This is a genomic window from Muricomes intestini, assembly GCF_004346165.1.
GTDB classification, from domain to species: Bacteria; Bacillota; Clostridia; order Lachnospirales; family Lachnospiraceae; genus Muricomes; species Muricomes intestini.
This window is the reverse complement of the sequence record NZ_SLZZ01000012.1, coordinates 1-56,665: the sequence shown is the minus strand read 5'-3', so window position 1 is coordinate 56,665 and position 56,665 is coordinate 1. Positions and strand designations below refer to the sequence as shown.

The window sequence follows — 56,665 nt, the reverse complement described above, 5'->3', positions numbered from 1 at the left end:
TTCCCTCCTGTTTTATTTTGAGTCTATCATACAGATTTTTTCTCCATTTTTTTTGGAATATCTTCATGTTTACTGTAATTTTTTGCTCATTTATATTATAATGATACCAAAGTCACAAGGCCATGCGTTTCATGCTTGCATGGAAAAGCATGGCCTTGTGACCCATAAAACATGAGAAAGTAGCCCGAATAGGGCGAATTTCGAATGTTTTTATGATTGCGGGAGCGCAAAGTGCGTAGCAATCCGTAGGTATCAGGTGGCAAAATACCTTTTGACCCCTACATCATTATAATGGTATAATCAATTTATATAAGAAAGGATATTTATTAATGGAAAAGAAAGACTCAAAGAAACATATTATAATCGGTTTGGTGGTTCTCTTGGTGATACTGGCCGGCTTGCTTTTTGCTTACACGAGATTTAAACCATCACCCTCCGGCGATAATAAAACTGTAGCCATCACGGTGGTTGACAGTAATGCTAAAGAAAAGAATTATACTGTAAAAACAGATGCCAAGTATTTGCAGCAGGTGTTGGAGGACACCGAGGGCCTGACTTATAAAGGTACTGAAGGTGATTATGGCTTAATGATCACAGAAGTAAACGGGGAGACTGCTGACTTTAACAAAGACAAGGCTTACTGGTCTTTCTATATAAACGGGGAATACTGCAGTTACGGCATAGCTGAACAGCCTGTTGCTGACGGCGACAAATTTAAAATTGTCTATGAAGTTCAAGAGTAAAGAAAAAAGCACCACCCATTTAACAGTTAGGGAACTCACTATTCTGTCTCTTAGTGCTGCTTTACTTTTTGTCCTCCAAGTTGCCTTAGGCTTTTTGCCTAATATTGAAATTACCTCCCTGCTGATTATCATATTCACCCTGGTTTATCGATTTAAAACTTTATATATAATTTATACATTTGCCTTATTGGAAGGGCTTTTTTACGGTTTTGGCATCTGGTGGCTGATGTATCTGTATGTCTGGACTATTCTATTCGCCATTGTCTATCTGCTGCGTAAAAATAAAAGTGTACTATTATGGGCTATTATCAGCTCACTGTTTGGTTTTGCCTTCGGTTTTCTATGCGCTATGCCATACCTTTTCATTGGCGGAGCAGGGGCAATGCTGGCATGGTGGGGCGCCGGAATTCCTTATGACATCGTACACGGTATTGGAAACTTTTTTGTTGCTTTATTCCTTTTTAAGCCACTTTATTCCTTAATCAGACACATATATAGCAAAGCTCTTTAGTGGTTAGACAGAAACACCGCTACATCCAAGATATAGCGGTGTTTCTACCCAGTGCATATTTCAGAGATCTAAATCAATATTCCTACAGGTCATCAACCAGCGCACTGCTTTTTGCATACGCTGTACTTCTGGCTTCAAAGAAATCTGTTTTAATCAGATTTGCATTGGAGAACTGACTCACCCAGGTCATACTCTCTGGCTCACTGTCATGTCCTTCATAAATCGTTTCAAATCCGAGTCCTGTGCATCGCAGGTTTCCCAGATACTGTATATAATCAGTAACCATCTCCCGGTTCAGACCTTCAATATCATCCCCGATTACATAATGTCCCCAGCGGATTTCCTGCTCACAGCCCTCTTTTATCATATCCCGATAAATTTTTTTCTTTTCCGGTGTGAACAGCTGCGGCTCCTCCTTCTTCAATTCTGTCAGGATACTACGAAACAGCCATAGATGTGTGTTTTCATCCCGGTTTATGTAACGGATTTCCTGGACAGACCCTGGCATCCTCTGGTTTCGTCCCAGATTATAAAAAAACATAAATCCACTGTAAAAATAGATTCCCTCCAGGATATAGTTTGCGATTAGAGTACAAGTCAGCTTTTCGAGAGTCTTCTCTTCTTGAAAATCATTGTAGAGGTTTCCGATAAACGTATTGCGCTCCAACAGATGCTTGTCCTCTTTCCACTGATATAATACATTGTTGCGCTCCTGGGGCTCACAGATTGTGTCCAGCATATAGCTGTAACTCTGGCTGTGTACTGCTTCCTGGAACGTCTGAATAGAAAGGCACAGATTTACCTCATTTGCCGTGATGTACTCTTCAATATTCGGAAGATTTGCAGTCTGCATGCTATCCAAAAATATTAGAAAGGACAGTATCTTGTCGTAGGCTCTGCGCTCAGCGGGGGGAAGCACTCTGTAGTCTTTGATATCAACACTTAAATTAATTTCTTCCGGCACCCAGAAATTGTTCATGGCCTGACGGTACCAGCTGCTGACCCATGTATATTTCATGTGATTAAAGTCATTCAGATTAGTAGTGTTGCTTCCAATCAATCTTCTCTTTGCCGCATCAGTGTCTCCATCCGGGTTAAATAGTGGTTTCTTTATCAATTCTGCCATCTTTGTTCTCCTGTTTAGACATTTCTATTTACATATTGTTGCTATAACTAGGATATCACATTTTCATTAGGAAGAACACACCTCACACTCGTCCACTTCAAGGCTTCTTGAACGAATGTAATAAATCGTTTTGACTCCTTCCCCCCAGGCCAGAAGATAGAGGTCGAGTATCCTGCGGAAGGTATATTCATTGGTAATATACAGATTCATGCTCTGTGCCTGATCAATATGGCGCTGGCGGATTCCGCAGGCCCGCACAGACCATGTCTGGTCAATCAAATGTGCATTTTTATAGTACCAGAAGGTTTCCGCCGAGAGATCCGGCGCCACTCTGGGCATCAGACCGTTCTTCTTCTCCTCCAGAAAATATCGGTTCATCACCGGATCTAAGCCCGCCGTTGTTCCGGCTATAATGCTTGTGCTGCTGGTAGGCGCCGTAGCAAGAAGATATCCGTTTCTAAGCCCCTGTCCGGCCACTTTTCTCGCTAACCGTTCCCATCGTTCATCCAGAAGATTCCTCTGACAGAAATATTTTCCTGTTTGCCAGTCACTGCCTTCGAAATATCCATAACTACCCTTCTCAGCGGCAATGTTACTGCTTGCCTCCACTGCGGCATAGTGAATATCTGAAAAAACTTTCTCTGTGAAATCCAGATGCTCCTGACTCTCCCAGCGAATACCGTGCTTTGCCAGCATATGGTGATATCCGCTCACGCCCAGTCCAATGGGGCGGTATTTCTGATTATTAATCCGGGCATAGGGCACCGGGAAAAAATTCAGATCGATTACATTATCCAGTGCTCTAACGGCACTCTCGGTGATATAGGACAATTCTTCATAGTTCTCCACACGAATGTGCCCCAGTGATAGGCTGGCTAGGTTACACACCACAAATTCTCCGGGCTTCGTCACGGTCACCACAACGGTCTCACCGTCTACAATCTTTACTTTCTGCTCTACCAAATCAATAGCACTCATGTTCTGGGCGATTTCCGTACACAGATTGCTGCAATAGATGACTCCTTTATGTTTGTTAGGGTTTGCCCTGTTCACCGTATCCCGATTAAACGCAAATGGGGTTCCTGTCTCCACTGCACTGCGGATAATCAGACGAATTACATCTTTTACCGGTATCACGCGTTTCTTGATCCGGTCATCCTGTACGCAGTCCAGATATTTTTCTTTCCATTCTTCTCCGAATGAATCCTCCAGAGCATAGCCTTTTACAGTCAATATATCGTGGGGGCACATCAAATACCAGTCTCCCTCTATATTATCCCTTGCCTGCTCCCAGAAATAATCCGGATAGCATACGGCAGGAAATACATCATGGGCCTTCATCCTCTCGTCTCCGTTGTTAGTTCTTAAGCTTAAAAACTCCGGCAGATCTCTGTGCCACACATCCAGATAGACCGCAACGGCACCCTGGCGCACTCCGAGCTGATCCACTGCAACAGCTGTGTCGTTTGCAAGCCTTATCCAACGGATAACACCGCCTGCCGCACCCTCAAAGCCCCGGATAGAACTGCCGCTTGCCCGTACCTTTCCAAAGTACATTCCCATTCCGCCGCCATACTTGCTGACCTTCGCAAAGTTGTCAATACTGCGGTAAATTCCGTCCAGGCTGTCAGGCACTGTGTCAATAAAACAGGAGGAAAGCTGGTGGTACGGCTTTCTGGCATTGGCCAAAGTAGGGGTTGCCATTGTCACCTTTAAAGTACTCAGCATGTCATAAAAACGTCTGACCCACACACTCCTGTCTTTCTCTTCTTTCATGGCAAGATGCATGGCAATCCCCATGAACATTTCCTGGGGGGTCTCCAAGGGGGCTCCACTTTTACTGCAGATAACATAACGCTTAAGAAGCAGATCAAGACCGGAAAACGTCAATAATTCATTTCTGTCGGGGCAAAGCCAGGATTCAAATTGTCCCAATTCTTTTTCAGAATAGCTTTCTAGTATATAGTCCCCGTACAGACCCAATCTTGTAAGATAACTAACTTTCTCATAAAAATTGTGGATCTGAAAAGCTTTCATTTGCCCAGACAACTGAAGGTCAAACTGAAGCATCCTGATTCTGGCTGCTATCATCTCCCACTTCGGAGCCTCCTGCATGGTCAGCTCCGCAGATGCCTTTATCAATATAGACAACTTATCCCCGTCTGTAAGATCAGGACTTAAAAATACCCGGAACCTGGTATTCAACTTTTCCAGGTTATACTCATCCTGAGGAAAGTCCCTCTCTATTTTCCCCAGGACATCCGCAATCTCCGGGATATTCTGGAACTCTGCTATGATGTTCCTTTCCATAGGCATTTTACACCTCCATACTATTTATTGTGGTTTATGATTTATGATACCACAATATATCGTTGTTTTCAATATTAAATAGTTGTGTCTAACTGTTCTGCCTATAGATTTTTGGACTTAAATTGAATAGAAATTTGTACAACACTTCTAAAACAGACCACACAATTACACATTCTGCCGTACCCTCCGGATAACCTCTTCTACGCTCATTCCTTGTTCATCAGGTCTTTCAATTACCACTAAGACAGTCTGTGTCTCCTGAGCCGCCTGCAGCTTTTCACGAAAGCCCCCGGCCTTCCCGGATTCTTTTGTCACAAAATAGCTTGCCTTTACATGCCGCAGCATAGCTATATTTAATTCCTTAGAAAAGGGCCCCTGCATAGCAATAAGGTTTCGCCCTTGAAATCCCAGCCGCATACTTTCTTCAAGCGCCCCCCATATCGGCAGCACTCTGGCATAGCAGCGTTCACGATAGCCCTCAAGCTTTGTATATGCCGCCAGTTCTTTGCTTCCGGTTGCAATAAAAATATTGCCCTTAGTCTTCCTGAGATAGTCTACCGCTTCTTTGACAGACATTACAGATACAACTTGGGTTTCCTGCAAGTCTATATCCTTTTCCGCTGATTCCCGCAGGCATCGGATAAGCTCTGTTGAAAGGCCCTCACATGCTTTCTTAATATTGGCAGTTGCAGCCTGAGCAAAAGGATGTGTGGCATCAATTACAATGTCAATTTCTTTTCCAATAATAAAACGGCGGATGGCTTCTGCATCCATCCTTCCTGAAATTACTTTCACCTTTGGTATATATTCAAAACTTATTCTGCCATATTCCGTCGCCACGCTGACATAGATATCAACACGCATTTTTGTAAGAGCATCTATCACCAAATGTCCTTCCGTCGTACCGGCAAACACCAGTACCCGTTTAACATTACTTTCTTCCCAAACTTTCACCCTGCACTTACTCCTTTTCTGAAAAAACATCCTTTTTAATTTCTCAGCAAACGCATTATACCATAAATACTAAGCTCGGGAATACCTCGCTAAGTGTTTAGGTATATGTCTTTCTAGGCTCGAAAATACCTCGCCAAGTAAGAGCATTACACCATAAATACTAAGCTCGGGAATACCTCGCTAAGTGTTTAGGTATATGTCTTTCTAGGCTCGAAAATACCTCGCCAAGTAAGAGCATTATAGCACAGATTATTTATGTCTTGGTAAAAAAAGCCGATATATACATAGGGATATGTTTAAAATATCAGGACTTTTTCCTATTTAGTTGTTGCACTCCCTCTCAATAACCAATATAATAAAGTACATACAAAGAATATATCACACGAGACTCACAGGAGATTTTTATGTTTTCACATTTTATCACTATGCTCAAAAAAGATTATAAACTGAAGAAGGATTATTTTCAGATTGCAGAAGATCACATTGCACAAAAGAATCTAGAACTTTTAAAGTTAACCAGCTTGATTTTTTCTGTATCGCTGGTCTTTTTCTGTACAGCCATTTTGCTTATCTTCAAAAAATGGTCTGTTATTCCGGTTTCTCTCCTATTTCTTCTGTCCGCTGTGATTTTTTTTGTTGTTTCTTTCAAATACTTAAAGTCCGGACACAAAGATAAGCGGACAATTACGGCTTTATGCCTCTTATTTGAAGCAACCGTCTTTGCTTTTGCCGCCATCATGGATCTATCTCCCCGGTTAAATGTCGGTGTAGTATTTTTGCCGCTGTTTTATATTACATTCTCTATCTGCTTTATTTTTCCACTGTGGCAAATAATTTCTGTCCAGCTTATTGTTGAAATTATATATATTATCTCAATCATGCTAATGAATAATCCTTACACGGATAAAATTAATATTCCTACTTCTATCGTAAGTTTGATACTTTCTTTTTTGGCCGGGCATATCAGGTTGAAGTCACAGGCTGAGGATTATAATGTCCGTATGCAATATAGGTATTTAAGTATGACAGATTCCCTCACAGGGATTCTAAACAAAAAAGCCTGTGAAGATGCCATCCGTGAATATCTGGATACTACCGCCAATTGTTATGGTGCCCTGCTTTTTCTAGATCTGGATAATTTTAAGAATGTAAATGATTATATCGGACATACTGCAGGCGACCAGATTCTGGAGGAAACAGGAAAATTACTTGTAGAATCTTTTCGCTCTACAGACATTGTAGGCCGGGTCGGCGGAGATGAATTTATGATATTGATTAAAGACTTTCATGATTCGGAAGCTGTGTTAAAAAGGAAATGTACCATGCTGCAGTATGATATGTGTCAGACTATGCTTCGCTTTTCTGTAGAGTCCTCCTGCAGTATAGGTGTCGTTTTGTTTCAAAATACAAACATTGAATTTCAAGATATTTACAAAATGGCAGATACCTCATTGCACAGGGCAAAGCGGTCAGGCAAAAATCAGTACGTCATATATAACATCAATGAAGAAAAATAAGATAAACGAATCCCCGGATTCTATCTGAACTTTTTTACATAGAATTCGGGGATTTATTTGTATGCCCATACAATAAAACCACTTGCTAGGCGAGTGGTTCCCCTACCGGCTTTAGCCCTAGATAGAAAAGCCCCCAGCGTTATAATAAGTGTGGGTCCTAAACCGCACTATATAACAAAGGAGGCATATCCAAAATGGATAAGAATACTTTAGCACACACTACGTGGGAGTGCAAATATCACATTGTATTTGCACCAAAATACAGAAGGCAAATAATCTATGGAAAGATCAAGGCTGATGTAGCAAATATATTAAGTATATTGTGTAAAAGAAAAGGAGTGGAAATCATAGAAGCAGAGTGTTGTCCCGACCATATACACATGTTAGTAAGAATTCCACCGAGCATAAGTGTTTCGTCTTTTATGGGGTATCTAAAAGGGAAAAGTTCACTAATGATATTCGATCGGCATGCAAACCTAAAGTATAAATATGGCAACAGAAAATTCTGGTGTCGCGGATATTATGAGTGTTATATATTAGGAAAACCAACAAGCTCTGTTCGTGTGTAGGTGTCTTATCCTACCTGTAAATGCGAGTTGACTTCGATATACTGGATAATGCGGCGCAGCTCGTCGGCAAACTTAAACCGTATGCTTATGTCGCCGCCCTCGTATACTTTGATATGGTCAACCAGTTCGATTAAGATTTCTCTTGTCAGCTTGTCGATGTTCTCGTATTTTCGGAAAGTTGCTAAAAAAGGATTTTCGGTGTCAATGCCATTTTCCAGTTCGTCCCGCTCTTTTTTCAGATTGGCAATCACTGTGCCAATGGCTTCATTTTGCTGTTCATAATCTTCACTCATGTGGCGGTAATCATTATGTGTGATATGACCGTCTTTCCAGTCCTGATAAAGTGCTTGCTTGTACCGCATGATTTTGGTAAGCTCTTTTTCTTTTGCGGTAATCAGTTCATTCAGCCGTATCGACTGGCTTTTTTTGAGCGGAGCCAAGTTAATTTTTGATACAATAGCGGAATAGCTGACTGCAAGATGTACCTGTTGCCGGATTGCATAGAGTACAGCCGCTTCAAGCCTTGTGCTTTTAATAGAGTGCATAGTGCAGGCTTTTTTAGAAAGGCTCTTATATGTTCCGCATTGGTAGTAAACGTACAATTCCTTGCTTGCTATCCGCGACATTGCCCGGCCACAATCCGCACAGCGGAGAAAGCCGCTAAACAGATAAAGCTGTTTCTGTTTTGGAGAAGTGCGGGTGTCACGCTTTAGCAGTTGCTTAACCTTTTCAAAGGCTTCGCGGTCAATAATCGGTTCATGGGTATTCGGGACAACAATCCAGTCTTTTTCAGGTACAGCTTCGATTTTGTGTATCTTGTAGCTTTTCACACGGTTTCGCCCCTGTGCCATATCTCCAACATAGACGGGATTTTTCAGCATATTGCTGATAGTAATGGTACTCCACATGGGCTGTGTCTGTCCGTTGGGGCATTTGTACTTTAATCCCTGACTTTGCTTGTAAACGGAAGGACACATAACACCGTGGTCGTTCAGATGATTCACAATAGCCCTGACGGTCATACCGCTTAGACACATGGAAAAAATCTGCTTTACCACTTCGGCGGCTTCATGGTCTACCAACAAAGCGTGTTTATCATTGGGGTCTTTGATGTAGCCATAGGGGGCATAGGAGCCAATAAATTCGCCATTACGTTTCTTGTAGTCAAACACCTGACGGATTTTCTTTGAAGTTTGGTAACAATACTGGTCGTTCATTACGTTCGTTATAGGAACAAGAATACTTGATACGCTGTCAGGGTTCAAATAACTGTCTACGCCCTCTGCCAAGCTGATAAAGCGTACATTCATCTGAACAAACAAATTTTCAATCAGGCTCCCGGCGTCCGTATAGTTACGGGAAAGACGGGAAAGGTCTTTGACAATCACGCAGTTTACCTTTTTCGCGTAAATGTCGGCCAGCAGTCTTTGAAAATCTGCCCGGTTCGTGTCTGTACCTGTGCAACCGTCATCAACATAGGTTTCGGCGCTTTCAAATTCATCAAGGTGCTGTCTGTAATAATCATCAAGCAACTTTTTTTGATTGGTGACACTGTTGCTGTCGTCCTTGCCACGATTCAAGTCCTCTTTGGATAACCGGATATATTTTGCAAGATTCCACCGTGTAGGATTATACGAAAATTGAGAAACAGCAGTATTTGTTTCCCTGTTTTTGGTTCGTGCCATGCTTCCTCCTTCCTATCACATTACACTTACATTATACCATTTCAGCATAATGCGAACAATGTTGTCGAGGGCTTAAAAATACCGTTAGATAGCTGATATTACCGACTTCGGGCCAAGTTGGCCCGAAGTGGCATGACCGATTACAGGCCGCTTTTCTGCCGTATAAGAAAGTTTGTAATTACATCCTGCAAGGGGGGGCCGTCCTCCGGGAACTCTACCTTTACCGCAGTATCTCCATGACGGAAGCAGTAAGGGTTTTTTACCTGCTTCAAAATATGTGCCGCACGTTCCCTTTGAGGCAGGCTGTTATCAAAGTCGATTCCGCTAACATCTGTCAACTGTGATTTATCCACTGTGGCAATATCCACATCTTGCATTGTGATGATCTGTTCCAGATTTACCATCGCTTTGTGCCTCCTTCTCAAATGAAAAATGTACTTTATGTTTCCTGCTGTCCTATGAGGAAACATAAACAGTCACCACTTTATAAGCAAAAGTGATGGCTGTTAATCTTTCCTCATACTTCGGGCCGAGTTGGCCCGAAGTCAATAGGGACTGTTCCGGTAATGCCCGTCTGCTTCGTGAATGGATTTGAAGTCAAATCTTTCGTTCAGTTCCATAACCACGCGCCGAATATCATCAGAGCTAAAACCACAGCTTTCCATTGCCCAAATGACATAGCCGCGACAAGCATTGTTGCTCCACGGTTCAGGCAGTATTTCCGATAAATTCATATCTTTTTCCATTTCGATTCTCCTATGCCAGAATAGGGGGAGTGCCGCGCCGGGAAAGAATGGGCTGTCATTAGACAGAAATGCCCGGCGCGGCCTCCTATATGGTAAATAAGAGGATAACCCGGACAGGCGGCGGCAACCGCCCTCATGGGAATTTCACCCCGCCCCATGCTGATGGCGCGACGGTCAATACTGTGACGCGTTCAAACCGTAAGTATCATTGTACCAATCAAAAGATTATCGCCGGGTAGATTGCCATATCTGCTCTGTCACAGTTGGTAGGAATCGCTCACGCTCCGTTTGGTTTTTCCCCCTTTCAACGGGCGGTTTTGGCGTACCCTGTGGCTTGGCTCCCTTTTGATTGAACGTATCCGGGTTATCTGTATTCAGTTGTCAAAGAACGGCAGATGGAGAAAAAACTCCTTCTAATAGCCGTGTGATTTGAAAGGCAAATTCGGAACTGGAAATTAAGACTTTTTCAAAAATTTCTCCATGCTTTTCAACCCTTTCTCAATAGCAACTCTGACGGCTTTTTCATTTATACCCTCTGCCCGTGCAATATCGGATTTACTCATACCGAGTATGTAATGGGCATAAATTCGTTTTCCTTGCTTGTCCGGCAAGTAAGCGATTGCGGAGTGCAGTTGTTCGGAAGTAATTTTACGCTCGTAAATCTCGCAAGGGGAAAGGGATTCAAAAAGAATATCCTTTTCGATCCCGTCGTCAGCGTCCAGCGAATAGTGGGCTTTGTTATAGAAGCGGCGGCGAATGTAGTTTTTCTCCAAACGTTCTGCTTCCAGCAAAGCGTCCTTGATTTCATCTGATATCTCAACAAAAAAGTCTGAATTATAAAACGGGTAATAATCCCGCAGATTGATTTTTGCCATAAGGCGTTCCTCCATTTCGATTTTTTAGGGAATAGTGAATCGAAATGGAGCGGGAGGGGAACGACAGCGAGGTCGGACTTCGGGCCAAGTTGGCCCGAAGTGACAAGGCTTGTTCCATACGTTGTCAGTGAAAAAAGGATACAAAAAAACACCTTTACGCAAATTAGCGCGAAAGGTGTCGAATAAAAAATGGGCGCAATAGCCGCCCACAAGTTGATATAATACTTTTAAACTATGTAAATGAAATTTTTCTGCTATATTAAACCGTCACAATATGGCGGCGTTTCTCTCAGAGAAAAAAATGCTTTGGGGTACATAAAAACCTCCTTATCCCAAAGCCGCCAGAATAAGAAGAATTACAGGTATACTCTTTCCGATTTTTAACGGAAAATGACGGCTTTGTATGTCTGTTAAATTTGTCAGCAATCGTATAACAGAAAATTGTTATATGAAAAGAGCCGATAATCAAGAGATATGTACTCATTGATTATCGGCTCTGCGTCTTTGCGTCTGGCTCTTTGATAACTGACATATTGAGTTGTAGCACATTGATTAGAGATTCTTGTTTACATTTGGGACAGTATAGGGGGAAGTTTTCGAGGATTGTATCTTTCCTAATTTTCAGTCTTGTTTTATTGCCACATATAGGACATAGTAACCATTGAACTTCAATCATTATCACCCCCTACATCATTTCATTAGTTGCTATTTTTCTGCTCTAATAATTACTGTTCCACAATTTTGATACAAAACTTCAACCGTTTTAAAACCGGCGTTTTTCATAAGTTCAAATTGATGTACCAATGTCAGTGGAATATCAATTTGTATAAACATATCTTCGGGTGTATTATTTTGCTTGCGCTTATATTCGTATTCCTTAAGGCAAAGCGCTTCCTCTTCATCGCAATAGGCAAATCTAGTATATTTCTGTTGCGTTGGACGGTAAGCTTTTAACGCGCTCAAGGTAGCTCTTGCTATTTCTTGCTTCTGTCAAATCGTAGGGGAAATTTAATTTCTCACTTACCTCCAAAGAAATTTTCTGAAACAAATCGCACATGAGAAAAACAGCATCCCATATAGCGTTTATTTGTGCTTTCGAATAAGATTCTAAGTATTGTTCATAAATCCCTTTCGGCAAATACTTGTCCATGTATTTTGCGGATTTCCCTGCGCTGACTGAAAAATCATTATCAATCCCAATTTTCCATTCCAGCAGCCGCCTAAGCATTGGCCTTATTTGAAAATTTATCATATCCATTGCATATGGAATCTCATTCCTCCATAATCCCTTCGCCACATTATTTAAACACCACCAAAATTCATTACATGTACAATAGAATTGATTTGGCACCGGCTTTTTCACCCAATATTCTTCATCGGACAATACTTGTTTTTGAGGCATGATATTGTCCTTGTCAACTAGTGTTTTATACAATTCTAGACTATTAAGTACATTTTCTAATGTCTTTACATGTAAATCCAATCTATTTCCATCAGTGAATTGAATTAGCCAACCATAGCAATTTTCAACATCAGAAGTGTAGTAGATATTTTCCTCTGGATATTGCATATACAAGCGCTCACCAAATCGATCAATCCAGGCTTTGTCCTCTCTGAATGACCTTGTTTCTGTAACAACATATACAATATCATAATCTTGAAAGATATCTTTTGGTACATTTGGATTTGCACGTGAACCTTCTAAGTAGGCCGCACGAATGCGGACATCATTGTTGGCAACTGCTATGATTAAATCCATCATTTCTTTTTCTGATCGCATACTGTGTCTCCTTTTATAGTGAAGATAAACTAAGTTATCCGGACAATTTTCTATTATATCAACTTATGAAAATGCGGCCTCATATTCTCGTATGTACAATGATATCGAAATCCCATATCGAATAATACTTTCTTGGTATTTTCAATATGTGCACCTAGCTGTCCTTTTTTATGACTGTCGCTTCCAATCGTGATAATCTCACCGCCTAATTTTTTATATAAAGTAAGTATATCTTTGGATGGTGTCATATCCGTAAGTCCATATCTGTAGGATGACGTATTTACTTCTATTCCTTTTCCATCACGAATGACAATTTTTAAAATTTCATTAACTATGTCTGAAATCTTTTCAAACGGATATGTGCCATTTTTATCATATCTTATAATAATATCTAAATGTCCCAAAACACTATAATTTTTATATTGTTTTACAATTTCCAGCAGCTCTTGATAATATTTTTCGTTATATTCTTTCTGGCTCTTTCCTTTCTGAAAATCCTGTGTCCATAATTCCAAGTTATCTATTTGATGCACAGATAGAATAATAAAATCAAATGGATATTTCACAAAGAGCTTTTCATATTGAGAAATTGTATGCACCTGTACTCCAAACTCCATTCCCTTTTTTATAGCAATCAAGTCACCATATAAATATTGTAATTCCTTAATCGTCTCAAAATATTCTGGATAATACACATTTGCCATAGGCATACCATCGCGATATTGAATTTCTTTCTTATCATTCCAGTCCAGCTTAACTCCATAATCTACATGATCCGTAAAACATATTTCTTCCATTTTTATTTGTATTGCATCTTTTACAACCTCTTCCATTTCATAAACAGAATCATCGCTAAATTCTGTGTGAACATGATAATCAGCAAACATTTTCTTCATCCCTTCAAGCAGTTTTTTTTACCAGCAATTCATGCATCATCACCATTAATAAAAGAATGATTAGCAAATATACCGGCAGCAAAACAATATTTATATGCTTTGCAATTAAGCCGAATAGCGGCGGCATCACACAGGTTCCCACATATGCACTTGCCATCTGAACCCCGATGATTGCCTGTGACTTATCCGCACCAAAACGGGACGGAGTGGAGTGAATAATACATGGGTAGATTGGCGCACATCCAAAACCAAAGAAAAACAAGCCGACCAAAGATATTACTTCATTTAACGGCAGTAACATCATAATAATACCAGCCGCAATGATTCCCTGCCCCAGACGAATCATTTGTAAATCGCTTAATTTCATACTTATAAATCCACTTAATACCCTCCCAATGGTAATACCAATAAAAAACATACTTGCAAAACCAGCCGCTGTCTCAATTGAAAATCCTTTGATCAGGGTAAGATAACTGCTTGCCCATAAGCCGGTCGTCTGTTCCAAAGCACAGTAGCAAAAGAAACAAAGCATTACTTCTTTTGCTCCAGAAATCTGAATTACCTCTTTCAAAGGCAATGCTTTTCCCGCTAAAATATCATTCTCTTCTGCCGTCCCTTTTTGGTTCTTCCATAACGGCAGGCTAAAAAACAAAACTACTGCAAAAGCAATCTGTAAAAAGGAAATATACTGATAACCTGCATTCCAATTCTGACCATGCTTCAAGGCATATCCCATCATATAAGGCCCAATAGTTGCGCCGATTCCCCACATACAATGAAGCCAACTCATATGTCTGCTTGCATAGTGAAGTGCTACATAATTATTCAAGGATGCATCAACACTACCTGCTCCAAGTCCGTAAGGAACTGCCCAGAAACAAAGCAAACCAAATGAGTGTGAACTGGAAAAGCCAAATAAAGCAACTGCCGTCATAGTAATGCTGATGGTCGTTATCTTTCCGGTTCCAAATTTACGGGTAAGTTTATCACTCTGTAAACTTGAAACAACGGTTCCGATTGCAATAATCATAGAAATGACGCCTATGTATGAAATCGGCACCCCAAATTCCATATACATGGATGGCCATGCCGAACCCAATAAGGAATCGGGCAATCCAAGACTAATAAATGCAATATAGATAATTACTAACAGTAATTGAAACATATTGATCTCCTTCTCTTTTTTGTGATATAATAATATCATCATTCAACGAACTTTTATATAATATTTCACTCGAAATTATATAATAAAATCGTCAAAGAGAAGGTATCTTGTATGAGCATAGCAAAATGTAATGTAACAGTGAATTCTTCCGGTGAAGAAGTTCAAAAGCATGGAACGTCAGAATTCCCGATTGCTTTTTATGAGGAAAACTTATCAAGCTATTCTATTCCCTGGCACTGGCACGAAGATTTTGAGATTATATGGGTAATCTCAGGATCGATAAAAGTATCTGTTAATAGCACAGAACATATCCTAAACAAAAATCAAGGGATATTTATCAATGCAGGCTTTCTTCATTCCATTCATGCAACAAACGATGGCGAATACGTTTTAAGATCCATTGTTTTTCATCCAAGGCTAATCGGAAGCATAGATAGTATATACTGGCAAAATTATATTGAGCCGATTATCCAGAATAAAAATCTGCCATACATTTTATTAGACCCATTCATTAACTGGCAGGACAAAATACTCGCTTACTCGATTTCTGTATGGAACAGACTTTATAACACTGAAAATGGTTTTGAAATATATGTCAGGAACGAATTATCGCAATTGATTCTAATTGTGCTAACAAATCATTCCATATGTGAAGCAAAACCCAGCATTCGAAATCTTCGAAATGCCGATCGAATAAAAACCATGCTTCAATACATTCAGATGCATTTTTCAGAAACCATAACCATCTCTACTTTAGCAAGGGTAGCGCTGATCAGTGAAAGCGAAGTTCTGCGCTGTTTTCACCGTACAATCCATTCCACACCGAATCAGTACCTGAAACAATATCGAATCCAAAAAGCATGTCAAATGTTAATCGATACAGATATGACTTCTATCGATATTGCCTTTCAATGCGGATTTCAAAGCAGCAGCTACTTTACGAAAACTTTCCGAGAACAGATTGGCTGTACCCCTTTGGAGTACAGAAAAAGGGATCAGCAATGCTAATCCCTCTTTCTAATGTAATGAAAAGTTAGACACGACGACCAACTGATATTCGGCAAAAACATTGAATTTTTCTATTTCGAATCTACATATTAAAATCTTCTGCATCTTTTACGGGGTACCCTTTAGTAATCAGGGCTTTAGCAAAAAGTCCCTGACCAGATATTAGCTTCCCGGTAAATGTTCCATCATATATATTGTTAACTCCGCAAGTTGGACTTCTTGACTGCAAAATAGCCAAATCAATTTTTTCTCCTTCTATTTTTTCTAATGCAAGCGCAACTGCTTTCCTATAATCAGAATCAACATTATTTCCCTTATCATCCATCACTACTTCATCAACAATCTCAGCACATGGTCGGGGAATAGGCATATTGGCTAACATTTCAGGACAAATACTGAGAACCTCTTTTCCTTTTAGATATTCAATCACAGCTTCATTGCGATTGTTTCTTCCATTATATTTACAATTACATCCTAGTACACATGCACTTACTAATACTTTCATACTCAACAACTCCTATGGAAGACTTTTACCTTAATCTATATATTTCTCATACATCACCGTTTCGCTTATTTCTTTGCGTTGGGCAATATGACGCTCTGGACTTAAAAAGCCTTTTTCTGGATACCCCATTAAGAGTAAAGCTGTCGGTTCTATGTACTCTGGTAAATGAAATTCATTGCTTATAATTGCGGGATCAAACAAACCAACCATTACGCTTCCAATATTTAATTCTCTTGCTGCCAACATCAGGTGGTCACAGACAATACCTATATCCAAATCGCCAGAACATTTTTGATCAAATGGCCGTATTAATTCATCCCGTCGATCCCGACACACGATAAAAACACACTTAGAACCAAACGTTTGATAAGCCTTTTTAATTTTTAAAATGTTTTCTTCACTTTGAACAACAATAATCCTTTGTGGTTGTTTATTACAGGCTGTAGGGGCGACACGTCCAGCCGATAAAATCTGATTTAAGTCATCTTTTGGAATCTGTGCTCCCGTAAAGCCGCGTGTTGTGCAGCGTTGTTTTGCCAGTGTTAAAAAATCCATTATTCTTCCTCCTATATACGAATGATTATTCACATTATTATTATAGTACCCGCATTGATAGATGTCAACAAAATGCGAATAATGATTCACATTTCATTGACCTGATTTAAAGTTCCAAGTATAATAAAAAAGAGGTGACAAACTATAAATAGTCAAGGGGTTTTTAGAAATTTTTTGTTTAGAGATAAAAAAGGGTATGGCAAACAAACCATCTGAAAACGTTGTATTTCAGATGGAACGGACTCTTTTTGGGAAGATATATATTAGCGAAGCTTCTGAGCGTTAAAGTCTACCCCTTGCTTCTCCAATGCGTAGATGACCCTGACAAGTTTCTTTGCCACATGAGTAATAGCAACCCTGTGGGGCTTGCCTTCTCCCCGTTTTTTCGCATAGTAAGTGGCGAATGTCATATCAAAACGGATTAAAGGAAGGCAGCAATTGATGAGGACATATCGGAGCCCCGATGAGCCATGTTTCACCATCCGTCCCCCGTGTGATTCCGTTCCGGAATCGTTTACACCTGGTTCGATCCCTGCAAAAGCGAGCATCTGAGCTGGTGTTGAAAAGTTTGATATGTCTCCGTACTCAGAATAAATGACGGCGGCAGATATAGCTCCAATGCCAGGAACAGACATATAGTGAGGGCGGACTTCTTCAATTAACTTGTTGATTTCTGTTTCAAGCGTGTCAATTTCTTTTACGAGAGACTTGTACAAGGTGAGCAAGCTATTCAGTTCCACATCAAAGATAGAGTTGTTTACACCGACAGTATTGGCGGCAAGCTCCTTTAACCGAATGAATTGCTGGGGAGAAAATTTACCCCTTGATAAAGAGCGGAGTTTCTCATAGGATGCGGAATTCATTCTTGCCATCTTTTCAGCGGAACCGTAGTTTTCAAGCAGATACAGAGCGGTCTTAGATAAACGCTCATGAAAGAAAGGCTTGAATTCAGGAAAGGTGTGATCCAGCACATTGGTAATCTTTACAAGATAAAAAGAACGCTGCCGAACTAACCTATCACGTAAACGAGTTAATGACTTTAAGGAATAAGCGTGGTAAAATCCTTTTGAATGGGGTTTGTACTCAACAGTCATTAACCACCGGGCTATTGATTCGCAGTCAATAGAGTCGGTTTTGGTTCGCCTTAGAGATGTGGATTTCTTGTATTCCTTGATGAGAACTGGATTAATTTCCATGAAGCTTTGGTTGGCATTTTCAAGGAAGAGTTCGAGATTGAGGGCATAGTGGGCTGTTGATTCGAACCCTATTCTTATATCCTGTGGATTGGAGAGAGAATTAAAAATAGTGAGCAGCTGTTCAAAGCCTGTCTTATCATTTTTAACAGTAAACCTTGAAACAAGCTTTTGATCAGCAGCAGATATAATGCAGCAATCATGTTTGTACTTGGAAATATCAATTCCAACAAAGTACATGGACATAGAGTGAAACCTCCTGATATGTATTTTGGCACTGTTGTCTTCCACAGAGAATCCGGCTGTGTAATCACGTAAATAGAAACGTCAGGCGTTAACAAACTGATTAACAGTAATAGACGAAAAGCTGTGGTCTGAGTCACCTCGGAACAGTCAAGGCTGTAATTTTATAGACACAGATCCACAGTGCCTTTTCAAAATATATCAGAGATGGATTAAAATGCCCAGAGAATCTGGGAGAAAGGAAAAATCCAATTACCATCTAAGATAATTGGATTATACGTGATATTATGAATGATGTAAGAGAACCCATTCAAAAACGTTCTATTGAAACAAAGAAAAAAATACTAGATGCCGGGTTTGCCCTTTTTTGCGAAAAAGGATATTATAAAACCAATACAATTGAGATTGCCAAACGTGCTGGTATCTCAACAGGAGCGCTATATAGTTACTTTAAAGATAAGAAACAAATATACATTGCTGCTTTTCACGATTATCTTGAAAATATTTCAGGCCATTTACTTGAAAAATTAAGTTTGCAACAACCTTTTTCACTAGCTAGTTTTGTCGAAAATTGGATCTGTTATTATATTGACTTATATGCCGATACCAGTCACGCTCTGGCTCAGTTAAGAATGATGATATCAGAAGATACTGATATCAATCGTCATTTTTCCAATTTTGAAAATGAATATTTTTTAAAAATTAAAGAGCTATTAAATAAAAATGGCATAACGCAAGATGACTTATTTGAAAAAGTTTACACTTGCTGCATTTTAATTGATGCTCTTAGACAGGAAAAATCTGCATTTTCACACAACGGCTTAGACTTCAATATTTTTAAAGACCAAGTAACCAAAACTGTCATTGTATTATTGTCAAGTTGATTTTTTATTAAGGGCTAATAAAATCGCAGAGCAAGTCTATTTTTCTGTATGGCAATTCAATTTGTCATTTGATAACTCTATCTATGTAATCTATCAAGGGGTGTAAATGAGAGACTTCAATTAATTCGGAAGCTCTTTCAGACGCAAAGATGGCGTAAGAAATTGCTTTCTTACGCCGGTATTAGCCACAGGTCTAGAGGTCAGGTCTTACCTTTTTCAACTTGTTCAGTTCCCTCGCAAACACATATCAATATTCCATTGTATTAGATAAGGACATTTTCCTTTGGAAAGCGTCATTATTATATCAAAATATACTCCAATCCAAAATCCTTCGCAAAAGTCGTAAACATCTATTAATCCTTCATATTTTCAGACTTTTTACTAAAAAACCATCTCATTCAGGAAAAGAAAGGCATTTGATACAGAAAAAAGGCAATAGCAGGTCCTATACACAGTGATATTAATGTTGTAATCAATTTTTTATGCATAAGAATTATAGCACAAATTAAAAATATTATCTCACAATACATATCATCATGATTACTGGACATAATTTGCAAAAGCATTACCGAAATAACACCTGCTGATAGTAATACCGCTAAGATATTATCTTGCTTTATTTTATGACATAAAACGGCCAAAAACGGCGATATTGCGGTAATTGTATACCAAATTAACATATAGCTATTAACATTAACATGAATTAATAAATGGTATATATGAAATGTAATATTTAGACTTAAGAAAAAAAACAAAACTCTAATTGCAGCTGAAATAGATTTTTCGCTTTTTAATGAAATAAATAATGCAATAAGGATCCATATACCAAAATTTGAAAGAATCGCATTTACATTTATTTGACCTAAGAAGAAATTGATATGGATATGCCTATTGTCTATATAGGCCGAAAAAAGACCTAATAAAACACCAACCACTGTAACGCTTAGTATGGGAATGACATTCTTTTTTGTTATTTTATTCAACTTTATAACCCTCCAAATTATATAAATAGCGAGTAATATCCATTCGCATTTTTCCATGATACATCTATTTATTTGCTAAATGAGATTGCAGTGTGTAACTGTAGCAATAATAATTAACGCAACGCCTGAACCAAACCATAACCCAACGAAATGGGACAACATCTGCTAAAGGCCCAAAAATCGCCATACCAATAGGCAAAAAACCGGAGTAGATTATTTTTGTATTCCATTGTTTTTATCCATATTTGCATTATACTTTGCGATGAACTTAATGGCAACCATAGCTCCATATATCTTGCCTCTGGAGTCGTATCATAGTACATCTCGGCAGCGAAATTACCGTAAATGCTTACAGTTTCACCATCATCACCGCACACAGACAGACATAATGACCACGTATTCACGCCGAAGTATCAGCGAAAGATAATCTATTATCAATTGAGGGACGACATACGGCAAATCATAAGAGATTTATGCAAAAGGAAGGGAATTGCGATCATAGAAGGACATATAATGCCCGACCATATTCATTTGCTTCTCTCAATTCCACCAAAATACAGTATATCGCAAATCATGGGATATCTCAAAGGAAAAAGTGCGATAATGATTTTCGATAGACATGCAAATTTAAAATACAAATTTGGTAATCGGAATTTTGGGGCGGAAGGATATTAAAAGCAAACCACAATTTTTGTGCCATTTTTGGGGCTTACGCTAACCCGCAAGCAGGGCAAGTGTATTGACACTTGCACATTTTTAAGAATTTCCCTGCGGTCAACTCTTAAAAATTGCTTGTTGGGGCAAGCCGCCCCAAACCCTGCGACTTCGGGCCAATTTGGCCCGAAGTCGGTGCGTTGCACCTCATGTTGCGTCATGTTCGCTATCGCTCCATTTCCTTATTTTTCTGCGCGTCCGTCAGGCCGAGCAGGTGGTCTATATTGCTTTTCACCGTAACAATTTCCTGCATGGCCTTTTTGGTTTCCCGGTACTCCCGGTAAGCCTTTTTCTTATCTGCCGATAACCGCTGGAACTCCGCTTTGAGCGTATCCATTTTGGGGAGCTTCGCCCCGGACAGCAAACGCCGGAAGATGTCCTGCGCCGCCCGGTAGGCGGCAATATCCGCTTCATGCTCCGCAAGATATTTCTTGCTGTACTTCGCCGCCTTGTACCCCTCAAATACAGAACGGGTTTTAGCATAATCCACCACCGCTGCCTTTAGCTCCGCATTGACACGCATAGCGGCTTCGGTGGCTTTTATGCTGTCTGAAAGCGTATGGAAACGGTCGGTAAGCTCCGCGGTCTTTTGCTCCAAATCTGCATATTCCAGCAAACCATTTTCCTGCAAATACTGTAAAGCTGCCGCCATCTGCTTGAGGTTGAATACCTTTGCCCAGCGTTCATAAGCCGGTCCTTTTTCGGCTTTCATACGGGCTTGAATATCCACAATCAGATTGACCTTGCGCCGTTCCTGCGGAGCGGCTTTTCCCTCAATCGCCGCTTGTATATCCTCCTGCCCGTAGCCCTTGCCAAGCGTAGAAGCACGGAGCCGGGTAAAGCGTTCCTGCCCCTCTGCCCGAAAGCTGATCGTGCCGCCGCGCCCCTGCTTGATTTCATAGCCAGCCGCCGTCATTGCCTGTAAAAAAGTGTCCATATCCGGCGGCTTCGTTGCAAGACAAATATCAATTTGTGCCTTTAATTTTTCTTGAAAGGTAGGCGGTTTATGACCTCCCAGCCATTCCCCGTAATGCTTGAATTTCCCCTTGCTGTGGCGTTTCGGATTGGTAATAACAGACAGTCCGTTTTCAAGGCATATCCGGTCGGAAAGCCGCCGCACCGCACGGGCAGAACCGATAAAATCCCGGAATTTCCGGGTGCAGTCCAGTGAGGTGGAATTGTAGTAAATATGGCAATGAGGGTGGGGGCGGTCAGCATGGGAAACCACGAAAAAGGCGTGTCGCCCTTTTGTCCAGCGCATAGCAAGGTCATAGCTGATTTTAAGAGCGGTTTCCGGGTCTGTTTCGCCGGGCGGGAATGCCTGTCGGATTTGATAATACAGCACATCATTCTCCCGTTTTTGCTCCCGCCCGGTAATAGCCTTATATTTTGCTTTGGAGAGTAAAAATTCTGCGTCAGCCGTGGCAGGGTCACATTCATAGGCAAGAATTAAATCTCCGTTGCGGGTCTTATCTGGATTTTTCCCGTAGTCAAAACCGTCCTTTAAAGTTTCCATAATGGTCATGCCACTTCCCGTGTGACGGGTCATAAGGCGGGTGGTTGCCATGTCGTTTCCTCCTTTCCTCGAAAAAACAACTTCGGGCCAAGTTGCCCCGAAGTTGCCCGGCAGTTCTGTTATGCCGCTGTTAGCTTACAATGAAAAAGCGAAGCGAATTGTTTAGGCTGTGCAGTCCGTCAATGAGGTATTCCGCAATGGCGGGAATCCCAAGGGGTGAAATTAAAAACGACAGGAACAGGAACACGCCGAAGCCCAGCTTTTCACCGCTTATCAGCAGGGCAATACTGATAAGAACGCCTATCCCGGAAACTACCTGTAAGAGAGCGGCGGCATAGCAGAACACAAATTCAATCATGGGTGTTATTATCGTCAACAGAACCACAAACGGCGCGGCGGTAATCTTAAATATCAGCTTGATAAACTTCATAAAAAATCTCCTTTCATTGAGTGGCTTTCTTGTTGTATCCTACCTATATTTTACCATTTTGGGCAGGGTGCAACAATGTTGTCGAGGCCGCACCGATCTTGTCCCGGGACTTCGGGCCAAGTTGGCCCGAAGTTAGCTTGTTTATGTAAGGAAAATGCTGTATAATTAAATATAAATAAATTTTACCATTTTTTAAATTTGGTACATATTGCTGCTTTTGCAACGAAAAGGATGGATAAAGGCGAAGGAGAAGAACAATTATGAATATTGATGAAACATTGTATCAATCGATGCTCGAAAACCAGAATTGTTTAAAAATTAGCAGTAAGATTGAATTCCCTGTATTTGATAATTTCAATGGGGAAAAAGACTTACAGTCTATGCGTGAACAATATCGAAAGAGAATTGAACCGTGGCTTAGTGCAGCACTACAAACTGAACATTTATCTATGTTAATCGGCACTGGACTTACGATGGCAATCTGTTCTTCTGCTGATGTTAAGTCATCTTCTATGGCAAAGGCAAAATTTGGTGAGGACTTTTCTACTAAAATAAACACTTATGCTGAAAATGCCGCAAAGCAAATGGGAAGAGGTAATTATAATATTGAAGATCAGATACGAACCGCTTTATCCTTGCTTCATGGCTACGAAATAGATAATAATGATAAAGCAGCAAAGAAGCTTGGTGCTGAAATTGATATTGTTCTTACTGATTTTAGTAATAGTATTTTAGAAGCAGAAAAAAGTTTTATGACAGCACTAGAATCTTCAGATACTATCCAATCAGCTAAAGCAGAATTCGCACTATTTTTACTTAAGTCATTTATTACATCTTTCAGTAGTAGGACTGCAACCAGAGAGCGAACGCATATTTTTACAACCAATTATGATCGTTTTATAGAACTCGCTTGTGATTATTCAGGTATTAAAATTTTGGATCGCTTTTGGGGAAAAATTGTTCCCCGTTTTCAAGAAAGTCCAGCTACAATTGATTATTATTATCGGACACCAGATGCCAAAAATGAATTTCGCTATGCAGAAGGTGTTGTTCGTTATAGTAAAATTCATGGCTCTGTAGATTGGGTTAATAAAGATAATGCAATTTATAAGGATTGCCTTCGATTCGGAGCTGAAAAAGTTGAATTACCCAAAGATAAAACTTATCGTGACCATTTAATGATTTATCCTAATTCCATGAAATCAGTTGAAACAGCCTTATATCCATATTCGGAGCTCTTTCGTGATTTTAGCAGTGCAATATGTCGGCCAAATTCAACATTGGTGACATATGGATACGGATTTGGTGATACCCATATAAATAAAATCATAAAAGAAATGCTTAGTACTCCCTCTACGCATTTAATCATTATTTCCTATGGAATAGACGAACGTCTTGTTGGATTTTTAAGACAAATTAATCTTGCTCAAATAACATTACTCTGTGGTGGCGAGTTTGGTAGTATTGAAAATTTGGTACAATTTTATTTACCGAAAGCAGCTATTGACACGATAACTGAATCGGCAAGTAAACTCGTTGATGCTCGTAAAGGATATTTGGACAGAGCAGAGGTTAGTGCGGAGGTGGAGAATGAACTTTAATAATTATTCAGATAAATGTATCGGAATAGTAGACTCGGTTTCTCCTTCTGAAATTAAAGGTTTCTTATTGGATACTGCACCAACAAATGTTTCCATTACTGAGGGTAATATATCTTTATTCCCAAGAATAAATAGTTTTTTAACCATCCCTAATGAAACGGGGTGCTTAGTTGGCATGATTTCGTGGATAGGATATAATCATTTAAATGTAAATAGTGAGGTCAATCTTCCCCGGGGAGCGCGAATTATTTCGTTAAATATACTTGGTCATATCACAGCTACATTAAATGGCCTTGAATTTGAACGAGGAGCATTTACCTTACCTACTGTAGGTGACCCTATTCTTCTTCCTGACCCGGAGCAAATGGATACTATCATTGAAAACCATGATGAAGAATCCATCACAATTGGAACGTCACCATTAGCTGGTAATAGGGATGTCCGTATTTCTGTTAATGAACTTTTTGGGAGACATCTTGCTGTGCTCGGAAACACAGGAAGTGGAAAATCCTGTACGGTTTCTGGATTGATAAGGTGGTCAATAGAATCAAGTGAAAAAGCTGGTCAAAAATCTCCAAATGCTCGATTTATTATCCTTGACCCTAATGGAGAATATAAACATTCATTTGATAATTTAAATGTTGATGTAACACATTGTACTGTAAAGGATTTGGATAAATCCAGTTCTTCTCAACTGCGGATTCCTGCATGGATGTGGACAAGTTCTGAATGGGCTAGTGTATTTCAAGCAAGTGATAAAACACAAAAGCCTTTATTGCGTGAAGCTCTTAGAGATTTAAAAGCAGCAAACCAAGATTGTACTAAATTCAGCAAAGAAACTGTAACTGGAGATCGTATTAAAATTTTTATTTATAAATTGGAATGTTTTCTGCGTGAATCCATCGTTTCTCAATCTCATTTATCTAATGAAAGGACAAAATTCGGTAAAGAACTTAAGGCTAGAGTTGAAACGCTAAGGCTCGAAGTTCTAAAGCTTGAGGAAACGAACGATTATAAAACAGATTTAATAAATTTTTGTGACACTACTGATACTACAATTCAACAATATCAAGGTACATATAACGGAAATTTGTACTACAATATTTTCCCCGCGCAAGATGTTCAAATAATTCTTAGTAATACTATAGGTATCTCTGGTACTTTTGGAAAAGCAAGCGAAAACTTAACATGTAATGAAGATGATCCTATAGAATTCCCCATTGAAAACCTTGCCCCCTATATCGCTGCACTTGCAAATGATACCCAAGTGGCACAATATATTGATTTTATGACTATAAGAATTAAGAGTATTCTTCGTAATTCTGTACTGTCGCCCGTCATTGGAAACAATCCACAAATCACTTTGTTAGACTGGGTAAATTTATTCTTGGGTGAATCAAAAGAAAAGAAGGCAAAAATTTGTATTATTGATTTATCCCTATTACCTTCAAACATAGTCCATTTGATGGTTTCGGTCATTGCAAGGCTAATTTTTGAAGCATTGCAGAGATACCGAAAACACTATGAAAAGGAACTTCCAACACTATTAATTATGGAAGAGGCTCATAACTTTATAAAAAAGTATTCTGACAATAATGATAATTCGTCAGAAAAACTATGTACACAAGTATTTGAGAAGATAGCGCGTGAAGGTAGAAAATTTGGTTTGGGACTTGTTGTTTCTTCACAGCGTCCTTCCGAATTATCCCCGACAGTTTTATCACAGTGTAATTCTTTTATCTTGCATAGAATCGTAAATGATCGTGATCAAGATATGGTCAGGAGAATGGTTCCAGATAATATGGGAAATATTTTATCAGAACTCCCCGCTTTACCAACTAAAAAAGCTATTATTTTAGGTTCTGCCGTTTCAATTCCTACTGTGGTAGATATTAAAGATATCCCTTCACAAAACCGGCCTAAATCGGACACTCCAGATTTTTGGAAAGTTTGGACACATGCCGAAGAGCGTTCCCTGGATTGGAAACCAATTGTTGACACTTGGCAAGGCTAATTACCTGCTAAAGTAAAAGCGGGGAGCGACGGCATGTGCCAACGCTCCCCGCTTTTCTTATAGCTCCACTATCGCCGTAAGCTGTTTGAGTACCTCTGAAACCCGGCCCCATAGCTCGGTATAATCTTTTTGCAGAGCGGTAATTTCGGACGGATAAATGCCGTAGGTGTTGGCATGAATGGCAACCTGATTCAGATTGTTGGCACATCTGCGTTGCAGGGAAACCAGCTCCCGGACAGGGGAAATGTCAATATTTAACACATAGCCATTGAGCGCCATTTTTCGGATATAGGCGCTTAAATTCTGTGTTCCGGCCTGTGCCATACGCTCCTGAATGGCAGCGTATTCATCATCACTCACCCAAACATAAAGGGGAACGCCGCGCCTGCGTTTGGGGCGACTCACCGTTCCTCCCGTTCCCGGCTCCGGTGTTTTGCCGGCGGCTCCTTTACCCGGTCTTTCGGCCTTTCCTCCGGCATGGTCTGCGGAACAGGCAGAGGGGCATTATTTGGAATCCCATCAATCATATTGTAATTCTGCTCGATCGAAAGCTCTGCATTTTTTAAATAGTTATCCTTTTCCATTCTCAAAAAACCTCCTTTTTAGTGACTTCGGGCCAAGTTGGCCCGAAGTGATTACCTGTCTTTCTCTGCGCTTTTTTGGGGAGCAGGACGGGCGGCATTGTCCCGTGCCGCCTGTTTTGCTCCCTCTGCCAGCCGGGCGGTAATTGATTTACTTTCTCCCGGTTCCCGCATGGGAGCTTTTCTGTCGGGATTGCCGGGAGCTGCCCGAAGCTCATAATCGCCAATCTGCTTTTCTGTCAGAGGTGCGTCATACACAAGATAGCCCCATGCCAGAAAGCGGCCCTGTTCCACACTTTCCGGCTTATCAAAATTCACAAGGTATAACGGGCCGTTCTCCGTTTTGGGGAACGTGCCAATATCCACCGGCCTTTGTGTAGAATAATATCGATAAGCCGATTTTTCGGATACGCGGTAGTCATGATGATATTCGGAAACACGGTTCTCATAATCCCTTGTGGCGGCGGCTTTATCGGTGGTATAGTGCCCCCAATAATAATCGCGCCTGCCGCTTGCGTCCTCGGTAAACTGCCATGTGGCAAAGGGCTGTACCGCCTGCGGATTTTCCCCAAGAGCAAAACCCCGGTCATTCTCAAAGGCAATGGCCCGTTTGATTTCATATCCTTTTACGTTATCGCTCATTTTTCCCTCCGTTCTCATACATGGAAATGTCACGCTGTTACCCGCAAAAAGTGGGGGCAGGAAGCATAGATACCTTTTCCTTGAAACCGGCGCCGGAAAGCCCCGGAAATCAAGGCTTTTGGGGGCAAACTTCGTGACACCTTACCCCCTGTTTTTGCGCCTGTGCCGCTGTTGGCGGCGGCGGTCTGCTTCGCGTTTTCCTTTCCGGCGGCAGGCTTCGGAGCAATAGGCCTGACTGGTAACAGGAAGATAGGCCGCCCCGCAGACCGGGCAGGTCTTACGGGAAAGCACCGTAGGGTTTCCGGCTAAATCAGCTTCCAGCACCGGGTTAAGCGGAAGCACGGCCTTTTGAAAATATTTGCAGTATGTGCCCGTCCAGCATTTATCCATCATATAACAGCCGCCGTAATCAAGGGGCAGACAGCCATATTCCGGGTCATAGTTGGCGCATATCCCTGTTACCAGCCTGCGGATTGCGGCGTGTTCCTGGCGGGTCAGTTCCCGGGGTTCGGCACTCATACGTCTGACTTCGGGCCAAGTTGGCCCGAAGTTCCCTCCCTTTGCGGCAAAATCAAATCCCGGTAGCAAACGCCCACGCAGACAGAGCCGTTCCAATAACTGCAATCCCGGCAAGGGGAGCCTTTCGGCGGCTTGCGCGGTGGAACCGGGCGACAGGGACGGGGCTTTTCTTTCATCATTTTTTCATAGGGGCTGTTAGTAAAGTTCATGCGTCCTCGTCCTCCCCGGTATCCGAATCCTCCCCATCCACTTCCCACGGAGGGGTATCGTCCTCCTGCTCGTCGTAAGGGTTGGTTTCGTATTCGTCAAATTCGTCCTCTGCCAAAGCGGCCTGTTCCTGCTTCGGGCGATAAATCTTAAAGTAATATCCGGCCCCGCCGCCAATCACTACAACCGCCAGCACCAGCAGGAGCATGGTAGTATTGCTTTTTTGCTCCAATTCCGCAGAGGTTTCTAAAGAAGTTTCGGAGCTTATGTCTGTTTCAGAACCGCTTTCCGGTTCGGGAGTAGAAATAGCGGCGGTTTCATTTTCCACGGTATCCTCGGATTTTTCCGCAAGAGCCAGCAGGTCTTTTTCCGTCACGGCATTCAGAAAATACACATTGTCCATTTCCCGCTGAAGGTCAATCACGAGGTAAAATACATTTTCGTCCGGGGTGGTGATGGTGTAGAATTGCTTGCTGTCCTCGTCCGTGGCGGTATTGACTACGGTTCCCGTTCCGGCTGGGGTAAAGGGATTGGTTTCAGAAGTCGCCGGAGCTTCCGTTACTTCCGGGGTTTCCTCACCGCCGCTGGCATAGGCCACAGTGCTAAAGGAAAATACCATTAAAAAAGCGGCGCACAGCACCGCCATCATACGAAATTTCTTCATTCTTCGATTTCCTCCTTTTCAGTTTGGGCGGGTACTGCGGACTTCGGGTTAAGTTGGCCCGAAGTAGCCCCGCCTGTCTTTGCCACTTTCAGCAGGTCGGCAAGGTCGGTCAGGGAAATATCCATGCCGCGCACCGCGTCCACAATTTCCAAATTTTCAAGCTCGATTTTCTGCTTTTCCAGCTCCCGCAGCTTTGTTTGAAACTCATTGATTTTTTCCTTTGTTTTCTGTATGTCCTTGCTGACACGTTCAATTTTCGCGTTCAAAAAATTACCTCCTATGTTTCGTTAGGGCAAACGCCCATAGCCTAAAAAGTGACTTTGCCAGTAGCTTGTATTGATAGAAGCGTACTGTATGGGAGAGCCGCAATGGATCATCATGCCATTTCCTACGTAAATTCCCACATGGCTTGCGCCCGGAGTGTCGTAGGTGCCTTGAAAGAAAATCAGGTCGCCGGGCTGTGCTTCGCCCGGTGGGATATGGGAACAGAAATTGAAAAGCCCCGTTGCGGTCGTTCGCCCCACGCTTCCCACACCAGACTGATTGATGACCCAGCACACAAAGCCCGAACAATCAAAGGAAGTGGAGGGAGAAGAACCGCCCCAAACATAGGGATAGCCTAAATATTTCTCCGCTTCCGCAATCAGAGCGGCAAATTTCGGGTCGGCCAGAGCTTGTGGCGGTATGTCGTAATCGGTGTATTCTCCGGCATGGGCGTAAATATTGCCCTCAAACAGATAAGGGCGGTTGCCTTTGGTCTTTTGGTAAATGGCATAGCGTTCCGACTGCTCCGGGTCGAGATTGGTAAGAGCTACAGCCCCCAATGACTTATTTTTTAAAGACACATTGAGGATATAGTAATCATAGGGAACCTCGTAGGTGTCGGTATGGGTTTCGCCGTTTTCGTCCGTCCAAGTATCGGTTTCCGTGCGGTAGCGTACCTCCACCGTTTCCGTGATGGTCAGGATATACTGTTGCCCGAATAGGGCTTGCAGTTCGGTCTGTACCTGCGCCGGGGTGTAGCCGCCGTATTTGGCGGTCAGATAGGAAGCCAGCTCAAAGGGGTCATGCCCGATTTCGTCCACGGAATAGCGGTACTCGTCATAGTCTGGATAATCGCTTTCTATTCGGGAGAGCCGATCCCGTAAATCCTTTTCCAGTGCGGTATAGCTTTCGTCCACAGCTTCAATATCGCTGTCCGACGAACCGTAGGAAGTGCCGCCTACAACGCTAATCAGGCCGTTGCCAATGGTGGTGATTCCCGCCATGCAGGATTGCAGAACCACAATTAGCAGGAACAGCACCAGCCCAAGCAATAGAATTTTGGGATTGCGCTTTACAAAGGCCGCAACCGTTCGGGCAATTTTTTTTGTGAACCTCACCGCTTTTTTGCCCTGCTTTACCGCTTCCTTTGCCTGCTTTCGGTACTGCTTTTTTAGCTGTTGCTTCTGCCAGAACCGGGAAACCGGATTGCTTTGCAAGCCCGGATTTTCCTGCACAAGCTGGCGGTAGGTGTAATCGGCTCTTGCGCTGATATGTCTGCTTTCCCACTTGCGAACCTGCCGAGCGGGACGGGTTCTGATACGGTGATTGATAAAGCGTGTACCGCCCCAGATAAGGTGTTCCCCGGCAAGCTCCGTTTTGTGGGCGGCTTCCGTTCCCATATTTTCATGCTCCACTTCATGGATTTTTCCATGCACATACCGCCATGGCTGATACTGGACGGCACGGCTGATGGTTTTGACTGGGCCGGGATTTTTCTGCGGCTTCTGATTCGCCAACTTTTCACGGGCGGTATTCAGCTTATTGCCGCTTTTTTCCATACGGAGCTTTGATTTCTCCATACGCTTGCTGTCCGGCGGGGTGTCCGTTTTTTCATTACCGGGCGGCGGCTCCCCGTCATGCCGCAGACGTTCCGAGGGGCGGGGTTTCTTGCTGTCCTGTCGGAGCTTTCCCGACTTCGGGCCAACTTGGCCCGAAGTGGCAGGGGCAACGGATTTTGGTGGTATGGTGGTGTCCGGGGTGACTTCCTCATCAAACTGTAATTTTCGTTTTTTCGTATTAGGCGGGGCAGGGTCAGAGCGATTACCCACAGGCGGCGAAGCTCCCGATGGGTCGGAGGTTTGCGGCGGTGTTTCCCCGGCAGTTTCCTTTTTCGGGATAGCTCGCTTTTCTGACTTCGGGCCAAGTTGGCCCGAAGTTCCCGCCTGCCCTTTTGGCGTAAACCGCAAGCGGCCCGGCCTGCCCGTATCACGCATTTTGGACCTCCCGTATGTCCTCTGGCCTTGTGGTTAGCAGATTGTAGATTTCTCCACGGGGGAAACGGTCTACAAAGGGAATGGTGGTATTGCCGAAGAACAAAAGCCCTTCCCCTGAATTACTGTGGGCGATATACGAAAGCTGATGTTCCGATATACCAAGCTGTTTAGCGAGGATTGCCCGGTCGCCCTGCGCCTGTGACAGCAGTATCATAAAGTCGCTGTTTTCCAAGATATTTTCGATTTCCCGGCTGGCTAAAAGGTCTTTTACATTCTGCGTGAGGGCACTCGGTACACAGCCCTTTTTCCTCAGCATCTTCCAGACACGGACGAAATAACTGGCACTTAGGGCATCTTGCAGGAGAATATGAAATTCATCATAGTAGCACCAGGTCGCAAGGCTTCTGGAAAAGTTTTTGTCTACCGCCTGTGTCACCAGCTCATTTGTGATGTGCATGGCGATTTTGCGTAGGTTTTCGCCCATGCTTTTCAGCACGATACAGGTAATACGGCTATCGGTCTGCACGTTGGTAGGGTGGTTAAACATATTGAGGGAGCCGGTGCAGTAAAGCTCCAAGGCGGTTGCAATCCGTCTGGCTTCCGGTTCGGGCTGTTTGCACAGGGTTTCATACAAATCTTGCAGAAGCGGCATTTTCCCGTCCCCGATACCAAGGGCAAGCTCCCGGTACACCAAGCGCACACAACGGTCAATAACCGTTTTTTCAATGGGCTGTAAGCCCTCCTTGCCGCCGATAATCAACTCACATAAGGACAATAAAAAATCCGCTTTCATCGAAAGCGGGCTGTCCTCTCCGGCTAAGTTCAATTTTAAGTCCATTGGGTTGATGTGATGGGGGCTGTTGGGCGATATTTCTATGACCTCACCGCCAAGCCGCCTGACTAACGGGGCGTATTCGCCCATTGGGTCTACCACGATAATGCGGTCTTTGGTGGCAAGGAATACGTTGATTAGCTCACGCTTTGCGGCAAAGCTCTTGCCGGAGCCGGTGCTTCCAAGATACAAACCATTGGCGGATTTCAGCTTTTTGCGGTCTGCCATAATCACATTATGGGAAAGAGCGTTCATTCCGTAGTATAAAGCCTGCCCGTCCATGCGAAGCTCCTGCGTCATAAAGGGAACGAATATCGCCGTAGAGCTTGTTGTCATACCCCGCTGTATCTCGATTCCGTTGTACCCAAGAGGGAGCGAGGACATAAAGCCCTGTTCCTGCTGAAAATCCAGCCGTTTGAGAAAGCAGTTATATTTCTGCGTAATGCCCGACACCGTGAAAATATCGTTTTCCAACTGCTGGCGGGTGGGGGCTGTGTTCACCACAAGAAACGTGAGAAGAAACATTCGCTCGTTACGGCTCTGTAAATCTGCCAAGAGTGCCGCCGCGTCCTTGCTGTAAGTGAGCAAATCCGGGGGCAGAATATCAATGTCATACCCGGCTCTTGCGGCTTTTTTCTGCTCGTCCATTTTCATACGGTCTATGTCGGTCAGCTTTGCCTTGACCGTTTTTACCGCTTTGGTCTGGTCTACCGTCTGGATATGCAGGGTGATGGTCATTTCTGCGTCCACCTCCAAAAGCTCCGCTAACAGCTTGTCGGAAAGCTCCGAAGCCATAATCTGCATATACAGAGCCGCGCCCCATGTAGTCCCCACACGAAAGGCGCGGCTTTGGCGAAAATCAAAGGAAGTGGGAGCAATGAAGTCCTTTGTTCCCATGCCGGTTTTGGGTATCATATCCCAAGAGAAAATAAATTTTTCCTTTCCTCCGGGGTGTAGCTGGCTGTGCAGCACTTCCAGGCGTTCCCGCCCGGAAAGGGTTGCCGACTGTACGCCCAGCTTCTTGAAGTTCCCCACAATATCTGCTTCGATTCGCTCCAAGCGGGGCCGAGCCGCCGCTATCCCGTCTGCTTGAATCCCGAATGTAATGTATTTGGAGCGGACAATGCCGTTGTTGCTTTTGGCAATCTGGTTTTCCAGCATGGCGGTAAATTCACCCCGGATACTGTTAAAATCATCGTCCTGCGGGGAAATGTTCACGCTGTAACGGTTCTCCGGGCGGGAGCGGTGATTGATAAAGGAAAGCTGAAAGGGTAAGGCGCTGTCAAAGTAATTGAGAAAGCCGCAGTACCCGTCAAAAATGGTGCTTTGGTCGTCACTGGAAGCAACAGCATAGTTAATATCTTCATAGGAAAGGGTCTTTGTGTAGTAGCCCTCCCGCACCTTGCAGATACCGTCTTTCAGCATTTCCTTATAGGGAATGGTCTGCTGTGCCGACTGCGGCCCACGCCTTTTAGGCTTTCCGCTTTTTACAGGAATGGGCGGGCGTTTTGTTTCTTGTGCCATTGGGTGAAACCTCCTTTCCGGGTTTGCTTAGGTAGGAATAGAAATTCTGTGTCTGGTAGGGGCGTGTACGGGGCCACAGAAATTTGGAGCGGACAATATTTCGCACCACCTTTTCCAGCGGTTGTCCGTCACGCTCATACATGGCAATAAGAAAGCAAGGGAGCATTAGGGCAATCATCAGAAGCATGGCCCCGGTATTGCCAATGGCGGTACGGGTAAAAAGATAGGTCGGAATCCCGACTACCGCCGCCGTTCCGAAGCATAGTAGCTGGCGTTTGGTAAGATTGAACGCCACTTTGGTTTTTATTTTCGATAAATCATTTGGTACGCTTACATATGCCAATGAAAAATCCTCCTTTCCGGGTGTTTTCATGGTATAATTTAGAGAAAAAGCAAGGAGTGTTTTTATGGAAACATTGAATACAAAAGGGTTGTTGCCGATTGCACTTGACGCTGTTGTGTTGGAGTGCAGGGACGCAGCCGCTTTATCTGATTTTTATATACGGCTTCTCGGCTGGAAGAAAAACCATGTGGAAGAAAACGAGTGGACGGATATTATTTCGCCCTCTGGCGGTGTAAAAATCGCCTTTCAGCAAAATCCAGACTACGTTCCGCCCGTATGGCCGGACGAGCCGAGCGCACAACAGCAAATGGCACATTTGGATTTTACGGTACAAAATCAGGAGCAGTTGGAGCTTGCCGTACAGCACGCGCTTTCCTGTGGGGCAGTAAAAGCCAATATACAATATGGCGAAGCCACTTCACCGGAAAGTGAATCCTTATGGACAACTATGCTTGACCCAGCAGGGCATCCCTTTTGCTTTGTCATTTGGTCGTAACTTCGGGCCAACTTGGCCCGAAGTTCATTATCGCTCTGCGCTGTGAGTGGAAACCGTCTGCCGGGCCGGGGTCTTTTCAAGCCCGGCCTGCCGTACCCGCCAATAATCCGGGTTGTGTTCCCGAAGTGACTGATTGATGTTTTCCTCAAAAGCCACCTTATCCTTAATACGGTCAGGAACCGCCCACAGCTTTTTATCCAAAAGCTCCCGCAGGGCAACATCTTCCTGCGTATCTTCCTCAAAGCAGAGAAAACCGCTGTGACGGAAGCCGCACTTGATAGCGGCAGGAGAAAGCACCGCCGCCATATCCTTTGCAACCATTGTCCCGCCGTGACTGGCGGTACTCACAAGAAACACGCCGGGGCAGAGCATATCACAGGTCTGCACCTTGCCCCACGGCGATTGTTCCGGCTGTTGGTAAAGCATAGAATCCTCCTTTCCGGCACTTCGGGCCAAGTTGGCCCGAAGTTACCTTTCTGCATTTTGGGCCTTACTGGCCTTTGCCGTAGTAGAACGGGCGGCGTTTTCCTGTGCCGCCTGTTTGGCTCCCTCTGCAAGCTGTTTCGGGATAGACTGCTTTTCGGGGGAAGCAATGGCAGCGGCGCGGGTCTGCAACTTTTCAAGCTCCGCATGGTAAGCTGCTGTCACGGCTTCGGTCAGCTCGGCGCGGAACTCTTTTGTGATGGGGCGGGACGTATCCCGGTAGCCGGTCTTGCTGGTCTTATCCGGCTTGCTCGGCATACCTACAAAAATGCCCTTGTCGTTTTGCAAAATCTTGAAATCGTCAATTACAAAGCAGTCGTTCAGTTTCAGACTGGCAAAGCCTACAAGATTGCCTTTGGGTTCAATGAGCCGGGCGGTAACGTCCAGCTTCAGCGGCAAAGCCGCCTGTCCGGGTTGCGGTTCCGCTTCCTGCGGAACCGGTGTTTTTTCGTTGCTCATAGTAAAAAATTCTCCTTTCTCACTTCGGGACAAGTTCGAGGTGTTGACAAACCCCGTCATCTGGGATGAAAACACAAAAAAGTAATGGGACAGGCAAAAAAATAGCGCCTTGGAGGTTATCCTAAGCACTTAATCATTCGTTTGAGGTTCAAGGCGGTTGCCGAAAGGAGGCAGTGGTCTTCCGCTGCCTCTATTCCTCGCCTGAACAGGCACCTTAAGTTGTGCATCCATTTCTGGGCCGCAAAGCTGCCCTCACACCAAATCTGCCGCAGGCCGAGAATACGCTTGTGGGTAGAAGCGTCGTCCGTTTTCCGCTGCCTTTTTACGGCTTCCTCAAAGATGTTCTTCCGGATGGTTCGGCTTCGGTGGCTGTTGCTCACACATTTGCTCAGCATCGGGCAGGCCCGGCAGTCCTTCCTGTCGGCTCTGTATATCCGGCAGATATTGTAGCTCTCCCTCTCAAGGCTCCGCAGTGTCAGTTCCTTTCCCCATGGACAAAGGAAGCAGTCCTTTTCCGCATCGTACCGAAAATCCTCGCGCTTGAGCTCCACCTTGTAGGTCGCCCCGCCCGTTTCCCCGGGCGTGTGCAGCCGGATGCCCATATCCTCCATCGCCCGGTAAATCATGCTGGTGCCGTAGGCGCTGTCCGCGCCGGCTTCCTGAATTTCCAATCCCATGTGTTCCCGCATGTATTCGATGCGCCCCAGGTATGGCTCCGAATCGTTCGCGTTTCCTGGCGTCACCGCCACGTCTACCACGATTCCATGAGCGGCGTCTACGCTTTGGTGATCCAGATAGTGCATCCCCTCCGGTTTCCCCGACCGCCGCAGCATCCCGGCATCCGGATCGGTGGTGCTGACCGTCTTTTCCACTTTTGTGCTTTCCTTTTTCTCACGTCCGGCACGCTGCGGCTTGACGGCGCCGGATGACTCCAACCTCACACGTTCCTCTGCTTCATACCGGTCCAGCCGTTCCATGTAGTCCGTTGTCTCGCGCTCCGCCAGCACTTTTGTATTCGCCTTAAAGGAAGCATTCGCTTTTACATGCGTGGAATCTGTCAGAATGATCTTTCCATCCACCAGTCCCTTTTCCATGCATAGATGCAGAATATGCTCGAACAAGTGGCGGAACACATTTTTTCCATGAAATCGCCTGCGCCGATTTTGGGAGATCGTAGAGTGATCAGGCACCCGGTCATCCAGATCCAACCCCAGAAACCACCGGTAGGCCATATTTACTTGAATCTCCTGCTCGATGCGCCGTTCCGATTCGATTCCGTACAAATACCCGACCAGCAGATATTTTACCAGCACTACCGGATCGACCCCAGGCCTTCCGTTATCTGGGCAGTACAAATCCCGAACCTCGTCGTAGATGAAGCTGAAATCCACAGCCTTTTCCAATTTTCGCAAAAAGTGCTCCTGCGGCACCAGATCCTCAAGGGTGATACAGTGCATTTTTATTTGTACCCCGGCTCGCTCTGTCAGCATCCCTAAACACATCCTACTGCTTTTTCTTTGCCTATATTATACCATTTTTGCCCTTCCTTTTGCTACTTTGTCAACACCTCGAAGTTGGCCCGAAGTTATCAGTGCGCTCCAAAAATGGATTTCGCAAGGCTTCCCGTTTTGAACATAGTAAAGCATAGCAGAACCGTATAGCCAATAACCGTCCATATGGCTCCAATGGGGTCGCCGCCTACGGCGATACTCTGCACCAGCTTTGCGTAAATTCCCACGCATACCAAAATCAGCAAGCCTTGAAAGCCCACGGCGCACAGGGATTTCAGATAGTTCTGACCCATGCCGCCGATTTCCCGGTTGACCAAGGTCGCTATTGGCACAGGGGCTAAACTGGTGAGTAGGTAAATTTCAATCATTCTGCCGTACACAATGACAAACACAACAATGTTAATTACTACGACTACTATTCGTATCAGGAAAGATTGCATCCACAGGCCAAGCAGAGGGCCGATTTCCATTGTCATGAGTTGGGTTTCCAAGCTATCCAGCATATCGGAGCTTACCGCCGTGTTTCCTGCAATCACGCCCCCTGCGTTGTTAATGACGCTTTGGGAAACATCAAATACTGCCATTACGATATTGAACGTGTTGGAAAGGAGCAGTACCGCGACAAAGGTCTTGAATATCCACTTGAAGAAAATCCATGTGTCAATGTCGTGCAGGTTGTTCCGCTCAATCAGCATTTGTATCAGCTCATAGCACATGACAAAGGTAAGCACCAGTCCGGCAATCGGCAAGACAACCGTTTCGGAAAGCTGCCGTATGAGGGAGAACACGCCGGGGTTCCAATTCCCCGGCGTGGTTCCCACCTGTGTTGCAATCTCTCCGATCTGGTCGTTCACGTTCTCGAAAAGGCCGCTTAAATTGCCCATGATACCGTCCACCAGCAGGCCCTTTATCCATTCGTTAATCCAGTCGGTGAGAAAATCCATACCGGCCTACCTTAAAACAGGCTGGAAAGCATAGGCACAAGCGTTGTTCCCAGCAGGATAACGCCGCCCCCGGCCATGAGCTGTTTAATGCCTTGCGATTTCGCGCCCGGATTGTCCGACCCGTAACCTTCCAAAAGGTTGATAACGCCCCACACGGCAAGACCCGCGCCAAGAGCTACAACAAGGGTTTGCAAGGTACTAACTGCACTCGTAAAAAATCCCATAATCTGATTACCTCCATATTTTCATATTGTTTTCGGGTACAAAAAAACCGCCATTTTCGGCGGCTGTCACTTCGGGACAAGTTGGCCCGAAGTTATGCAAATGCTTCCGGGTCGTCCACATCATCATAGTTGAGAATGTCCTCGTTCTCGTCTATGGCGGCGGTTTCCCCGTCGGCACTTACTTCATAAACGGTATACTGCTCATTGGGATTGAGCTTTTTCATGCGGCGGTTTACCAGCTTTGAAGCGTCAAAAGCGTTGCGCTTGTCGGCTTCGGCGGTATACCTGTAATTGGGGTGCTGTTTTAAATCGTATTTGGGGGAAAGGAATGGACGCAGACCGCGAAGCTGTAAAATGCACTTGTTGCCCGGCATAGTGGTCAATTCGTCCATTGTCATAAGCTCCTTGCCGAGCCGTTGCAAGTTCTGTCCGTAGCTTTCCGACTGGCCCCGTGTCCGGCTTTCTGTCTGCATGGAAATGGTTTCTTTCCCCAAGACCTCCGAAAGCTCCTTGATGGTGGAATGTTCCCGCCCACCAAGAAAAATCACGCTGTCCATATTCCCCATAATGGTTTCAGCGTGGTCTTTGTATAAGGCTTTGAGTTGGCTTTGCGCCTGTAAAAACAGGCACAGGGAGATTTCACGGGAGCGGATAACGGCAACCAGTTTTTCCAGTTGAGGCACTTGTCCTGTATTAGCGGCTTCGTCCCATAGCACCCTTACATGATGGGGGAGCCTGCCGCCGTATTTGCTGTCAGCCCGTTCGCACAAAAGATTGAACATCTGCGAAAAAGCAAGGGCAACAATAAAGTTGTAGGTCGTATTGGTGTCGCTGATGATGAAGAAGGTGGCGGTTTTCTTATCGCCCATGCGGTCAAGTTCCATTTCATCATAGCTCATAATCTCCCGGAGCTGTCCAATATCAAATGGGGCAAGTCTGGCTCCGCAGGAAATCAGGATACTTTTCGAGGTTTTCCCGCTGGCGAGCTTGAATTTTTTATACTGGCGCACCGCAAAATGGTTGGGATTGCGCTTTTCCAAGCCAAGGAACATATAGTCCACGGCGTTCTTGAAATTTTCATCATCTTCCCTTGTTTCCATGCTGTTCAGCATATCCACTAGGGTATTGATATGGCGTTCTTCCTCCGGCCCCTCAAGGACGATATAGCCGATTAAAGCACAATAAAGCAAGGTTTCTGCTTTCGTCCAGAATGGATCACCCTCTTTACCGTCGCCCTTTGTGTTCTCAATCAGAGCGTTTACAAACTTCAAAATATCGCTTTCCGTCTTTAAGTAGGCCAGCGGGTTATAGTGCATTGACCGGGCAAAATCAATGGAATTGAATACCTTGATTTTGTAGCCCTGCTTTTTCAGAAAAGAGCCGACCTGCTCTAAAATGCCGCCCTTTGGGTCAACCACCACATAGGACGAATGAGCCTGTAAAAGCTGTGGGGTCAGCCAAAAGCGAGTTTTCCCGCTTCCGCTGGAGCCTATGATACAGCAGTTAAGGTTTCGGGCGTTGGCGGGATTGGCGGGTCGGGTATTCATGGTAAGAAGCTCTGTCCCGGTTAGTATCACGTTGTTGCTGAATTTTGGGTCGATAAAGGGCTTGATGTCCTTTGCCGTTCCCCACCGGGCCGAGCCATATTCCACATCCCTCCGAAACTTTTTTGCGTTTTTTACCTTATACCATACCACCAGCCGGAGTATGACCGCCCCGGCAAGGCCAATGAGCCAATCGGACAGCACAAAGCCCGGCGCAAATGAAGCAAACGCCGGGCTTATAGTCTTTATCATGCCAACCAGTTTATTTCCGAAGTCTGCACCTGCCGCAAGGCGGTAGGCTGTGCCGAGCTTCAGACAGAACCACAGCACCAACAGATAGGGAACATTGGGAATCACATATCTACGGATTTTATCGTTCATTCCGCACCACCTCCCGTTTTCGTTCCTTTTGTCGCGGTTTGGTGCGCTCCCTGTCGGCAAAGGCTTTTAACTGTTTCAGAATAGAGGGGTGGCGGCTCTTGCCCCGGTTCAGCACCAGCTTTGTATATTCGCCAAAACAGGCGGTAATAGCGTCAGCCTGCCCGGCCTTGAAGAATAACAAATATTTATCCGGCCCGGTTTTGTGAAAAGCATAATCTACATTGTACTTTCGGGCCACACGGTCAAAGAGCTTCGTATCCCCGGACAGGTCAAGACTGTTTGTAGAAACGCCGTGGTTCATCAACTTTTTTACGCTCTGTCTGCCCTGCGGGGTCTGCCGCTTCTGATGGCCCTTTTGTATCTGCCGGAGTGCTGCCGCCAGCACCTTTGCCAGCGTCCGGCCCGTCAGTTTTGTAGCATTGACAGATAGGGCAACCGTCCGGCGTTCAATATCTTCCTGCATGAAATTCCTCCTTTCCTGCCAGATATGGCAATCGTATAGGCGGGAGGACTTCGGGCCAAGTTGGCCCGAAGTGTGTTACCTCTCTGCATTGACAGGGCGGGGGCGTTCTGTGGTGGGAGCGTCCTTTTGTGCCTGCGCGATTTTTTCATTGTGAGTAGCAAGAGCTTCCCGGATAGAGGGCTTTTTCTCTGCCGCCCGTTCTTCCAACCGTGCCAGCGTATTCAAAGATTTTTCTATATGGCTTTTTATACTGGAAAAATGGGAACGCTCCGCACGGAATGGAGCGGATATGACCGCCGCCAGCTTGCCGGGCTGTTTTACTTCCTGTGCCGCTTCTCTGCCAAGCATGACCCGACCCATGTTTTTCAAATGCCGCCCGGCTTGATGGTATTCGGTGCTGATGGCTTCGATTTTGGCAATAGCCTTATCGTCGTACTGAATATCCTTTGTGAGCATATCCCGCATGGCTTCTAAAGTGGGGCGCACCTTGAAGAACCGGGCTACGTTATCCAGCGCGGAAATGCCGGTTTCCTTAAAAGCGGTAACGGCGTTCTTACAACCGTCTATGACGCTTTGCTTTAGCTCCGCCAATTTATCCCGCAAGTCCAATACCTGCCCCTGCATAACAATGACCGCCTTTTGCAAAGCGGTCTTAACCGGGTGGTTCTGTTCCTGTGCTGTTCGGAGTTCCTGCCGCATGGCGGCAAGCTCCTTTACAGCGGCGTCAAGCTGTTTTTCCATTGCTCCGACATGATGCAGAACCGCAAGAAAATCCTTTGTGGACGGGGAATTGTTTTCCCGCAATATCGCCAAAAGCTCCTTAACGTGTTCATTTTCCAAAATCGGCTCGGCGGTAGTTTTCGTTTTTGCCATAGGCTTTAACCTCCTTTCACACTTCGGGCCAAGTTGGCCCGAAGTTGGTTATCGTTCCGCATTGGCGGGGTGGGGGCGCTCACGGGCGGCGGTGACGGTTTCGTTTATCATCTTCCCGTAGCTTTCCAGCGTTTTCTTGATGGATTTTTCCGGTTTGGGATAAGCAAAAATTCGGTGTTCCTCCGGTAAATCGTCCCTGCCGCTGTAAAACTCGGTAAAGCTGTCGCCTGTCCGCACCACATAGCCGCCATCTGTAAAGCGTCCGTCCTCGTCCATGCTCATATCCCGTCCGTAGGCTTCGTAATCAATGTAGTTTGTTAAATGCTCTGGGATTTCCAGCGTACACATTTCATCAATATAGAATCGCCCCAAATCTTCCTCATTCTCAATCCCGGCGTAAAACTCAAAACAATCCAGATTTTGCGTAAGGTTAATTAGGGCGGGTACACTGTTGTACTCCCCGAAGTCCACGGCGGCAGAAAACTTTTCTAACTCCCATTCCTCCATATCATCCAGCAGGGAAGCCAGATAGTTCAGCTCGTCAATGCTTTCATATTCGCCCAAGCAGTCACGCAGGCCGGGTACGTCGGTTTCATAATTAGTAATGAAAATTTCCTCATACCGCACACCGTCCACATGGATACGCTTCAAAAGAGCCTGCACTTCCTCGGTGGTGGCAGGGAGCTTTAAAGGCTCCCCGTCCAAATATCCCTCGTTATACCGTCCAAGATTGGTAACAAAGGCTTCAAGCATGGTCTTTTTCCTGCCCCTGTGTTTTCACGGTCAGAATCCCGTCCAGCGTGGTTGCCGTGATGTTCAGCCGCCCGGCAACGGCAATGTCGTTTTTCACGTCCTCGTCAATATCGCTTCCGCATACGACAAGTACATGGGCGCGGCGCAGGAGATCCCGGCTCATATCAATGCCGCTTTTATGTTCCTCCGGGATTGCGTCATTGAGAAAAAGCGGAAGATACAGGGTCGGGCAAACCGGGGAAAACCCGGCTTCATAGACTGCCCGGCAATACTGCGCCGCCTGTTTGGTATCCGTATCGTGATTGCCGCACCACGCGGCAGTAATGTATGCTAAAGGTCGTTTCATGATTTAAGCACCTCCGTTCTTGTTGCGCTGAATGTGTCAACCTATCCCCCCGCCCTTTCCACGCTTGGAAAGGGAGCAGCTCAAAGGAATATATATCCCCGTCGCTTGACTGCCTTAAAGCATAACCGGGAGAAATCCGTCAAGAGTGCGAAGCACCGCCTACGGCGGCAAGCTCTTGACCGATTTTCCCGGCTATGCTACCCAATAAGCGGCGACGGGGAATATATTTATCCTTAGAGCTTTGGGGCACGGGGCAAAGCCCCGCATATACCGACTTCGGGCCAACTTGACCCGAAGTGCTTATTTTTCCTGTTCGGCTTTCTTTTGAGGAGCCGAAACCTCTTTCAGCTTCGCCTTGTTTTCCTCCAGCAGTTTCATAATGGTATCCTTCATTTCGCGAGGTGTTTTCTCCTTGCCGAAATACTGGCTTAATTCCTGACTTGAAATAATCACTTTGACTGCCTCCTTTTTTTCTTCTAACATGATTCCGTCAATCACATCGGGGTTTAACAACTTCTTTTGGTCAAGGTCACGCATACGCTGTGCCTGTGAGAGTGAGGGAGCCGACTGCTGGCCCTCAATGGCGATAGCGATATACCGCTGATTTTTGGGCTTGATGAACGCAAGCTCCACGGCGGGAGTGAACGCGATTTTCTTTTCGTCCACCATTTTTATAAGGTCGGGAACCAACTCATTGAGCTTAATATACCGCTGAACCTGCTTGACCGTCATTTTGTTGCGCTCTGCTACAACCTCATTGGAGCGTTGCCCGTTGCCGGTTCGCGCGCCCTGCCGCTTGATGGCTTCCAACTGCATTTGCAGGGCTTTGGCCCGTTCACTGGGCAGGATATTTTCACGCTGGTTGGTGTTGTCCTCTACCATCTGCGTGATGGCCTGTTCGTCCGTCATGTTGCGGATAATACAAGGCATATCCGCAAATCCGGCTAATTCGCTGGCCTTCTGGCGGCGGTGGCCTGATACGATTTCATAGCCGCCATCTTCACGGGGGCGCACAATGGCAGGCTGGGTAACGCCCTTGTCCTTAACGCTTTCCACCATAGCCGCCATTTCTTCATCATTACGAACCTGAAACGGGTGATCTTTGAAAGCGAAAAGCTCGGAAAGATTGAGATAAACAATCTGTTCCTGTTCGCCGGGGCGGGGTGCTTCCCTCGGTTCGGACGGCAGTTCCGGGGCAGGGGACGGCGTTTCCTGCTGTGCCTGTTCCGTAGCTTGCGGGGAATCAGAAGCCCCGCCGCCAATTTCTGCGGCTTGTTTCGGTTTATCCGGCTTTTCCGGTTTTACAGCCTTTGGGGCTTTTTCCTGTTTGGCAGGGCGAGTAGGCTTTTTGTCCGCTTTTTCAGTGGTTTTTTGTGAGCGAGATTTGGGCTTGCTGTTAGCCGTTTTCGGCTCGTTTTCCTTTCCCTTATCCATACCGGGTTTCTCTGGCTCTGCCTTTTTTTCGGTGTGTGCTGATTTTTCCATGTCCTTTTTTTCGGGGGCGGTCTGCTCCGCTTCCTTTACCGCCGCCTGTTTCCCGGAAACAATCTCATTGATTTTGTCAAAGGAAACCACCACATCACCGGGGGCGGGAATGTCAATGCGATTAGGTTCTTCCGGTCTGTCCTTATCGGATTCAGACAGGGCGGTTTCGTCCTCACGGGGAAGTGCCGCTGTTTCCTCGGCGGTCTTTTCCGGAGCAGGAGCTTCTCCGCCAATCTCCGGCATGGGAGCAGGCGTGTTTTTTTCTTCTGCTGTTGCTTCCTGGGCCGGGGCGGTTTTTACTTCGTCCGGTTTGTTTGGCTCATTTTTTGCCATGCGTTTTTCCTCCTTGTCTGTTTTATGGCATGAAAAAGGGGCTTGATTTTTTAGGTCAAGCCCCACAGGGATTTGTAATCCCCCCTTTCCACTTCGGGCCAAGTTGACCCGAAGTTCCGCTATCCAGATACAAAAATACCGCCTATCTTGTCCAATTAGGCGGTATCCTGTGTAATGTGATAGCTCATATTTTATTTTGGTATTCCCTTATCCCGCATAGAATAAGGGTTTTTGCAGTTTTCCTAATACGTTTGGCTCATACGTAGATACGTTGGAAAAAATGCGAAAAGGATTGAAGAGCACATCAAAAATCAATTAGCAGATGATCAAGCGTATGAACAGCTAAGTTTAAAGGAATATATAGACCCGTTTACGGGTGAGCCAGTAAATAAAGGCAAAAAATAGAGGCACTTATAAGGGCTAAGCCAGTGGATAAGGTGCGGTTGGGGCCCTTATACTCGTGGGACCTTTGAGGTCCAAGCCGGCAATAGTCCCTTACAGGGACAGAGCAAACTACCGGCTAAGCCGGTAGTCATGATTGTTTTCCTGTCGTTTTTATTGTGTTCCCATCTGTGGCCCTGTACCCGGCTGTGTACCCGTCTCAGGCTGTGTACCCGTCTCAGGCTCTGTACCTGGCTGTAGCCCTGTGCCAGGTCCTATTATTGCTCCCGGTGCTGTTGTGAACTGAGACCCCCATTCTTTTATTTCACCGCATCCGATTTTTTCTCCGGCACCACCATGTGGCTGAGTTCTGTAATCATCGGGGTGATCATGGATAACTACGGTTCTGCCAATGACATCATCCGGGAAAAACCTGCCTGTATACACTGCGAGCCATGCCATGCCGTAAGAAGAAAGAAGCACTGGGAGATCTCCCACATGCTGTGGGTGCTGGGCATATTCAGGGCTGTAATGAGTCAGCGTATCAGCAAAAGGCGGCTCATCCGGCGGCCCTGTACACGTAGCTCCTTCGTGAATATGAAACCCAAAAAATTTACCTAAGTACTGTTGATCTTGGTCCGGCAGCCCATAAATTTCTGCCACTACGATCGTTCCTCCATGTACTTCATAAAAATACACCATGCCATGCAGATCGGGATATTTGTATGAACCTCTTACATCGGCATATGCCTCCGGTGGCCCGTTTAATTTTTCTAACATAACATCGCCCTCCTCATCTCAGTATATGAGGAGAGGGGGAAAAATGACTCTAATTTCCGCACTCAATACTTATTTCATTAAATTTTCCCAGTATATCATCGACTTTCATCTTTTGCTTTTCTTCCCCGGCAATGTCCAACACAATCTGACCCTGGTGCATCATAAGCAGTCTGCTTCCATATTCCACAGCATAGCGCAGATTATGCGTCACCATGATAGTCGTCAGATTTTTCTCTTTTACAATCCTGTCTGTCAGCTCCATAATCAATTCTGCTGTCTTCGGATCCAGAGCTGCAGTGTGTTCATCCAGGATTAAATAATCTATCGGAGTCAGCGTGGACATTAGAAGTGCCATGGCCTGCCGCTGTCCTCCTGAAAGTGAACCCACTTTCACATCCATTTTATTTTCCAGACCCAGATTCAGACTGCCGAGCAGTTTCTGGTAATGGGCTTTGCGTGCCTTATTTACGCCTTTTCCAAGTCCGTAAGTTCCTCCTTTGTTGTCTGCAAGAGACATGTTTTCCAGGATCGTCATAGAAGGACAGGTTCCCATGGCCGGGTTCTGGTAAACTCTCCCAATTCTCCGGTTTCTCTTATATTCCTTCATTCCGGAAATATCTTCGCCATCCATCAATATCTGTCCTTTTTCCACCGAAATGCTCCCACAGAGAATATTCAGCATGGAGGTCTTGCCGGACCCATTACTGCCCACAACAGAAATAAAGTCCCCTTTATCCGCGGTCAGATTAAAATCCTCAAAAAGACACATTTCGTTGAGTGTACCCGGATTATAATATTTTCGGATATTCTTTAACTCAAGCATTCTTCTTCACCTTCTTCTTTCTGTCCATGCCGATAATTAATATGATTAAAAACAATACCGCTGTAATCAGTTTCATATCCTGAGGTTCAAAAAACTTTAATGCTGCGGCAACACACGCTTTGTAGATTACGGATCCTATCAAAACAGCTGTGGTCGTGTTAACAAGGCGCACATTTTTAAACAAACTCGTTCCGATGATTACACTGGCAAGACCAATTACAATTGCTCCGGTTCCGCTGGAAATCTCAAACACCCTTTGTTCCTGACAGAAGATACTTCCTGCCAGCGCCACTAGGCCATTTGCTATTGAAAGGCCCAGGATTTTAACGTTTCCCTGATCCTTGGCAAGTGAAGTTACAAGATTTGCATTGTCGCCCACTGCCCGAAGCAAAAGTCCTGATTTTGTCTTTAAATATAAATCAAGCAGTACCTTGCTGATTACCGCAATTACAAGTACAACCACAAGCACTTTGTAAGATGCAAGTCCGCCTCCAAAAACTTTATTCATCCAGCTATTGTCAAAAATACTTTCGTCTCCAAATATAGGGACATTCGCCGTTCCTGCCAGACGCAGGTTAATTGTCCACAGGGCCGTCATCATGATAATACCGGATAACAGATCTCTTACTTTACATTTCACATGGATAAGGCCTGTGCAGACTCCGGCCGCAGCCCCTGCCAGAAAGGAAGCCGGAATTGTCAGATATGGATTTACACCATTTGCAATCATCGTAGCCGTAATTGCAGCCCCGAGCGGGAAGCTTCCATCCACGGTCAGATCCGGGAAATCCAGAATTTTATAGGTGATATATACCCCGAGAGCCAGTATCCCGTAAATCAGCCCCTGTTCTAAAGTTGTTACAAAAATAGCCATAATCTTCCTCCGGTTTCCTATCTCTTTTTATATCACACCCTACTGTAAGGTGTCTTATTTCGAAATGCTGTCAAAGCTTTCTACTGCACTCTTTACAAATTCTTCGTCTAAAGTAATTCCCAGGTCTTTTGCTGCTTTTGTATTTACATACAGTCCCGGTTCAGAAATCGTCTCATATTTCATTTCAGATGCTTTCTTTTCTCCCTTTAACACTTCAGCTGCCATTTTCCCGGTCTGTTTTCCAAGGGCAATATAATCAATTCCTTCCGCTGCAACGCATCCCAGTTTCACCTGCTCAACCTCACTTGCGAAGACAGGAATCTTCTTCTCATTTGCCTTGTCAAGAATTGTTGCCAATGAATTCACCACGGTATTGTCCGTCAGATTTGTCAGGCAGTCCACTTCACTCAGAATTTCATCTGCTGCCAATGATATATCCGCTGTCTGGGAAACCCCTTTTGTTACAATTGTAATCCCATAGTCTCCTGCAAGCTTTTCATATGTTTTAATTGCAGAAACAGAATTCACTTCACTTGTAGTATAAAGTATTCCTACTTTCTTTGCATCCGGAAGGACCTTGTGAATCATTTCCAGCTGCTTCTTAATCGGCAGTTCGTCACTCGTTCCTGTAACTTCTCCTGCCGGGGTCCCATCTTCATTTGCAAGTTTTGCTGCTTTTGGGTCTGTTACTGCAGTGAAAATAACTGGAATATCTGTATTCATTGCAGAGTTATATGCCGCCTGTGCACTTGGTGTCGCAATTCCACAGATTAAATCTGCCTTGTCAGATACAAATGCATCGCTGATTTGTTTTGCCGTCCCCTGGTCTGCCGCTGCATTCTTCACTTCCACCTTCAGGTTTTTCCCTTCCTCAAAGCCGCTCTCTTTCAAGCCTTCAATAAATCCTTCTCTGCAGTTATCCAATGACCCGTGCTCCGCAAACTGGGAAATGCCGACCGTATAGGTCTTTTCATCGCCTGTTTTGCTCTCTTTCGCATCTTCTCTGCTCCCGCATGCCGCAAGGCCCATAGCCATAACGGCCGCCAAAACTACTGCCAATACTTTCTTTTTCATAATTAGGTTCTCCTTTTCTTCTATCTTTATTTTCCCAATATGGTCCAAAAGCAAAGGAGCCGACTACGTGGATTCTTTTTGAGGTAAGCTTGTAAAAAAAGAAAACCGCCTCAAGCTAATAGCTTGAGACGGTAATAAAATACAGTTTTATTATCCGCGGTACCACTCAAATTGACGAATTGTCCACTTTATCACGTACTACATACGTTCCTCATTGATAACGGGTTTGGTTCCCGACGGCGCCTACTCTTCTCATTTCAGGCCGCCCTCGAAAGTCCATTCAGAATTAAAATCCATGCAGCAATCTCATCCCCTGCTGCTCTCTGTGATTTCTTTTAAAACTTACTTCTCTTTCTCATCGGTTTTGCTTTTGATAACTTCTATTGTAATTTCCCTAATCACATTTGTCAAGGACTTTTTGAAAAAGTGAAAAAGGGGTCTGACCCTTTTGCCGGCCATTTTCAGAATATTCTGACTTTATTCCTCTGAAACGTTCAGAATCCTCTGCAGAAATTGTCTTGTGCGTTCTTCTTTCGGATGAACAAATATGTCTTCTGCCGTGCCGGTCTCTGCAATAACACCTTTATCCATGAAGATAACCCGGTCGGAAACATCTTTGGCAAATGCCATTTCATGAGTGACAATTATCATAGTAAGCCCTGTATGTGCCAGGTCTTTCATTGTCTTTAGTACTTCACCGACCATCTCAGGATCGAGCGCTGACGTTGGTTCGTCAAACAGCATCACGTCAGGATCCATAGACAGGGCGCGCCCAATTGCGACCCTCTGCTTCTGGCCGCCGGAAAGCTGTGATGGCTTGGCATCAATAAATCTCTCCATACCGACCTTTTTCAAGTTTTCAAGAGCGGTTTTCTTCGCCTCTTCCCGGGATTTTTTTAATACTGTCACCTGGCCGGTCATGCAGTTTTCCAAAACGTTCATGTTATTAAAAAGATTAAATTGCTGAAATACCATGCCTAAGTGGGTGCGGTATTTGGGCAGATTATAATTCGGTGCCAGCACATTTTCATCTTTATAATAAATCTTCCCACCATTCGGCTTTTCCAACAGATTAATACATCGAAGCAGTGTGGATTTACCTGAGCCTGAGGATCCGATAATTGTTACTACCTCACCCTTGTCGACCATAAGGTCAATATCTTTCAGAACTTCGTTTTGGCCAAAGCTCTTTTTCAAATGTTCTATGTTAATAATTTCTGACATTTCTGCTCCTTTCTACTCTTCCTCCACTGCAATAGGTACATAGTCCTGCGGTCCGTCCAGTTTCTTCTCAACCAGGCGCAGAATCCTTGTTACGCTGAAGGTCAGCACAAAGTAAATCACGCAGATAATAAAATAAGTCTGGAAGAACATATAATTTGCTCCTGCCGCCGATTTTCCTTGGAAAAACAGTTCCGTAACGGAAATAATACTCAACACAGAAGTATCCTTGATATTGATAACAAATTCATTTCCTGTTGCCGGCAAAATGTTTCGCAGTACCTGAGGAACTACTACCTTTCGCATCGTTTGGCCGTGGGTCATTCCGATTGCCTGCGCAGCCTCAAACTGCCCTGTATCTACAGCAAAGATACCTCCCCGGACAATCTCGGACATGTAGGCTCCGGTATTGATTGACACAATGAAAAGGGCTGCCGCGGTACGATTCAGGTCAAACCCAAACAATAGCGCTGTACCATAATAAATGACAGCGGACTGTACAATCATAGGCGTTCCTCTAAATACTTCTACATACACATTCAAAAGCCAGCCGAAAAGCTTTTGAAATATTCTCTTACTCTTTTTATCTGATATTGGTATTGTGCGGTAAACACCAACCAAAAGGCCAATCAGACCGCCCAAAATAGTTCCTGCCAGAGCCAAAAACATAGTCATTCCCGTTCCTCTTAAGAACAGCATTCCATTTTGATTCAAAATTTTCAGGATAGGGCTGCCTGTGTCTTCTTCTGATGCGGGCTGATTTTCAATAGCCTCATCCATAATCTTTAAACGCTCATCTTTTGAAATCCCGGCCAGAATTTCATTAATGGCAGCTACGTCAGGATCACCTTTTCGCATACCAATTGCAACCGCAGTGTCATCAGGACTTGTCTGAAATCCGTTTTCCGCAGTAAATTCTATCATCTTCAGCTTTGGATTAACGCTCTCGGCAGTGACTCCCTCCGGCCTTTCACTGACATATCCGTCAATTGTTCCTGACTCAAGGGCTACTCTCATAGCCGGAAAATTATCCATAGCTTCCTGCATCTTTACGCCTGGAATCTGATTAATAACTGTATAGTGGAACGTATTAAGCTGTGCTGTAACCTTTGCACCGGAAAAGTCATCCAAACTTTTTGCCTTTGCATATTCACTGTCCGCTTTGGTGACCATTACCAGGTTTGACTCATAATACACATCTGTAAAATCAATCTGTTTTTTTCGCTCCTCTGTGGGAGACATACCGGCAATAATCGCGTCGATTTTACCGGACTGCAGTGCCGGAGGCAGACCGTCCCACTCCGTCTTTACAATAACCAGCTTTCGTCCCAGTTTGTCTGCAATACGTTTGGCAATTTCTACATCATAACCACCGGCATAGGATTTGTCTCCATCAATCGGCACAGCCCCGCTTTCATCCGTATTCTGTGTCCAGTTAAACGGAGCATACCCGGCCTCCATTCCTACACGGAATTCCTTTTGCTCCGTTCCCTGCGCCTGTACTTCATTTGTCAATCCCGGCACACATGCCAGCAATAGCAGCACCAATGACAGAATTGATACCTTCTTCTTCATCCTTTTCTCCTTTTCAATGAAACCATCAGTTTATGACGGAAACAAAGTTGCCGTAAATTTAAAAAAGCGTCTTTCGGAAAACCAAAAGCGCTTAATTCTTCTTCACCTATTTGTAAAACATAGCGCAACTTAGTCTCTAAAACTAAGACAGTCCATAAGCTCTTTACTTATGTCCCAACCAGAAGGCAAAAGAGATACCACCTGATTTCGGCGATGCTTCCTAGTTCTGCTTCTACATGTCTCTTCACTCCACAGCGTTAATAAGCCTCGCAACCTCTACCTCAAACAATGAGGTGTTTCACATATTCTTTTTTCTTATAAATTCTACAGTCTTTCAAAGTTATTGTCAATAGAAAATTAATAAATGGAACTTTAACCATCACTGCACCTTATAATGATAATAGACGCTCACCTTTAATATCCTTAGCATTCCAAGCAATCAGTGCGAATTTTCCGTCTGCATGTTCATTGATGCGATTGAGCCATTCCACCTCATTCTCTGCTTTTGCTTTCAGTATTGGGTTGGTTGTCTTTGTTCCATAAAGAGATTGATCAACAATCCACCATCTGGCGGCAATGCCTGCCCTTTTTAAATCTTCTTCTAAACGCAGCGCTTCATAAACAGGGGTTGCTTCAGGCAGAGTTACAATAAGCACCTCCGTTTCATCAGATTTCAGCCGCGGCAGAAGTTTTATAACCGATTCAGGAATCTCGCCTTTTGTACGCTGGATTTCATGATTATAACTTTGTGTAGATTCCAGCAAGAGCAGGGTGTGCCCGGTAGGTGCAGTATCAATCACTACTACTTGATCGTCAGCCTTATCTACAATTTCCGCAAATGCACGGAATACAGCAATTTCCTGTGTGCAAGGAGAACGTAAGTCTTCCTCAATATAGGCAATATCCTCATTGCTCATACCAGACGCGCGGGCCTTGTCAAGCACTTCAGACTGATATTTTTTCAGCTCTGCGGCCTCATCGACATGACTCATGGCAATACCACAGTTTTCATCTAATACAAATTTCAGATGTGCAGCAGGGTCTGTGGTTGCAAGATGAACCTTTTCTCCACGTTTTGCAAGTCCTAATGCGACAGCAGCGGCAACCGTAGTTTTTCCTACGCCACCCTTACCCATCGTAAAAATAACACGTTTGCCGTTTACAGTCAGCTCATCAATCACATGGCTTAATGTAGGAACATGAATGGTATTCAGTGTCTCCGTGCGTATAGTCACATGGTCAGCTTCTAGCAAGGCACGTACATTCTCCAGACCCGTAACATTATATGCACGCAGAGGTACCGTATAACAGGGAAGCACCTTCAGGCTTTCCGGTATCCTCTTCATCGCACGCTGCTGTTTCTCATACAGACTGTATGAAAGTGTATCGCTATATTCGGTCAGTATACCATTGATAATAAGCATCTGATTGTGAATGCCTAGTGTGGAAAGTTCATCCAAAGCACGCGCTGCTTCCTTAAATGGCGCTGTTTCAGGACGTGTCACAAGTATTAATGTGGTTAGTTTTCCATCTGCCAGAGTTTCCATCGCTTGTCTGTAAACTGCCTTTTTACTTTCCAGTCCGGACAGCTGCCCCAGACAAGAAGCTCCGTGGGTACTTTCACTGATAAAGTTGCTCCATGCAGACGGAAGCTGCAGCATGCGCAGTGTATGACCCGTGGGGGCGGTGTCAAAGATGATATGGTCGTATTTCTGTTGTATCTTTCCATCTGTGATAAAATTGGAAAATTCATTAAAGGCTGCAATTTCAACAGTACAGGAACCAGATAGTTGTTCTTCCATGTTGGCAAGTACGGTGTCAGGAAGTTTGCCTCGATAGGGTGTAATAACATTTTCCCGATACTCAGCGGCTGCTTGTACAGGGTCGAGATTCGCCACAACCATGTTAGGCACATCAGGAATCGGTGTCCCCTTATTTGTTAACTGCATTGAGAAAACGTCCTGTAAGTTTGAAGCCGGATCGGTACTAATTAGTAATACTCGCTTTCCGCTGTCTGCCAGCGATACAGCGGTGGCACAGGCAACACTGGTTTTACCAACGCCGCCTTTGCCGGTATAGAAAAGATACTTTGTAAACTTAATACAGTCAGGATCAAATATATTCATATTAGCAGCATCCCTCCTGGCAACAGCAACTATCACTTTGTTGTGCTTTTTCCGCAGGTTTTTCTAACAGTTCTGCAGGCACACCCATCCACTCAGTAAATTCTGCATTAGTGGGATATTTCCCAGTCAGAATGATTTCTCCGTCCAGTAAGATGACAGGCAAACAATCTGCTCCCTTATCATTGAGAAAGTCATTTACAACCTTATTATCCACAAACTCATCAGGTGCACTGTTAAGATTAAATCGGTCAACAGTTATGCCATGCTTTTTCAATGTATCCAGTACCGTAGAAATGCGAAGCAGCTCAGGATCAACCCCTACTCCACAAAGACCGGTCGGGCAGCACATGGCAGGTTCAAAAATTTGCATTGTTTTCATAAGAATACCTTCTTTCATATTGAATTTTTTCTATGCTTTGTTGGTTTTTTTGTCGGTATATATTCCTCAGAGAAACAGCACCGACAACAGTGATGAGAACAACTTTATTCGCTATCGCTTTTCCGATGGCAAATACAATCAGGAGTGTTGGAAAACATTTCTCCCAACTGTTTATAGAAGACTTGCAGGTTATTATTGTTTAGAGAGTAATACATCCACTTTCCCTCCGGTCTTGCATCCACAATACCTGCATCCATCAACACTTTCATATCGTGGGAAAGCGTTGGCTGTGTAATATGGAATTCTTCCAGAATCTTGCAGGCACACATTTCACCGCAAGAAAGCATATCAATAATCCGTAATCTCTTTGGATCAGACAAAGCCTTTAATACTTTTGCATTCTGAATGTACTTTTGCTCCATAGAATGACCTCACATAGAATTTTTTCTATATTTAATATATAACTTAAATAGATAAATGTCAATATATTTATTTTTTGCCTATATCTATATTTAATTTCCACGAGCTTTAACTGTATGTATTTAATGGGCTTCCTATAAACAGATGCAAGCCAAAGAAGCCCAGACTAATTCGTGTATTCTATCCCTTCTCCAAAAGCAGCCAGTTTGCTCTAAACGGCCGCATTAGATTCCAATATCCCACACCCCAGAGGTTATACTCTTTTGCCAGATTGATTTTTGCCTCAATACTGCGCACATCTTCAAACCATACTTCATGGGAAATCCCTTCCCTTGTGTACGTAAAGAAGGGGGTTTGGGCAATATCTGAAAATTGTATTTCTGCCCCGTTCTCTGCCGCAATCTGCACAGCCTCCACATTTCCTATCAATCTTGCTCTTGTGATTCCTTTCTCATAGGGAAGCGGCCAATCATATCCATAATTTGGTATTCCCATAATTATTTTTTCAGCCGGCATCTCTGTCAAGGCATATTCCACCACCCTTTGCACCATGTTAATCGGTGCCACTGCCATGGGCTCACTGTAGGTATATCCCCATTCGTAAGTCATAAGAAACACATTGTCTGCATTTGCACTCAGCAGTGCATAATCCATCCCTTCATAAAGCAGTCCTTCCTGTCCTGCAGATGTCTTTGGAGCCAGTGCCACAGACACTTTATAGCCATTTACATTCATGGTTTCTCTCACTCTGCCCACAAATTCTGCATACCCCACACGATCCTCAGGCAAAATGTATTCAAAGTCAACATCCACTCCTGCATATCCTTTTTCCTGCACTGTTGCCAGCAGGTTTGCAATCAGAGTCTGTTGAATTTCTATATTCTCGGCAAGCACTTTCACAAGCTGATTATTGAACGTACCATTTGCAAATGGCGTCAGTACAAGCATTGGCTTGACTCCGTTCTCCCATGCAGCTTCAATCATCCATAAATCATCCTGATACGGGGGGACAAGCTCGCCTGTGAATGTAAATCCATAAGAAAACACAAGCAGCTCATTGAGCGCCAGAAATGTCTGATCCAAAATAGACCGCTCAATAAAGGGATAAGCATATCCCGTAACATACAAATTATCTCTTATACTTCCGGACTCATCCACATCAAGCAGGAGAAGTGACTGCCCCACCACCAGATTTGGCTGTCCGCTCAGCTGATTATCAAAAGCAATCTTCCAAACAGGAATCTGGGTCTGTTCGGCTATCGAATATAATGTATCTCCGGGTTTTACCACATATATCACAAAAACACCCCCTATGTAACAACATATGAGAGTGTTTCTCTTTTTATGACAAAAATTACTTGGCTGATATCTCTACTTTTTTGCCGCTAAAAGCAACACCATATTTAAATATTGTCTTAATACCTTTTGTTTCAATGCAGCTTCAGCAAGCTTTTTCAATCCTTTTTGGTACAACATTTATTAGAAAACGGGTCTATACTATCAACATAGCATCTCCAAAACTGAAAAATCTATATTTCTCTTTCACTGCCTCTTCATACGCCGCCAGCACATGTTCCCTGTCTGCCAGTGCCGAGACGAGCATAATCAAAGTTGATTCGGGCAAATGAAAGTTTGTAATAAGACCGTCCAACACCTTAAAGCGGTATCCCGGATAAATGAAAATCTCTGTCCACCCGCTGCAGGCCTTCAGGTACCCGTTTTCATCTGCCGCAGCTTCTATTGTCCTGCAGCTTGTAGTTCCCACGCAGATCACACGTTTTCCGGTTTCCTTGGCACGATTTATTTTTTCTGCCGCCTCTTCATCAATAATGTAAAACTCAGAGTGCATGTGATGTTCTTTCACCTCTTTCACCTTCACAGGCCGGAATGTACCGAGCCCTACATGGAGAGTCACCCGTGCAATATCTACTCCTTTATCCTGGATTTTCTGCAGTAATTCAGGAGTAAAATGAAGTCCCGCGGTGGGGGCCGCCGCTGACCCTTCATGAGTAGCATATACCGTATTGTACCTGTCCTTATCCTTCAGCTGATGTGTGATATAGGGCGGCAAAGGCATCTGTCCGAGCTGATCCAGAATTTCTTCAAAAATTCCTTCGTACTTGAAATGAATGAGACGGTTTCCTTCATCCACCACATCCATCACTTCTCCCATCAGCAGTCCATCCCCGAAACTGATTCTGGTGCCTGGTCTTGCCTTTTTGCCCGGCTTCACCAGAGTCTCCCACACGTTATTTTCTTTCCTCTTCAAAAGCAGGACCTCTATTTTTGCCCCGGTGTCCTCTTTGACTCCGATTAACCTGGCTGGAATGACTTTTGTATCATTAATGACAAGGCAGTCTCCCGGTTCAAGATATCCTGCAATATCGCGGAATATATGATGCTCTGTTTTACCTGTCTTCTTATCTAGCACAAGAAGGCGGGAACCTGCCCGATCCTCCAGTGGATCCTGAGCGATCAGCTCCTGGGGCAGATCATAATAAAAATCACTTGTTTTCAATGCAAAATCCGCCTTTCTGTTATGAAGTGACCTCTTGTCAAGTGTTAATTTCAAGAAATCACTCTTTTTTCTATTTCTTATTTTTCCAATGCCTGGAGCATATGGA

The 56,665-nt window shown here is 44.3% G+C and carries 59 protein-coding genes, 3 pseudogenes, 1 riboswitch and 1 other annotated feature; of the genes and pseudogenes, 12 read left to right on the top strand and 50 right to left on the bottom strand.

All coding sequences use genetic code 11. The features are described 5' to 3' along the window. The first annotated feature begins 329 nt into the window (after positions 1-329). Both EDD59_RS09945 and EDD59_RS09940 read left to right on the top strand, forming a co-directional pair. A complete protein-coding gene (locus tag EDD59_RS09945; RefSeq protein WP_132381389.1) occupies positions 330-743 on the top strand; it encodes a DUF4430 domain-containing protein in 414 nt (137 codons plus the stop codon). Then, positions 727-1,254 (top strand): hypothetical protein, encoded by a 528-nt coding sequence (locus EDD59_RS09940; protein WP_243117380.1) that lies wholly within the window; start codon positions 727-729, stop codon positions 1,252-1,254. Before EDD59_RS09945 ends, EDD59_RS09940 begins: the two co-directional genes overlap by 17 nt. A gap of 82 nt (positions 1,255-1,336) precedes the next feature. Here the strand turns inward: EDD59_RS09940 and EDD59_RS09935 are convergent, their stop codons facing one another. From EDD59_RS09935 to EDD59_RS17795, 4 genes are all read right to left on the bottom strand, one after another. Then, the gene (locus tag EDD59_RS09935) at positions 1,337-2,380 is read right to left on the bottom strand and encodes a ribonucleotide-diphosphate reductase subunit beta (RefSeq protein ID WP_132381388.1); all 1,044 of its coding nucleotides are present in this window, start codon (positions 2,378-2,380) and stop codon (positions 1,337-1,339) included. Between the two features lie 66 nt (positions 2,381-2,446). Continuing rightward, a complete protein-coding gene (locus tag EDD59_RS09930; RefSeq protein WP_132381387.1) occupies positions 2,447-4,696 on the bottom strand; it encodes a ribonucleoside-diphosphate reductase subunit alpha in 2,250 nt (749 codons plus the stop codon). Positions 4,697-4,855: 159 nt separating this feature from the next. Then, on the bottom strand, positions 4,856-5,644 hold the full coding sequence (gene cobK / locus EDD59_RS09925; RefSeq protein ID WP_243117379.1) for a precorrin-6A reductase: 789 nt from the start codon (positions 5,642-5,644) through the stop codon (positions 4,856-4,858). A 478-nt stretch (positions 5,645-6,122) separates the two neighbouring features. Continuing rightward, positions 6,123-6,383, bottom strand: coding sequence for a hypothetical protein (locus EDD59_RS17795; RefSeq protein WP_165920903.1), 261 nt, complete (start codon positions 6,381-6,383; stop codon positions 6,123-6,125). 145 nt (positions 6,384-6,528) lie between these two features. Here EDD59_RS17795 and EDD59_RS17790 point away from each other — a divergent pair, with 145 nt between their 5' ends. Continuing rightward, entirely contained in the window at positions 6,529-7,161 is a 633-nt protein-coding gene (locus EDD59_RS17790; RefSeq protein ID WP_165920902.1) for a GGDEF domain-containing protein, read from the top strand. 194 nt (positions 7,162-7,355) lie between these two features. Continuing rightward, positions 7,356-7,724: pseudogene (gene tnpA, locus EDD59_RS09915) on the top strand (IS200/IS605 family transposase); the annotation flags it as partial. A gap of 11 nt (positions 7,725-7,735) precedes the next feature. On the opposite strand, the gene EDD59_RS09910 reads toward tnpA (EDD59_RS09915), so the two are convergent. The 3 genes from EDD59_RS09910 to EDD59_RS09900 form a co-directional block, all read right to left on the bottom strand. After that, positions 7,736-9,415, bottom strand: coding sequence for a recombinase family protein (locus EDD59_RS09910; protein ID WP_011988840.1), 1,680 nt, complete (start codon positions 9,413-9,415; stop codon positions 7,736-7,738). Positions 9,416-9,555: 140 nt separating this feature from the next. After that, positions 9,556-9,819, bottom strand: a complete 264-nt coding sequence (locus EDD59_RS09905) for a DUF6870 family protein (RefSeq protein ID WP_009064822.1) — start codon at positions 9,817-9,819, stop codon at positions 9,556-9,558. A 141-nt stretch (positions 9,820-9,960) separates the two neighbouring features. Continuing rightward, positions 9,961-10,161, bottom strand: a complete 201-nt coding sequence (locus EDD59_RS09900) for a hypothetical protein (protein ID WP_011988842.1) — start codon at positions 10,159-10,161, stop codon at positions 9,961-9,963. Positions 10,162-10,250: 89 nt separating this feature from the next. Here EDD59_RS09900 and EDD59_RS17785 point away from each other — a divergent pair, with 89 nt between their 5' ends. Further along, a complete protein-coding gene (locus EDD59_RS17785) occupies positions 10,251-10,400 on the top strand; it encodes a hypothetical protein (protein WP_156023775.1) in 150 nt (49 codons plus the stop codon). Between the two features lie 216 nt (positions 10,401-10,616). On the opposite strand, the gene EDD59_RS09895 is transcribed toward EDD59_RS17785, so the two are convergent. The 6 genes from EDD59_RS09895 to EDD59_RS09870 form a co-directional block, all read right to left on the bottom strand. Further along, positions 10,617-11,036, bottom strand: a complete 420-nt coding sequence (locus EDD59_RS09895) for an RNA polymerase sigma factor (RefSeq protein ID WP_009064814.1) — start codon at positions 11,034-11,036, stop codon at positions 10,617-10,619. A 487-nt stretch (positions 11,037-11,523) separates the two neighbouring features. Then, positions 11,524-11,712, bottom strand: coding sequence for a cysteine-rich KTR domain-containing protein (locus EDD59_RS09890; protein WP_011988843.1), 189 nt, complete (start codon positions 11,710-11,712; stop codon positions 11,524-11,526). Between the two features lie 29 nt (positions 11,713-11,741). Next, positions 11,742-11,999 carry a hypothetical protein gene (locus EDD59_RS09885; protein ID WP_011988844.1) on the bottom strand — a complete coding sequence of 86 codons (258 nt, stop codon included), beginning with the start codon at positions 11,997-11,999 and terminating at the stop codon, positions 11,742-11,744. Next, complete coding sequence (locus EDD59_RS09880) at positions 11,953-12,816, bottom strand: aminoglycoside 6-adenylyltransferase (RefSeq protein ID WP_011988845.1); 864 nt, start codon at positions 12,814-12,816, stop codon at positions 11,953-11,955. Before EDD59_RS09880 ends, EDD59_RS09885 begins: the two co-directional genes overlap by 47 nt. Before the next feature lie 53 nt (positions 12,817-12,869). After that, positions 12,870-13,712: a histidinol-phosphatase HisJ family protein gene (locus EDD59_RS09875; RefSeq protein ID WP_012620084.1), complete on the bottom strand. Its 843-nt coding sequence runs from the start codon at positions 13,710-13,712 to the stop codon at positions 12,870-12,872. A gap of 4 nt (positions 13,713-13,716) precedes the next feature. Continuing rightward, complete coding sequence (locus tag EDD59_RS09870; protein ID WP_009064824.1) at positions 13,717-14,877, bottom strand: MFS transporter; 1,161 nt, start codon at positions 14,875-14,877, stop codon at positions 13,717-13,719. Positions 14,878-14,988: 111 nt separating this feature from the next. Between EDD59_RS09870 and EDD59_RS09865 the strand changes: the two genes are divergently transcribed. Next, positions 14,989-15,885 (top strand): AraC family transcriptional regulator, encoded by an 897-nt coding sequence (locus EDD59_RS09865; RefSeq protein ID WP_009064827.1) that lies wholly within the window; start codon positions 14,989-14,991, stop codon positions 15,883-15,885. 82 nt (positions 15,886-15,967) lie between these two features. Here EDD59_RS09865 and EDD59_RS09860 read toward each other — a convergent pair whose 3' ends face one another. The 3 genes from EDD59_RS09860 to EDD59_RS09850 all read right to left on the bottom strand — a co-directional run bounded on the left by EDD59_RS09860 (position 15,968) and on the right by EDD59_RS09850 (position 18,384). Next, positions 15,968-16,390 carry a 2-thiouracil desulfurase family protein gene (locus EDD59_RS09860; RefSeq protein WP_011988846.1) on the bottom strand — a complete coding sequence of 141 codons (423 nt, stop codon included), beginning with the start codon at positions 16,388-16,390 and terminating at the stop codon, positions 15,968-15,970. 30 nt (positions 16,391-16,420) lie between these two features. Continuing rightward, complete coding sequence (locus EDD59_RS09855; protein WP_009064821.1) at positions 16,421-16,945, bottom strand: nitroreductase family protein; 525 nt, start codon at positions 16,943-16,945, stop codon at positions 16,421-16,423. A 263-nt stretch (positions 16,946-17,208) separates the two neighbouring features. After that, positions 17,209-18,384, bottom strand: a complete 1,176-nt coding sequence (locus EDD59_RS09850; RefSeq protein WP_132381383.1) for an IS110 family RNA-guided transposase — start codon at positions 18,382-18,384, stop codon at positions 17,209-17,211. A 284-nt stretch (positions 18,385-18,668) separates the two neighbouring features. Between EDD59_RS09850 and EDD59_RS09845 the strand changes: the two genes are divergently transcribed. Further along, on the top strand, positions 18,669-19,265 hold the full coding sequence (locus EDD59_RS09845; protein WP_009064831.1) for a TetR/AcrR family transcriptional regulator: 597 nt from the start codon (positions 18,669-18,671) through the stop codon (positions 19,263-19,265). A gap of 398 nt (positions 19,266-19,663) precedes the next feature. On the opposite strand, the gene EDD59_RS09840 is transcribed toward EDD59_RS09845, so the two are convergent. After that, the gene (locus EDD59_RS09840; RefSeq protein WP_020073007.1) at positions 19,664-20,248 is read right to left on the bottom strand and encodes a hypothetical protein; all 585 of its coding nucleotides are present in this window, start codon (positions 20,246-20,248) and stop codon (positions 19,664-19,666) included. A gap of 345 nt (positions 20,249-20,593) precedes the next feature. Between EDD59_RS09840 and tnpA (EDD59_RS09835) the strand changes: the two are divergent. Further along, positions 20,594-20,920, top strand: a pseudogene (tnpA, locus tag EDD59_RS09835) (IS200/IS605 family transposase); the annotation flags it as partial. A gap of 208 nt (positions 20,921-21,128) precedes the next feature. On the opposite strand, the gene EDD59_RS09830 reads toward tnpA (EDD59_RS09835), so the two are convergent. Together EDD59_RS09830 and EDD59_RS09825 are read right to left on the bottom strand one after the other, a co-directional pair. Then, positions 21,129-22,529 (bottom strand): relaxase/mobilization nuclease domain-containing protein, encoded by a 1,401-nt coding sequence (locus EDD59_RS09830; protein ID WP_020073006.1) that lies wholly within the window; start codon positions 22,527-22,529, stop codon positions 21,129-21,131. Between the two features lie 79 nt (positions 22,530-22,608). Then, positions 22,609-22,908, bottom strand: coding sequence for a CD1845 family protein (locus EDD59_RS09825; protein WP_132381381.1), 300 nt, complete (start codon positions 22,906-22,908; stop codon positions 22,609-22,611). A 260-nt stretch (positions 22,909-23,168) separates the two neighbouring features. Here EDD59_RS09825 and EDD59_RS09820 point away from each other — a divergent pair, with 260 nt between their 5' ends. Continuing rightward, entirely contained in the window at positions 23,169-24,509 is a 1,341-nt protein-coding gene (locus tag EDD59_RS09820) for an SIR2 family protein (protein ID WP_020073004.1), read from the top strand. Further along, positions 24,499-26,523 carry an ATP-binding protein gene (locus EDD59_RS09815; RefSeq protein WP_027103904.1) on the top strand — a complete coding sequence of 675 codons (2,025 nt, stop codon included), beginning with the start codon at positions 24,499-24,501 and terminating at the stop codon, positions 26,521-26,523. The genes EDD59_RS09820 and EDD59_RS09815 overlap by 11 nt, the downstream gene beginning before the upstream one ends. A gap of 57 nt (positions 26,524-26,580) precedes the next feature. On the opposite strand, the gene EDD59_RS09810 is transcribed toward EDD59_RS09815, so the two are convergent. The 9 genes from EDD59_RS09810 to EDD59_RS09765 all read right to left on the bottom strand — a co-directional run bounded on the left by EDD59_RS09810 (position 26,581) and on the right by EDD59_RS09765 (position 34,093). Continuing rightward, positions 26,581-26,928: a plasmid mobilization protein gene (locus EDD59_RS09810; protein ID WP_020073002.1), complete on the bottom strand. Its 348-nt coding sequence runs from the start codon at positions 26,926-26,928 to the stop codon at positions 26,581-26,583. Then, positions 26,925-27,107, bottom strand: coding sequence for a DUF4316 domain-containing protein (locus EDD59_RS09805; protein ID WP_020073001.1), 183 nt, complete (start codon positions 27,105-27,107; stop codon positions 26,925-26,927). Before EDD59_RS09805 ends, EDD59_RS09810 begins: the two co-directional genes overlap by 4 nt. A 51-nt stretch (positions 27,108-27,158) precedes the next feature. Next, a complete protein-coding gene (locus EDD59_RS09800; protein ID WP_020073000.1) occupies positions 27,159-27,746 on the bottom strand; it encodes a defense against restriction DarA-related protein in 588 nt (195 codons plus the stop codon). A 141-nt stretch (positions 27,747-27,887) separates the two neighbouring features. After that, on the bottom strand, positions 27,888-28,265 hold the full coding sequence (locus EDD59_RS09795; RefSeq protein WP_020072999.1) for a cysteine-rich VLP protein: 378 nt from the start codon (positions 28,263-28,265) through the stop codon (positions 27,888-27,890). A 205-nt stretch (positions 28,266-28,470) separates the two neighbouring features. Further along, on the bottom strand, positions 28,471-29,136 hold the full coding sequence (locus EDD59_RS09785; RefSeq protein WP_020072998.1) for a DUF4366 domain-containing protein: 666 nt from the start codon (positions 29,134-29,136) through the stop codon (positions 28,471-28,473). Beyond that, positions 29,133-29,402, bottom strand: a complete 270-nt coding sequence (locus EDD59_RS09780) for a DUF4315 family protein (protein WP_020072997.1) — start codon at positions 29,400-29,402, stop codon at positions 29,133-29,135. The genes EDD59_RS09785 and EDD59_RS09780 overlap by 4 nt, the downstream gene beginning before the upstream one ends. Positions 29,403-29,423: 21 nt before the next feature. Then, a complete protein-coding gene (locus EDD59_RS09775; RefSeq protein ID WP_132381379.1) occupies positions 29,424-31,394 on the bottom strand; it encodes a C40 family peptidase in 1,971 nt (656 codons plus the stop codon). Next, complete coding sequence (locus EDD59_RS09770; RefSeq protein WP_029161778.1) at positions 31,387-33,750, bottom strand: VirB4-like conjugal transfer ATPase, CD1110 family; 2,364 nt, start codon at positions 33,748-33,750, stop codon at positions 31,387-31,389. The genes EDD59_RS09775 and EDD59_RS09770 overlap by 8 nt, the downstream gene beginning before the upstream one ends. Continuing rightward, a complete protein-coding gene (locus EDD59_RS09765) occupies positions 33,698-34,093 on the bottom strand; it encodes a PrgI family protein (protein ID WP_020072994.1) in 396 nt (131 codons plus the stop codon). The genes EDD59_RS09770 and EDD59_RS09765 overlap by 53 nt, the downstream gene beginning before the upstream one ends. 64 nt (positions 34,094-34,157) lie before the next feature. On the opposite strand from EDD59_RS09765, the gene EDD59_RS09760 reads away from it, so the two are divergent. Continuing rightward, positions 34,158-34,589, top strand: a complete 432-nt coding sequence (locus EDD59_RS09760; RefSeq protein ID WP_020072993.1) for a VOC family protein — start codon at positions 34,158-34,160, stop codon at positions 34,587-34,589. 27 nt (positions 34,590-34,616) lie between these two features. On the opposite strand, the gene EDD59_RS09755 is transcribed toward EDD59_RS09760, so the two are convergent. The 11 genes from EDD59_RS09755 to EDD59_RS09705 form a co-directional block, all read right to left on the bottom strand. Continuing rightward, positions 34,617-35,015: a DUF7007 domain-containing protein gene (locus EDD59_RS09755; RefSeq protein WP_020072992.1), complete on the bottom strand. Its 399-nt coding sequence runs from the start codon at positions 35,013-35,015 to the stop codon at positions 34,617-34,619. A gap of 42 nt (positions 35,016-35,057) precedes the next feature. Then, complete coding sequence (locus EDD59_RS09750; RefSeq protein WP_051092145.1) at positions 35,058-35,564, bottom strand: SpoVG family protein; 507 nt, start codon at positions 35,562-35,564, stop codon at positions 35,058-35,060. Positions 35,565-35,647: 83 nt separating this feature from the next. Further along, entirely contained in the window at positions 35,648-37,021 is a 1,374-nt protein-coding gene (locus tag EDD59_RS09745) for an IS1182 family transposase (protein WP_132381377.1), read from the bottom strand. Between the two features lie 98 nt (positions 37,022-37,119). After that, on the bottom strand, positions 37,120-37,986 hold the full coding sequence (locus EDD59_RS09740; RefSeq protein WP_079425945.1) for a VirB6/TrbL-like conjugal transfer protein, CD1112 family: 867 nt from the start codon (positions 37,984-37,986) through the stop codon (positions 37,120-37,122). Between the two features lie 11 nt (positions 37,987-37,997). Then, on the bottom strand, positions 37,998-38,210 hold the full coding sequence (locus EDD59_RS09735) for a Maff2 family mobile element protein (RefSeq protein WP_011988858.1): 213 nt from the start codon (positions 38,208-38,210) through the stop codon (positions 37,998-38,000). Positions 38,211-38,302: 92 nt separating this feature from the next. Then, positions 38,303-40,135 carry a VirD4-like conjugal transfer protein, CD1115 family gene (locus EDD59_RS09730; protein WP_132381375.1) on the bottom strand — a complete coding sequence of 611 codons (1,833 nt, stop codon included), beginning with the start codon at positions 40,133-40,135 and terminating at the stop codon, positions 38,303-38,305. Continuing rightward, on the bottom strand, positions 40,125-40,598 hold the full coding sequence (locus EDD59_RS09725; RefSeq protein ID WP_011988860.1) for a PcfB family protein: 474 nt from the start codon (positions 40,596-40,598) through the stop codon (positions 40,125-40,127). Before EDD59_RS09725 ends, EDD59_RS09730 begins: the two co-directional genes overlap by 11 nt. A 75-nt stretch (positions 40,599-40,673) precedes the next feature. Continuing rightward, positions 40,674-41,471, bottom strand: coding sequence for a DUF6674 family protein (locus EDD59_RS09720; RefSeq protein ID WP_011988861.1), 798 nt, complete (start codon positions 41,469-41,471; stop codon positions 40,674-40,676). 48 nt (positions 41,472-41,519) lie between these two features. Next, a complete protein-coding gene (locus EDD59_RS09715; protein ID WP_079425950.1) occupies positions 41,520-42,224 on the bottom strand; it encodes an antirestriction protein ArdA in 705 nt (234 codons plus the stop codon). Next, entirely contained in the window at positions 42,217-42,570 is a 354-nt protein-coding gene (locus EDD59_RS09710) for a DUF7768 domain-containing protein (protein WP_011988863.1), read from the bottom strand. The genes EDD59_RS09715 and EDD59_RS09710 overlap by 8 nt, the downstream gene beginning before the upstream one ends. Before the next feature lie 300 nt (positions 42,571-42,870). Beyond that, positions 42,871-44,388 (bottom strand): ParB/RepB/Spo0J family partition protein, encoded by a 1,518-nt coding sequence (locus EDD59_RS09705; RefSeq protein ID WP_207652220.1) that lies wholly within the window; start codon positions 44,386-44,388, stop codon positions 42,871-42,873. Positions 44,389-44,658: 270 nt separating this feature from the next. On the opposite strand from EDD59_RS09705, the pseudogene EDD59_RS18110 reads away from it, so the two are divergent. Next, positions 44,659-44,793 (top strand): annotated as a pseudogene (locus EDD59_RS18110) (IS200/IS605 family transposase); the annotation flags it as partial. 150 nt (positions 44,794-44,943) lie between these two features. Here EDD59_RS18110 and EDD59_RS09695 read toward each other — a convergent pair. From EDD59_RS09695 to queA, 11 genes are all read right to left on the bottom strand, one after another. Beyond that, positions 44,944-45,549 (bottom strand): superoxide dismutase family protein, encoded by a 606-nt coding sequence (locus EDD59_RS09695; RefSeq protein WP_132381373.1) that lies wholly within the window; start codon positions 45,547-45,549, stop codon positions 44,944-44,946. 49 nt (positions 45,550-45,598) lie between these two features. Next, positions 45,599-46,372: an ABC transporter ATP-binding protein gene (locus EDD59_RS09690; protein WP_132381371.1), complete on the bottom strand. Its 774-nt coding sequence runs from the start codon at positions 46,370-46,372 to the stop codon at positions 45,599-45,601. Next, complete coding sequence (locus EDD59_RS09685; RefSeq protein ID WP_132381369.1) at positions 46,365-47,246, bottom strand: ABC transporter permease; 882 nt, start codon at positions 47,244-47,246, stop codon at positions 46,365-46,367. The genes EDD59_RS09690 and EDD59_RS09685 overlap by 8 nt, the downstream gene beginning before the upstream one ends. Before the next feature lie 54 nt (positions 47,247-47,300). Continuing rightward, positions 47,301-48,320, bottom strand: coding sequence for an ABC transporter substrate-binding protein (locus tag EDD59_RS09680; RefSeq protein ID WP_132381367.1), 1,020 nt, complete (start codon positions 48,318-48,320; stop codon positions 47,301-47,303). 121 nt (positions 48,321-48,441) lie between these two features. Further along, positions 48,442-48,688: a binding site (T-box leader), on the bottom strand. 109 nt (positions 48,689-48,797) lie between these two features. After that, positions 48,798-49,544, bottom strand: a complete 747-nt coding sequence (locus EDD59_RS09675) for an amino acid ABC transporter ATP-binding protein (protein ID WP_132381365.1) — start codon at positions 49,542-49,544, stop codon at positions 48,798-48,800. Positions 49,545-49,556: 12 nt separating this feature from the next. Next, positions 49,557-51,116 (bottom strand): ABC transporter permease subunit, encoded by a 1,560-nt coding sequence (locus EDD59_RS18440; RefSeq protein WP_132381363.1) that lies wholly within the window; start codon positions 51,114-51,116, stop codon positions 49,557-49,559. A gap of 112 nt (positions 51,117-51,228) precedes the next feature. Next, positions 51,229-51,403: riboswitch (Lysine riboswitch) on the bottom strand. A gap of 102 nt (positions 51,404-51,505) precedes the next feature. After that, on the bottom strand, positions 51,506-53,242 hold the full coding sequence (gene arsA, locus EDD59_RS09665; RefSeq protein ID WP_132381361.1) for an arsenical pump-driving ATPase: 1,737 nt from the start codon (positions 53,240-53,242) through the stop codon (positions 51,506-51,508). 1 nt (position 53,243) lies between these two features. Then, positions 53,244-53,621: an arsenite efflux transporter metallochaperone ArsD gene (gene arsD, locus EDD59_RS09660; protein WP_132381359.1), complete on the bottom strand. Its 378-nt coding sequence runs from the start codon at positions 53,619-53,621 to the stop codon at positions 53,244-53,246. A gap of 104 nt (positions 53,622-53,725) precedes the next feature. Then, a complete protein-coding gene (locus tag EDD59_RS09655) occupies positions 53,726-54,043 on the bottom strand; it encodes an ArsR/SmtB family transcription factor (protein ID WP_132381357.1) in 318 nt (105 codons plus the stop codon). A gap of 178 nt (positions 54,044-54,221) precedes the next feature. Continuing rightward, positions 54,222-55,340, bottom strand: a complete 1,119-nt coding sequence (locus EDD59_RS09650) for a glycosyl hydrolase family 18 protein (protein WP_132381355.1) — start codon at positions 55,338-55,340, stop codon at positions 54,222-54,224. A 193-nt stretch (positions 55,341-55,533) separates the two neighbouring features. Next, on the bottom strand, positions 55,534-56,559 hold the full coding sequence (gene queA / locus EDD59_RS09645; protein ID WP_132381353.1) for a tRNA preQ1(34) S-adenosylmethionine ribosyltransferase-isomerase QueA: 1,026 nt from the start codon (positions 56,557-56,559) through the stop codon (positions 55,534-55,536). Positions 56,560-56,665 lie beyond the last annotated feature (106 nt).

Bases quoted from the DNA above. Each gene is read 5' to 3' on its own strand.
- EDD59_RS09945 (WP_132381389.1), top strand. From the start codon at position 330: ATGGAAAAGAAAGACTCAAAGAAACATATTATAATCGGTTTGGTGGTT.
- EDD59_RS09940 (WP_243117380.1), top strand. From the start codon at position 727: ATGAAGTTCAAGAGTAAAGAAAAAAGCACCACCCATTTAACAGTTAGG.
- EDD59_RS09935 (WP_132381388.1), bottom strand. From the start codon at position 2,380: ATGGCAGAATTGATAAAGAAACCACTATTTAACCCGGATGGAGACACT.
- EDD59_RS09930 (WP_132381387.1), bottom strand. From the start codon at position 4,696: ATGCCTATGGAAAGGAACATCATAGCAGAGTTCCAGAATATCCCGGAG.
- EDD59_RS17795 (WP_165920903.1), bottom strand. From the start codon at position 6,383: ATGATGGCGGCAAAAGCAAAGACGGTTGCTTCAAATAAGAGGCATAAA.
- EDD59_RS17790 (WP_165920902.1), top strand. From the start codon at position 6,529: ATGAATAATCCTTACACGGATAAAATTAATATTCCTACTTCTATCGTA.
- EDD59_RS09910 (WP_011988840.1), bottom strand. From the start codon at position 9,415: ATGGCACGAACCAAAAACAGGGAAACAAATACTGCTGTTTCTCAATTT.
- EDD59_RS09905 (WP_009064822.1), bottom strand. From the start codon at position 9,819: ATGGTAAATCTGGAACAGATCATCACAATGCAAGATGTGGATATTGCC.
- EDD59_RS09900 (WP_011988842.1), bottom strand. From the start codon at position 10,161: ATGGAAAAAGATATGAATTTATCGGAAATACTGCCTGAACCGTGGAGC.
- EDD59_RS17785 (WP_156023775.1), top strand. From the start codon at position 10,251: ATGGTAAATAAGAGGATAACCCGGACAGGCGGCGGCAACCGCCCTCAT.
- EDD59_RS09895 (WP_009064814.1), bottom strand. From the start codon at position 11,036: ATGGCAAAAATCAATCTGCGGGATTATTACCCGTTTTATAATTCAGAC.
- EDD59_RS09890 (WP_011988843.1), bottom strand. From the start codon at position 11,712: ATGATTGAAGTTCAATGGTTACTATGTCCTATATGTGGCAATAAAACA.
- EDD59_RS09880 (WP_011988845.1), bottom strand. From the start codon at position 12,816: ATGCGATCAGAAAAAGAAATGATGGATTTAATCATAGCAGTTGCCAAC.
- EDD59_RS09875 (WP_012620084.1), bottom strand. From the start codon at position 13,712: ATGAAGAAAATGTTTGCTGATTATCATGTTCACACAGAATTTAGCGAT.
- EDD59_RS09870 (WP_009064824.1), bottom strand. From the start codon at position 14,877: ATGTTTCAATTACTGTTAGTAATTATCTATATTGCATTTATTAGTCTT.
- EDD59_RS09865 (WP_009064827.1), top strand. From the start codon at position 14,989: ATGAGCATAGCAAAATGTAATGTAACAGTGAATTCTTCCGGTGAAGAA.
- EDD59_RS09860 (WP_011988846.1), bottom strand. From the start codon at position 16,390: ATGAAAGTATTAGTAAGTGCATGTGTACTAGGATGTAATTGTAAATAT.
- EDD59_RS09855 (WP_009064821.1), bottom strand. From the start codon at position 16,945: ATGGATTTTTTAACACTGGCAAAACAACGCTGCACAACACGCGGCTTT.
- EDD59_RS09850 (WP_132381383.1), bottom strand. From the start codon at position 18,384: ATGTCCATGTACTTTGTTGGAATTGATATTTCCAAGTACAAACATGAT.
- EDD59_RS09845 (WP_009064831.1), top strand. From the start codon at position 18,669: ATGAATGATGTAAGAGAACCCATTCAAAAACGTTCTATTGAAACAAAG.
- EDD59_RS09830 (WP_020073006.1), bottom strand. From the start codon at position 22,529: ATGGCAACCACCCGCCTTATGACCCGTCACACGGGAAGTGGCATGACC.
- EDD59_RS09825 (WP_132381381.1), bottom strand. From the start codon at position 22,908: ATGAAGTTTATCAAGCTGATATTTAAGATTACCGCCGCGCCGTTTGTG.
- EDD59_RS09820 (WP_020073004.1), top strand. From the start codon at position 23,169: ATGAATATTGATGAAACATTGTATCAATCGATGCTCGAAAACCAGAAT.
- EDD59_RS09815 (WP_027103904.1), top strand. From the start codon at position 24,499: ATGAACTTTAATAATTATTCAGATAAATGTATCGGAATAGTAGACTCG.
- EDD59_RS09805 (WP_020073001.1), bottom strand. From the start codon at position 27,107: ATGGAAAAGGATAACTATTTAAAAAATGCAGAGCTTTCGATCGAGCAG.
- EDD59_RS09800 (WP_020073000.1), bottom strand. From the start codon at position 27,746: ATGAGCGATAACGTAAAAGGATATGAAATCAAACGGGCCATTGCCTTT.
- EDD59_RS09795 (WP_020072999.1), bottom strand. From the start codon at position 28,265: ATGAGTGCCGAACCCCGGGAACTGACCCGCCAGGAACACGCCGCAATC.
- EDD59_RS09785 (WP_020072998.1), bottom strand. From the start codon at position 29,136: ATGAAGAAATTTCGTATGATGGCGGTGCTGTGCGCCGCTTTTTTAATG.
- EDD59_RS09775 (WP_132381379.1), bottom strand. From the start codon at position 31,394: ATGCGTGATACGGGCAGGCCGGGCCGCTTGCGGTTTACGCCAAAAGGG.
- EDD59_RS09770 (WP_029161778.1), bottom strand. From the start codon at position 33,750: ATGGCACAAGAAACAAAACGCCCGCCCATTCCTGTAAAAAGCGGAAAG.
- EDD59_RS09760 (WP_020072993.1), top strand. From the start codon at position 34,158: ATGGAAACATTGAATACAAAAGGGTTGTTGCCGATTGCACTTGACGCT.
- EDD59_RS09755 (WP_020072992.1), bottom strand. From the start codon at position 35,015: ATGCTTTACCAACAGCCGGAACAATCGCCGTGGGGCAAGGTGCAGACC.
- EDD59_RS09745 (WP_132381377.1), bottom strand. From the start codon at position 37,021: ATGCTGACAGAGCGAGCCGGGGTACAAATAAAAATGCACTGTATCACC.
- EDD59_RS09740 (WP_079425945.1), bottom strand. From the start codon at position 37,986: ATGGATTTTCTCACCGACTGGATTAACGAATGGATAAAGGGCCTGCTG.
- EDD59_RS09735 (WP_011988858.1), bottom strand. From the start codon at position 38,210: ATGGGATTTTTTACGAGTGCAGTTAGTACCTTGCAAACCCTTGTTGTA.
- EDD59_RS09730 (WP_132381375.1), bottom strand. From the start codon at position 40,135: ATGAACGATAAAATCCGTAGATATGTGATTCCCAATGTTCCCTATCTG.
- EDD59_RS09725 (WP_011988860.1), bottom strand. From the start codon at position 40,598: ATGCAGGAAGATATTGAACGCCGGACGGTTGCCCTATCTGTCAATGCT.
- EDD59_RS09720 (WP_011988861.1), bottom strand. From the start codon at position 41,471: ATGGCAAAAACGAAAACTACCGCCGAGCCGATTTTGGAAAATGAACAC.
- EDD59_RS09715 (WP_079425950.1), bottom strand. From the start codon at position 42,224: ATGCTTGAAGCCTTTGTTACCAATCTTGGACGGTATAACGAGGGATAT.
- EDD59_RS09710 (WP_011988863.1), bottom strand. From the start codon at position 42,570: ATGAAACGACCTTTAGCATACATTACTGCCGCGTGGTGCGGCAATCAC.
- EDD59_RS09705 (WP_207652220.1), bottom strand. From the start codon at position 44,388: ATGGCAAAAAATGAGCCAAACAAACCGGACGAAGTAAAAACCGCCCCG.
- EDD59_RS09695 (WP_132381373.1), bottom strand. From the start codon at position 45,549: ATGTTAGAAAAATTAAACGGGCCACCGGAGGCATATGCCGATGTAAGA.
- EDD59_RS09690 (WP_132381371.1), bottom strand. From the start codon at position 46,372: ATGCTTGAGTTAAAGAATATCCGAAAATATTATAATCCGGGTACACTC.
- EDD59_RS09685 (WP_132381369.1), bottom strand. From the start codon at position 47,246: ATGGCTATTTTTGTAACAACTTTAGAACAGGGGCTGATTTACGGGATA.
- EDD59_RS09680 (WP_132381367.1), bottom strand. From the start codon at position 48,320: ATGAAAAAGAAAGTATTGGCAGTAGTTTTGGCGGCCGTTATGGCTATG.
- EDD59_RS09675 (WP_132381365.1), bottom strand. From the start codon at position 49,544: ATGTCAGAAATTATTAACATAGAACATTTGAAAAAGAGCTTTGGCCAA.
- EDD59_RS18440 (WP_132381363.1), bottom strand. From the start codon at position 51,116: ATGAAGAAGAAGGTATCAATTCTGTCATTGGTGCTGCTATTGCTGGCA.
- arsA (WP_132381361.1), bottom strand. From the start codon at position 53,242: ATGAATATATTTGATCCTGACTGTATTAAGTTTACAAAGTATCTTTTC.
- arsD (WP_132381359.1), bottom strand. From the start codon at position 53,621: ATGAAAACAATGCAAATTTTTGAACCTGCCATGTGCTGCCCGACCGGT.
- EDD59_RS09655 (WP_132381357.1), bottom strand. From the start codon at position 54,043: ATGGAGCAAAAGTACATTCAGAATGCAAAAGTATTAAAGGCTTTGTCT.